Below are 43,896 nucleotides of genomic sequence, written 5' to 3'. Positions count from 1 at the left end.
GGAGGCGACGCCGGGCGAGCCGGCCGTGGTGCCGGTGGCGTGCGCACCCGTCCCCGCGGCCTGACCGCCGGAGGTGTGGGCGCAGACGTTGCCGAACGCGGGGTTCAACGCGGCGATCACACCGACCGTGTTACCGCAGATGTTGACCGGGATGTGGACGGGGGCCTGGATGGTGTTGCCGGAGGCGACGCCGGGCGATCCGTTCGCAGTGCCGTCGGCGTGCGAGTCCGCGTACACCGGGTTGCCACACAGGGACAGAATGCCCGTCGCGGCGGCCGCCGCGACCATTCCCCTGCTCAGGGTCTGTCGCAATCTCGTTGTCTTCCTGCTGGTAGAAGTAGGTGAAGGGGGAAGGCCGGCCCTGGAACCGGAACAGAGGAGTCCAAGGCCGGCCGAGACACAGTCCGGCAGCTGATGTGTCACGACGTCAGCCGTCGGCGGCCATGACGTCAGGTGGTCGCGCAGGCGTTGCCGGCGGCCGGGTTGAGCAGCCCGACGACGCTGATGGTGTTGCCGCAGACGTTGAGCGGAATGTCCACGGGGACCTGGACGAGGTTCCCGGACAGGACACCCGGGGAGGTGCTCGCGGTGCCCTCGGCACCCGAGTCGGCCATGGCCGGAGCGGCCATGCCGAGCGCCATGACGGCACCGGCGATGACGGCGGCGCTTTTCTTGTGCTTCACGTACGTTCCCTTCTTCGCGGTCGTGCCCCTGTGACGGCCGAAACCGAGCGAGCGCGGCTTGAGCGGCTCGCCGCACGACCTGCAGTCTGTGAAACGAGGAATAGAGGACCGAAGCAACTCCCGATCGGAGGGCTCCGGGCAATTCACCCGAATGCCATCGCCGAATTCACACGCACGACGAGTACCGGGTATTGACGCCGGGTACTCAGCGGGCGGCCGTGGGCCCGCCCGGGAGAAGTGGTGCGCCCTGGGCCGCGACCGGTACGGCACCGGCCACCGGACCGGTGCCGGCCGTCGCCGGCCGACCGGCCCCGAGCCGGTCCAAAGAGGGCTGCAGCAGGGAGGACTGCGGGCTCGTACCGTCCCCGGTCGCCTGGTCGCCGGACGCACCCGGGACGACGGCCGGGGCGATGACCGGGGCGATGTCCGAGCCGGTGGACGTGGTGCGTCCGTCGTCGCCGAGGGCAAGCGCCCGGGGAGCGGCCGCCGCCGTGGCAGCGACGGCACACGCCACGACCGCTGCCACGGCCATTGCCTTCCTGAGCATTTTTCCGCGTTCCTTTCCCGGCAGAGGCATGTGTCCTGCCCTGCCATCAACCAGGCGCTCCTGCAATGGTTTCGGCGATTCACCCGGTCGGCCGTTCGGGGAACGGTCATGGTGCTTATAGCGGAAATACGGGCCCGGACCGCAGGCCGGGCGGCCCTGCCCGGCAGGGGCCTTTCGAGTGACGCGGAGCCGCCGCGGACCCGTGCGGCGAAGCCACCGAGGGGCCGTGCGGCGGTGGTCCGGGGCGGCCGGGCCGACCGAGGTCCCGCAGCCGGGACGCCCGCCGAGACCGGTGGGAGATCCTCCGTCACTCCCGGGCCTGCCGTCGAACTCCCGCCTGCCCTCCGGGCGACGGCACGAGGGTGACGGCAGGCCCTACGAGACGATGTCCTTGCGCGCGAAACCGCGGAAGGCCAGGGCGAACAGCACCAGCGCGTACGTGAGGGAAATCGCCGTGCCCTGGATCATGCCGGACCACTCGGGACGGGGCTGGACGGCGTCCGCCCAGGCGAACTGCCAGTGTGCGGGCAGGAAGTCGCGCCAGTGCCCGAGGGCGGTGATCGCGTCCAGCACGTTTCCGACGATCGTGAGGCCCACCGCGCCGCCCACCGCGCCCAGCGGTGCGTCCGTCCGGGTCGACAGCCAGAACGCGAGCCCGGCGGTGACCAGTTGGGACACGAAGATGTACGCCACCACGACCACGAGCCGCTGGGCCGCCGTGCCCGCGGCGAGGGCACCGCCGGTCGGCAGCTCCAGCGGTCCCCAGCCGTAGACCGCCGTTCCCACCGCGAGCGCGACGACCGGCAGCAGCACCATGGCCGCGAGGCTCAGACCCAGTCCGACCGCGAGCTTGGACCACAGCAGACGGGCGCGCGGGACGGGCGCCGCGAGCAGATAGCGCAGCGAGGACCAGCTCGCCTCGGAGGCGACCGTGTCCCCGCAGAACAGGGCGACCGGGATCACCAGCAGGAACCCGGCGGAGACGAAGAGGTTCACCGCGGCGAAGTTGGCGCCCGACGCGGTCGCCGTGTCCATGAGCGTGACCTGCCCGTTGCGGTCGCCCGGTTTGCCGACGGCGAAGGCGACGGCCAGCACGAACGGCAGCAGGGCCAGGACCGCGCCCATGACGAGCGTACGGCGCCGCTTCAACTGCCGGACCAGCTCGACGCGGAGCGGGAGCGTCCGCCGCGCCCGGTACCCGTCGGCCGTCTCGGCCCGCTCGGCGAGCGCACTCATGCGGAACCTCCGATCAGGGTGAGGAAGGCGTCCTCGAGCCGACGGTGGGGCCCGAGCGAGGCCACGGGCACGTCGAGCCGCACCAGCTCGACGAGCAGCCGGGCCGCGGCCGCGGAACCGGAGGCGACCGGCCCGGCGGACCCGCCGGGAGAGACGGTGGGGGAGACGGTGGAGGCGGTCGGCTCTCCCGGCACCACGGCCGCCACGGTGGAGGCGGCCGGCTCCGGGGAGGCGGCCGGTTCCGTGGCCGGGGTGAGGCGCACCAGCAGTCCGCCCTCCGCCCGTACCGCCGACGCGACGCCGGGCAGCGCGGCCACCTTCTCCACCAGCGGGTCGGCGATGTCGGCCGCCAGGCCCACGAGCAGGGTGTCGCCGGAGCCCACGATCTCGCTCACCGGCCCCGCCTGGACCAGTCGGCCGCGGTCCATGACCGCCAGGTGTGTGCTGGACTGTTCGACCTCCGCCAGCAGATGGCTGGAGACGATGACCGTGCGGCCCCCCGCCGCGTACCGGATCATGACCTCGCGCATCTCGCGGATCTGCGGCGGGTCCAGACCGTTGGTCGGTTCGTCGAGGATCAGCAGGTCCGGCAGACCGAGCATCGCCTGCGCGAGGGCGAGCCGCTGGCGCATGCCCTGGGAGTAGGTGCGGACCGCGCGGGACAGCGCGTCGCCGAGCGCCGCGATCCGAAGCGCCTCGTCCAGGTGTGCGTCCTCGGGCGGGCGGCCGGTCGCCTTCCAGTACAGCTCCAGGTTCTCCCGGCCCGACAGGTGCGGCAGGAAGCCCGCGCCCTCCACGAAGGCGCCGACCCGCGACAGCACCGGTGCGCCCGGGCGGATCGCATGGCCGAAGACCCGGATCTCGCCGCTGTCCGGCGTGATGAGACCCATCAGCATGCGGAGTGTCGTCGTCTTGCCCGCGCCGTTCGGCCCGAGCAGACCCAGCACCTGGCCCGTCTCCACCCGGAAGGACACATCCCGCACCGCGTACCGGTCGGCGGACTTCGCGTACCGCTTGCTCAGGCCCGTGATCTGCAACGGGACATCGGCGAGCGCGGGGTCGGGAGCCGGTGCCGCCGTACGGCGACGGCCCGTCAGGAGCAGGGCCGCCGCGGCCACCGCTCCGGCGACCGGCAGCCACCACACCCAGGAGGGCAGCGGGGGCGCCGCGGTCGTCACGCCCGGTGCCGTCGGCACCGCGAGGCCGCTCTTCAGGGAGACCCGGTAGGTGGCCGGCGCGGCCGGGGACGCATAGCCGAGGTCCGTGGAGGCGAGCACCAGCCGCAGCCGGTGGCCCTTCTGCACCTCGTGGTCGACGGCCGGCAGGGTGAGCGTGACGTCCTTGCCGCTCCGGGCGCCGGTCACCCGGACGGGCGCGACCAGTTGCGAGGGCAGCACCGGCGGGCCGCCGCCGGGGCCGACGTCGTACACCTTCCCGAAGAGCACGGCGTCGTCGCTCGTCGACGTCACATGGACGGTCACCGTCGGCGACCCGGTGATCCACAGGTCGTCGCGGACCGGGGCCGAGTCGAAGTGCGCGTACTGCCCGGGGAAGTCGAGCGACACCCCGACGCCCACCGACGACAGCTGGGACAGGCCGCCGAGGCCGCCGAGGCCGGGGAGCGAGGAGACCGCGGGCGGGCTGGCGCCGGCCGGGTTCGCGAAGCTCTGCTGGCGACCGGTCAGCGGGACCGTCCGCCGCCCGCTCTCCAGACCGGGGTAGGTGTCCGCGCTCGCACCGCTCAACTGGACCGTGCCGTCCGTGGAGTCGATGCCCCCGGTCCGGGTGATCCGGAACGCGGGCCCGGTGTCCGTGCCCTTCTCGTCCTGCAGATAGCGGTCGAACCATGCCGTGACGCGCGCCTGGACGCGGTTCGTCTCCAGGTCGCCGCCGTCGTGCCCGCCCGGGATCCAGTCGACGTCCACGGGCGCGCCGTTCGCCCGGATGGTCCGGGCCGCCGCGTCCGCCTGGCCGAGCGGGAACAGCGAGTCGGACTGGCCCTGCACGAGCAGCGTGGGCACCTTGATGTCCTTGCCGACGGCGGAGGGGGAGCGCTCCTGGAGCAGGGCGCGCGCCTGCGCGTCGGGCGTGCCGGACTCCGCCACCCGGTCGTACATCCGGCACAGCTCGGCGGTGAACTGGGCGCAGCCCCCGCCGGAGTTCACGAAGACGCCCGCCCACAGCTTCTTGAACACGCCGTTCGGGAACAGGGCGTCCGCCAGGTTCCAGTACGTGATCTCCGGGGCGATCGCGTCCACCCGGTGGTCGAGACCGGCCGCCAGCAGCGAGACCGCCCCGCCGTACGACGCGCCCGCCATGCCCACGCGTGGGTCGCCGGGCTTGTCCAGCTCGACCTCGGGCTGCTTCGCCAGCCAGTCGATCAGCTTCGAGACGTCGGCGACCTCGCCCCGGGGATCGTTCAGCCCGATGCGTCCCGTGGACTTTCCGAAGCCGCGCGCCGACCAGGTCAGCACGGCGTACCCGTCCCGGGCGAGCTTGACCGCCTGGTCTCTGACGTCGTCCTTGCTGCCGCCGAAACCGTGGGCGAGCAGGACGGCCGGGCGGCGGCCGGCGGGCCCCGCGATGAAGTACGACGTGTCGATCCGTACGCCGCCGCCCATGTCCATGACCCTGTCGGCGCGGTGCACGGCAGGCGCGTCGTCCGAGGCGACGGCCGTCCACGTGCCGATGCCGGCCAGCACGAGGACGACCGCGGCGACGGCGGCCACGGCCCCTCGGCGCAGCCCCCGGACCGCGGGCAGTCGAAGATCCATGCGTCAACGGTAAAGGCCGCCACCGACAACCGCTGCACTCGCCGGTCGGAACTCCGGCCCCTCCCCCAGGCGTAGGGACCCGATGCCGTGTACCGCGGTCGCGGTACGGCGGCGCGGTGAGACGCGCTGTGCTGCCACCGGGTGCTCCCCGTCGGCCGGCTGTCCGCGGCACGGCCCAAGTGCCGCTCCTCGGCGTGGGGTTCGCCTTCCGGGCCGCGTTCCGCCGGGCCGGACACCGTAGGCCGCTCCGGCCGGAGCGGGAGGACCGCTCGCGCCGGGGCGGCCCGCGCCCGGGCTCAGGCCTGCGCGTCCTCCGGGATCGACACCAGCCAGCGGGTGTCGCGGCGGGGGCGGAGGTAGAGCGCCCAGTACAGGGTGGCCGCCGCGGTGATGCCGCCCGTCCACAGCAGGTAGCCGACCTCCTGCTGGCTGAGGATGTACGCGAGGACCACGATCAGCAGGAGCGGCATCGCCGGCCACAGCGGCATCCGCCACGCGGACGTGTGCCGGTGCGCGCCGCGCCGGGCGAGCAGTGCGGCGACCGCCACCAGCAGGTACATGCCGGTCACCGAGACGCCCGTGACGCCGTAGAGCGTGTCCAGGTTGACGAAGCACAGCAGCGCGCCCGGGACGCCGACGACGAGGGTGGCGACCCACGGGGAACCGAACCGGCCGAGCCTGGCCAGGCCCTGGTTGACCGGCTCGGGCCAGGCCTTGTCGCGGGCGGAGGCGAACAGCACCCGGGAGTTCTGGATGACCATGACGATGCCCGCGTTGATGATGGCGAGCGCCACGCACAGGCTCACGAAGGTGCCGACGGCCGAGTTGGACCAGGCGGTGACCATGGTGCTGATGTCGCCGCTCGTCAGCGCCTTCAGGTCGGGTGCGCCCATGGTGATCGCCACGACCGGGACCAGGATGACGACCGAGGAGATGGCGAGGGTGGCGAGGACCGTGCGGGCGACGTTGCGGCGCGGGTTCTCCAGTTCCTCGGAGAGGTAGACGGCGGTCGAGAAGCCCTGGGTGACGAAGAGGGCGATGGCGAGCCCGGAGACCACCAGCATGGCCGTCACGGTGTCCGTGTGGCCGCCGGAGCCGGCCACCTGCATCGAGACCAGGCTGCCGAGGCCGCGCTCGCTGTGGGCGAAGCCCAGGACCGCGACGACGCCCGCGGCCACCACCTCAAGGACCAGGAAGATGCCGGTGATCCAGGCGTTGGCGCGCAGGTCCAGCAGTCCGGCGAGGGTGGCGAGCAGCATGACGCTCGCGCCCGTCATCGCCGGGTCGAGGTGCACGATCGGGGCGAGGTAGTCCGCCGTGCCCATGGCGATCACCGGCGGGACGATCATGACGACCAGCAGCGACAGGACGAAGACCAGCCAGCCCGCGAGCCGCCCGGCCAGCGTCGAGACCATGGCGTACTCGCCGCCGGCACTGGGGATCAGGGTGCCCAGCTCCGAGTAGCAGAACGCCACGGCGATACAGAGGAGGGAGCCGATGGCGATCGTGAGGGCGGTGGCGGTGCCCAGCGAGCCGAACAGGTCGGGAACGACCACGAAGAGCGTGGAGGCGGGCGTCACGCACGACAGCGTGAGCAGGGTGCCGCCGACGACGCCGATGGAACGTTTGAGCGTCTGAGGACTGCTCTCCGGCGCCGGGGCGACGGGGTTCTCGACAGGGCGGAGCGTGTCGGTCATGCGGCGGTTCCGATCGACTCGTGCGGCGGTGGTTCGGGCGGGAGCGTTATCGCCTCCGGAGGCTGGGTCGTCCTACTGCTCGTCCTCTCCCGGTGCGCTGCATGGAACCCCGGCGAAAACCAGTGCGTCAATGGCCGTTAACCTTCGGAATCCGCAGTTGTAAAGAGGCCTGCGTCACGTAGCTTTCCCAGGACATGACGTTCGTCTGTCTCTTTAGTCAAGCTTGTGAGTGATTGGACCTTGCTTTCGAAGGTAAAAATCGCAACGGGCCTGCGTCACCCCTTCAATGGCGCCCACACGGGAACCGCAGCGAAGGTGTCAAAAAAATGTCAGGCCGTCCGGAATCCGGACGGCCTGACGGGGGCTCACGACTCCGCTCAGTGATTGCGCGGGAACCCCAGGTCCACACCCGCCGGGGCCTCGGACGGGTCGGGCCAGCGGGTGGTGATCACCTTGCCGCGGGTGTAGAAGTGCGTGCCGTCGTTGCCGTAGATGTGATGGTCGCCGAAGAGCGAGTCCTTCCAGCCGCCGAAGGAGTGGTAGCCCACCGGGACCGGGATCGGCACGTTCACGCCGACCATGCCCGCCTGGATCTCGAGCTGGAAGCGGCGGGCCGCGCCGCCGTCCCGGGTGAAGATCGCGGTGCCGTTGCCGAACGGCGAGTCGTTGATGAGGGCGACGCCGTCCTCGTACGTCTCGGCGCGCAGCACGCACAGCACCGGGCCGAAGATCTCGTCCTGGTACGCCTTCGCCGTGGTCGGCACCTTGTCCAGCAGCGAGATGCCGATCCAGTGGCCGTCCTCGTAGCCGGCGCCTTCATAGGTGTACGCCGAACCGTCCAGGACGACCTCGGCGCCCTCCGCCGCCGCGCCCGTCACATACGACGCCACCTTGTCGCGGTGCGCCTTGGTGATCAGCGGGCCCATCTCGGAGGCCGGGTCGTCGCCCGGACCGATCTTGATCTTCTCGGCGCGCTCGCGGATCTTCTCCACCAGCGCGTCGCCGATGGCGCCGACCGCCACCACGGCGGAGATCGCCATGCAGCGCTCGCCCGCCGAGCCGTACGCCGCGGAGACCGCCGCGTCCGCCGCAGCGTCCAGGTCGGCGTCCGGCAGCACCAGCATGTGGTTCTTGGCGCCGCCCAGGGCCTGCACGCGCTTGCCGTTCGCGGTGGCGGTGGTGTGGATGTAGCGGGCGATCGGGGTCGAGCCGACGAACGACACCGCCGTGACGTCCGGGTGCGCAAGGAGCCGGTCCACGGCCACCTTGTCGCCGTGGACGACGTTGAAGACACCGTCCGGCAGACCCGCCTGCGCGAGCAGCTCGGCGAGGCGGACGGACACCGACGGGTCCTTCTCGGACGGCTTCAGCACGAAGGTGTTGCCGCACGCGATCGCGATCGGGAACATCCACATCGGGACCATCGCCGGGAAGTTGAACGGCGTGATGCCCGCGACGACACCGAGCGGCTGCCGGATCGAGGCCACATCCACCCGGCTCGCCACCTGCGTGGACAGCTCGCCCTTCAGCTGTACGTTGATGCCGCAGGCCAGGTCGACGATCTCCAGGCCGCGCGCCACCTCGCCGAGCGCGTCGCTGTGCACCTTGCCGTGCTCGGCGGTGATCAGCTCGGCGATCTCGTCGCGGTGCGCGTCCAGCAGCGCCCGGAACGCGAAGAGAACGGACGTGCGCTGCGCGAGTGAGGACTGCCCCCACGTCACGAACGCCTCCTTGGCCGCGGCCACGGCCGCGTCCACCTCGTCCACGGTCGCGAAAGCGACCTGGGTGGTGACCGCGCCGGTCGCCGGGTCCGTCACGGGCCCGTACGTGCCTGACGCGCCGTCGACGGTCTTGCCGCCGATCCAGTGGTTGACGATCTTCGTCATGCCCAAGAACTCCTTCACAGATGGCGGCGCCGGGTCGAGACGTGCCGGTCGTACTCCTCGCGCGCCGTGACCGCCGACGGCCTTGTCGCGGTCTCGGCCACGGGTACATCCCACCAGGCCTGCGCCGGAGGTGCGCCCGACACAGTGTCTGCGGTTTCGGTCTCCACGTAGACACATGTGGGAGTCTGAGCGGCGCGCGCCTCGGCGAGCGCGGCCCGCAGGTCACCCACGGTCTTCGCGCGCAGTACGCGCATGCCCAGGCTGGCCGCGTTGGCGGCCAGGTCCACGGGCAGCGGCGCCCCCGTGTAGGCACCGTCCGCGGACCGGAAGCGGTAGGCGGTGCCGAACCGCTCCCCGCCCACGGACTCCGACAGGCCGCCGATGGACGCGTAGCCGTGGTTCTGCACGAGCAGAACCTTGATCGCGATCCCCTCCTGCACGGCCGTGACGATCTCCGTCGGCATCATCAGATAGGTGCCGTCACCGACCAGCGCCCACACCGGACGGTCGGGTGCCGCCATCTTCACGCCGATCGCGGCCGGGATCTCGTAGCCCATGCACGAGTAGCCGTACTCCAGGTGGTACTGGTCCGGCGAACGGGTGCGCCACAGCTTGTGCAGATCGCCGGGGAGCGAGCCGGCCGCGCCCACGAGGATGTCGGACTCGTCCACCACGGCGTCCAGCGCGCCGATGACCTGCGGCTGCGTCGGCCGTACAACCGGCTCGTCGGCCTCGAAGCAGGCGTCCACGCGGTGCTCCCAGCGCTGCTTGTCCTCCGTGTACTCGGCGACGTACCGGGGATCGGCGCGGTGCCCGTGCAGTTCCAGCGCCTCGGTCAGCTCCTCCAGGCCGCTGCGGGCGTCAGCGACCAGCGGCAGCCCGGAGAGCTTGTGGCTGTCGAACGGGGCGATGTTGAGGTTGAGGAAGCGCACGCCCTCCCCGGCGAAGAGGGTGCCGGAGGCCGTGGTGAAGTCGGTGTAGCGGGTGCCGACCCCGATCACCAGGTCGGCTGTGCGGGCCAGTTCGTCGGCGGTCGCCGTGCCGGTGTGGCCGATACCGCCGACGTCCTGCGGGTGGTCCCAGCGCAGCGAGCCCTTGCCGGCCTGGGTGGCGGCGACCGGGATGCCGGTGGCCTCGGCGAACTCCGCGAGCGCCGCCTCCGCACGGCTGTGGCGGACGCCGCCGCCGGCCACCACGAGCGGGCGCAGGGCGGCCCGGACCGCCTGGACGGCATCGGCGAGTTCGACCGGGTCGGCGCCCGGGCGGCGCACCGTCCAGGTCCGCTCGGCGAAGAACTCCGGCGGCCAGTCGTAGCCTTCCGCCTGGACGTCCTGCGGCAGTGCGAGCGTCACCGCGCCCGTGTCGACCGGGTCGGTGAGCACGCGCATCGCCTGGAGGGCGGCCGGGATCAGCGCCTCGGGGCGGGTGATCCGGTCGAAGTACCTCGACACCGGCCGCAGACAGTCGTTGACGGACACATCACCGGCATGGGGGACCTCCAGTTGCTGGAGCACCGGGTCCGCCGGGCGGGTGGCGAAGACGTCGCCGGGCAGCAGCAGGACCGGGAGGTGGTTGATCGTGGCGAGGGCGGCGCCCGTGACCAGGTTGGTGGCGCCGGGGCCGATGGACGTCGTCACCGCGTGCGCGGACAGCCGGTTCGACTGCCGGGCGTAGCCGACCGCCGCGTGCACCATCGACTGCTCGTTGCGGCCCTGGTGGAAGGGCATGACGTCGCCGTACTCGACCAGCGCCTGCCCGAGGCCCGCGACATTGCCGTGGCCGAAGATGCCCCAGGTGGCGCCGATCAGCCGACGGCGCACGCCGTCGCGCTCGGTGTACTGGGCGGCCAGGAAGCGTACGAGCGCCTGAGCGACCGTGAGCCTCGTCGTCGAGGTCATCGGTATCCCTCCGTGTGGTCGGGGTGGAAGCGGATCCGCCACTGGCGCTCCTCACCCGGTCCGGCCATGACGTTCAGGTAGTACATGGTGTGCCCGGGCTGGGCGATCGAGGGGCCGTGCCAGCCGTCGGGGACGAGGACGGCGTCGCCGGTGCGGACCTCGGCGAGGACGTCGGAGCCGCCCTCGCGCGAGGGGAACACGCGCTGGTACCCGAAGCCGTTCGGCCCCTCGATCTCGAAGTAGTAGATCTCCTCCAGCTCGGTCTCCTCGCCCGGCCGCGTCTCGTCGTGCTTGTGCGGCGGGTACGAGGACCAGTGGCCGCCGGGCGTGATCACCTCGACGGCGATGAGCTTGTCGCACGCGAAGGCGTCGGCGGAGGCGAAGTTGCGCACCTGGCGGGCGCATCCGCCGCTGCCGCGGTCTTCGACGGGAACCTCCGGCGCGGGGCCGTAGCGGGCGGGGAGTCGGCGCTCGCACCTCGCTCCTGCCAGGGCGAAGCGGCCTCCCGCGCCGGAGGCGATCTGCACCCGGGCGTCACGGGGCACGTACGCGAAGTCCGATACCCCCGCGAAGACGGTGTCCCTGCCCAGGAGTTGCCATGTCGCGTCCTCGACGCGCACGGTACAGGCGCCCTGGAGGGGAAGCACGATCCACTCGCTGTCACCGGTGGTGAACAGATGGGTGTCCCCCGGCCGCAGCTCCACGACCCGCAGACTGCTGTGGCTCCAGCCGGCCCGCTCGGGGTCGATGTCGAGGGCGTACCGCGCGTTCGCGGTCGCGCCCCGGGGAACGTACAGCTCGTTGCTCATGCGGCCCTCACAGAAGTCCTACGGCGTTGTCCACGGCCCAGGCGATGTCACCGTCCGCCGGGTACGGCGGCGAATGCGCCGGGCGCCCCCGACGCGTCCCGCCCTCATCGCACCGCTCCCGCCGTGACCGCGTCCTCGATCTCCGAGGGCGTGGGCATCGCGGACGAGCACTCCAGACGGGAGGCCACGATCGCCCCCGCGGCGTTCGCGTACCGCATGATCCGCTCCAGGTCCCAGCCCGCGAGCAGCCCGTGGCAGAGCGACCCGCCGAAGGCGTCGCCGGCACCGAGGCCGTTGAGGACCTTGACCGGGAGTGGGGGGACCTCCGCCGACTCGCCCGCGGCGCTGACCGCGAGCACGCCCTTGGCTCCCTGCTTGACCACCGCGAGGGCGACGCCGGCGTCCAGCAGGGCCTGGGCGGCGGCGTGCGGGTCGCGCTCCCCGGTGGCGATCTCCACCTCGTCGACGTTGCCGACGGCGACCGTGGTGTGGCGCAGGGCCTCGGCGTAGAAGGGGCGCGCGGAGCCGGCGTCCTGCCAGAACATGGGACGCCAGTCGAGGTCGAAGACCGTCGTACCGGACGTGGCGCGGTGGGCGAGGGCGGCGAGCGTCGCGGTGCGGCTCGGCTCCTCGCTCAGGCCCGTGCCCGTCATCCAGAAGACGCGCGCGGCGCGGATCGCGTCCAGGTCCAGCTCGTGCGCGCCGATCTCCAGGTCCGGCGCCTTGGGCAGGCGGTAGAAGTACAGCGGGAAGTCGTCCGGCGGGAAGACCTCGCAGAAGGTGACCGGGGTCGGCAGCCCCGCGACCGGGGTCACCCAGCGGTCGTCGACGCCGAAGCCGCGCAGCGCCTCGTGGAGGTAGGTGCCGAAGGGGTCGTCACCCGTGCGCGTGATCACCGCCGTCCGGCGTCCGAGGCGGGCAGCGGCGACCGCGACGTTCGTCGCCGACCCGCCCAGGAACTTCCCGAAGGCCGTCACCTGGGGCAGGGGCACGCCCGTCTGCAGCGGATAGAGATCCACGCCGATCCGGCCCATGGTGATCAGGTCGTACGGGGCACCGGCGCCGTGCGGACCCCACTCCTCGGACTCCTCCATCGAGTTCCCTTCACCTCGGCTGCCCCCAGGTCTAGCTGCGCGAAGGGAACCCTGTCAATGCTTTGTCCGGACATTCGGACGATTGCTTGACATGGTTTCGGGGCGGCTCGAAGTCGGCCCTGCCGAAGCCGGGTCCCGCGCCGGCGGCCGCTACGGGCCCGGCGTCGGAGCAGGATGTGTGCCGTCCGGTCCGGGTGGGCCGCCGCCGATCGCGCGGCGCGCCCGGGCGCGCCTGTGCGGGTGACGGAGTGTCACATGTGTCGGCGTTGTGAAGTCCGGCAATTCAGGAGATCACCCCATCGGGGGCGCAACCAGGACGGGGGCCTCGCAGTTGACTCGGCGTCGGGCATTCCGCCCGGTTGTTGTGACGACTTCCAAGGAGCACCTCTCCATGTCGCGTATCGCGAAGGGCCTGGCCCTGACCACCGTTGCCGCTGCGGCCGTGGCGGGCGCCGCGGGTATCGCCGCCGCCGACAGTGGCGCCAGCGCCGCCTCCGACGCCTCGCCGGGCATCGCGTCGGGCAACGTCGTGCAGGCCCCGATCCACGTCCCGGCCAACGTCTGCGGGGTGACGGCCACCGTCATCGGCCTGCTGAACCCGGCGGGCCCGAACAACTGCGCCAGCAGCTGACGTCCGAGCGGACCCTTCTGGCCGGCCGTTCTCCTTCGGGAGACGGCCGGTCGGCGTATGTCCGGGCCACCCGGCTGTTCCGCCGAACGGGTGGTGTGCGTTTCGATCTCTCCACAGGGCCTCTCACCAGGCACGACGAGGGCGACGACGTCACCCTGTCCAGCTACACCGAGCGGCCGAACGGTTGCAGTCCGCGATGTCCCCTTTCACGGTGAATCTCAGGCACCAAGCCTGACGACGAAAGGAACATCATGCGTGTTCTGTCCGCGCGGCGCTTTGCCTCCCCAGCGCTCTGCGCCCTGCTGCTCATCGGAATCACCGGACCGACCGCCGTGGCGGCCGACCACGCCTCGGCGCGTGGCCGCGTCCCCGCGGAGACGGCCCCCCTCCCCCCGAGCGCCGATGTCCTGGTGCGCCCGGTCACCGACCTGCTGGACGCCGTACTCAAGGCGCACCACAACCGGATCCCGGCCGACGAGGCGGCCAGGCTCGGCAAGGCGCTGGACGACGCCATCGCCCAGGTGACCATGGCCTCACCGGCCACCCAGGCTCCGGATGCCGACGAGGCCGACGCCATCGCCGACCTGCGCCAGTCGACCGACAAGCTGCTCGCGGCCGCCACCTCCGACGACACGAGCCAGGTCGCGCCGGCGGCCACGACGGTGGTGAACGATCTCGCCAAGGTCCTCGCCGCGGGCTTCGTCACCGGCGGGCTGCTGCCCCTTCCCAACCCCTCCGGCCCGTCGGCTCTGCCCAGCCTTCCGTCGGTGCCCTCGCCGAAGCCCTCCGCATCGCCCATGGTGTCGCCCCTGCTGACGCCCAAGTTGACGCCCATGCCGTCGCACTCGACGAGCTGAGCGCTCTGCGGCACGCGGCGACCCGAGTCCCGTAGCGCAGGGCGCTCCGAGCCGCAGCGATGCACCGCACCGCACAGCCGTCGGCCGGCCACCAGGCCCGTCGGCGGCTGTCGGCGTGCACGGGCGCTCCGGCCGGCGGCCGTGCACGGTCAGCCGAGGCGGCGCACCGGCTCCCCGGCCAGGTACGCCTGGATGTCCTCGACGGCCTCGCCGTAGTACGTCGCGTAGTTGGCGCGGGAGACGTACCCGAGGTGCGGGGTGGCCAGCAGCCGCGGTGCGGTGCGCATCGGATGGCCGGCCGGGAGCGGCTCCAGGTCGAAGACGTCGACTCCCGCGCCGGCGATGCGGCCCTCGTGCAGGGCGGCGAGCAGGGCGTCCTGATCCACGAGGGCGGCGCGCGAGGTGTTGACCAGATAGGCGGTCGGTTTCAGCAGGGCGAGTTCACGGGCGCCGATCAGCCCGCGGGTGCGGTCCCCGAGCACGAGGTGCACCGAAACGAAGTCGCTGCTGGTGAGCAACTCCTCCAGGGAGGCAGCGCGTTCGACGCCGACCTCGTCCGCGCGCTCCTGGGTGAGGTGCCGGCTCCAGGCGGCGACCTCCATGCCGAAGGCGAGCCCGACCCGGGCCACGCGGCCGCCGATCTTCCCGAGTCCGAGCAGCCCGAGCCGCCGCCCGTGCAGATCCGCGCCCACCGTGCTCTGCCAGGGACCGCCGTCCCGCAGGGCGTTGCTCTCCGTCACGATCCCCCGCGCGAGCCCGAGCAGCAGCGCCCAGGTCAGCTCGACGGGCGGGGTGGAGGAACTGGCGGTGCCGCAGACGGTCACGCCGTGCGCCGCCGCGGCGGCGTAGTCGATGACGGAGTTCCGCATCCCGGAGGCGATGAGCAACTTCAGCCGGGGCAACCGGGCCAGCAAGGAGGAGGGGAAGGGCACGCGTTCGCGCAGCGTGACCACGATGTCGAACCCGGCGAGCGCCTCGGCCAGGGTGTCCTCGTCGGCGAAGTGCTCGGCGAAGGACACCACCTCCACCCGGTCCGCCACGGGCGACCAGTTCGCGACGGAGGTCGCGATCCGCTGGAAGTCGTCGAGTACGGCACAACGAAGCCGCATGTCAGCCCCCTTCTGATCAACGGGGGAAACCCTATCGAAGCGGTGTGCGGGGTCAGTTGTCGCCGCGTGTGCCCCAGACGGTGACGCCGTCGCCGACGTGCAGCATGGGCCACAGGGCCTTCGCGTCGGCGTAGCGGAGGTTCACACAGCCGTGGGAGCCCGGGTCCTCGAAGATCGGGCGGTAGCTGGCGTGGAGGGCCTGGCCGCGGTCGAAGAACTGACTGAACGGCATGGCGGCGTCGTACAGACCGGACCAGAACTTCTCCACCCGCCGGTAGATCTTGTGCGTCCCGTTGCGGGTGCGGTGGCCGGACATTCCGGTGCGCGCGGGGACCGGGCCGAAGACGATCTTCGCGCCCTGCTGCACCCACAGCAACTGGCGCGACTGGTCGACACAGACCAGGCGCCTGAACCGCCCGGAACACCCGGTGAGCGACTCCTTGTGCCGGGCGGCCCAGTCCGCCACCGCGGCCCGGTGGCTCACCGACCCGGCGTATCCGTCCGCCGGGCTGATGCCGTACGTGGTCTGCAGGGTGCGGATCGCCGCGCAGTCCCGCTCCGACTGCTTCCCGTCCTGAGGCAGGCCCAGGTACTTCTCCACCTCGCGCTGATCAGGCCCGGTGGCGAGGCGGCACATCGAGGTGCTGCCGTCTCCCCGGGGCCGAACCCCCGTCGTTCCCGCGGCCGATGCCCCCGGTGCGCCGGTCACCACCAGGGACCCCGCCATGACGGCCAGGGCGACGAGGCGACGGTGTCGGCAGTGGACGCGTGACCTCGGTGTCATCGGTTCCTCCTGGTGCCCGTGCCTCGCGCGTGCGCGAGGCCCTCCGATGTGTCCCACGGAACCGTTGACGTTCTTTCCTCGTATAAAACGAAGTTGCCGCGGCTCTCACCCCAATGCGGGCCGCGGACGCGGGTTCTGCACACGACGGTGCCCCGGGCCCGCCCAGCGGCCCCGGGGCACTCTTCGTCCGGTCGTCACCGCCGAGCGGCGTGCGACCTGGTGGCGTCCTTGTCCCGGACGTGGACGGTGCCGAGCGTCGAGCACTCCCTGCTGGCGCCGACCGTCGGGCAGTTGCTGCCGGGGGCGTCGGAGACCAGCCCGTTCTGCAGCCTCAGGTCGCCGAAGTCCCGGCGATCGACGGTGATCGAGTAGCGGATGACTGCCGACTCACCGCGCCGGAGCGGACCCGTCCAGGTGAGCCGCGGCTGGGCGTAGCCGGTGACGCCGACGCTGGCGTTTTCGTCGTTGTCGAACCGGGCGTCGTCCAGCACACCGGTCAGATCGTCGGTGAAGTGCGCCTGGTTGTTGCCCACGAGGTCCAGGTCGCCGGTGTTGCGGACCCTGATGGTGTACCGGACGGTGTCACCCGGCCGGATCGTCCGGGGCGCCTCCATGGTCTTGGTGAACCTGAGGGCGGATCGACCGACCCGGTTGCTGGCCGTGTTGTTGCCCAGGTCAGGGTCGGACTCGTTGCCGCGGACCGTCGCCGTGTTCCGGATGCGGTTGAAGTCCGGGCCGGCGACGCCGGTCACGGTGACCGTGGCGGTGCCTCCCGCGGCCAGCGCACCGCCGGAGCAGGCCAGCAGGTTGGAGGCGGAGACGGTGCAGCCCGGCGAGGTGGTGTACGGGCCGTGCAGAGCCGACGGAAGCTGGTCGGTGACGATCCAGCCGCTCGAGGCGCTCGAGCTGTTGTCCCTCACTGTGAGGGTGTACGTCACCCGGCTGTTGGCGGATGCCGACGACGGCCCCGACTTGGACAACGCCAGATCCACTTGCCGCTGTGTGATGGCGGTGCGTACGGCGTCCGCGTTGTTGCTGTAGTCAGGGTCGGGTTCGAGGCCTTCTACGGTCACGACGTTGTGGAGGTTGGTGTAACCCTGACCGGCGGTGCCGGCGACGGTGAGCGTGGCGCTGTCGTGAGCGGCCAGCGAACCGTGGGTGCAGGTCAGCAGGCCCGGGGCGGGGATGGAGCACCCGGCCGGGGGCACCACACCGCGGATACCCGTCGGAAGGTAGTCGGTGACGGTGTACCCGCTCGAGGGGCTGGAGCTGTTGTTCGTCACCGTGATGGTGTAGGTGACGGCCTGACCCTCCGCCGCGGACGCCGGGCCCGTCTTCGTCACCGCGAGGTCGACGCCGACCTGCCGCGACTGTGCCGGGGAATGCACCCCTTTCACCTTGCTGACGGAGTTGCTGGGGGCGGCGACCGCGGTGGAGGAAGCCATGCCCGCAGTCAGCGCCGTCATGATGCCCACTACGGTGAGCACTGACACCGCGCCGGGGTGTCGAGCGCCGGGGCGCATGCCGTTACCTTGACTCACGAGGATTGACCCTTCATGCCGGAGGCCTGATGCAGCCGGCGCCCATGCGTCCGGTGCCGGAAGCGGCCTGTCGAAAGATTTCAGTTGAAGAACAGCACATGGGGCATTTATCGGTCAGTTCTGGCGCGGTATTTCAGGATTTTTTAGTCCCAATGGAGCATTCTTCGGCGGGTCCTGTGGACATGCGGTGCAGCGTGCGATGGGCGGCGATGTGCAGGCGGTTGCATATCGGCCGAGTTGGGAATATCTGCGCACGCGCTGCGGCCCGGACGGGCGGCTCGGGGCGATTGCGCGTGCTCGGACCAGGGGCGGCGATTCCGGCGCGCGCAATTTCGCAAACAGGGTTCGAGGCGTAGAAATCGGCCCTTCGAGTCCCTTCGCGCTCCATCGGGTTCACGGTCCCCCGGGAAATGCGTTACGGGCAAGACTCCGCCATCGCGGGCGGGCTGTCGTCCCGGAGCCCGCCCGAGGAGCGGCCCGGGGGTGAACCTGGCGGGGGGATCGGCTTCAGGGAGCGCCGACTTCGCTGCGGCAGCCGAGCGCCGTCCCCAGGGTCATGTTCCACCGTCCGGCGCGGCCGGTGAACTCGGTGGCGGTCAGCGGCGGCACGTCGATCCGCCAGAAGGCCGAGTCCGGTGCCGCGAGCACCCGCACGACGACGGCCCGTACGATCTCCGGCTCCACGACGGCGACCGTGCGGCCAGACAGCTGCGCGGTCTCGTCCAGCCACCCGCCCACCCGTGCGCACAGTTCGTGCACCGACTCCCCGCCGTGCGGAGCGGCCGAAGGGTCCGCCAGCCACAGCCCCACGGCGTCCGGCTCGTCGACGCCGACCTCCTCCAGCGTCCGGCCGCGCCATCGGCCCACGTCCAGCCCGGCCGGCGCGGGTCCGGCAGCCGCGGCGAGGCCGAGCGCCGACGCCGTCTCCCGGCAGCGCACGGTGGGGGAGACCAGTACCCGGTCGGCCGGGGGAGGCGAACCCGCCGCCGACCGGGCGCGCGCCGCGCCGGCCGCGTCGAGCGGGCACCCGTCGTCGAAGCGGGCCTGCCGCAACGCCGCGTTCATCGCGGGCGAGATCAACGTCACCCGGCTCGTCATCGGCTCACTCCCGCGCTCAACTCCCTTGGCCCGCCTGCCGTGTGGCCCTCGCGAGGTCGTACACGGCGCATGCGCCGTGCGCCTCGTGCGCCTCGCACCTCGCGCGGCAAGTCCGCCCGGACGAGCGTACGTTCACCGCACCTGACCTCGTACGCCGCCCAGTCGCCCCTGCCCGGCGACCGGAGGCGGGCGGCGGGCGGCGGCGGGCACAGCACCACCGGCGGGAGACCGCGAGGGGCGGCAGGCCGGCGCACCGGCCGAAGCCGCTGGGCGCGCTGGGCGGCCACCGCCCCCTTCGCGGCAGGTCACTTGGGCAGCGCCCGCTGTCCCTTGCCCCTCCGGTCCGGCTGCCCGGGTTCCTTGCCGGCGGGCCTGGCGCTCGGCTTGCCGGTCGCCTTCCCTGAGGTGTTCGCGTTGTTCGCGCTGTCCCCGTTGTTCGCGTTGCCAGGGGTGCCCGGGGCGCCCCTCCCGGTCCGCGACAGCAGGTCGGCGCAGAAGGCCGCTACGTTGTCCTCGCCTCCGGCGGCGGTGAGGAACCGCTGCCAGGCCGAGGAGTCCAATGCCTTGCCCCGGCCCTTCACCGACGGGTACGCGCGGCAGTGGGCTTGCATGTCCTTGGCCGTCGGCGGGCGGCTCGGGGAGACAGAGCCGGTGGGCCGCGAGGGCCCGGTGCCGTCCGACGCCGACGTCGAGTCCTGGGGGACGCTGGGCGTGGGATGCCGTCGTTCAGGGGCGTCGTCCCGTGGGTTCCCGGCGGAACCGGGCGAGCCGATCGCGGCGATCGCCACACCGCCCAGAGTGAGGCTGGCCACGAACACGGCGATGGCGGCCTTCACCGAGCGCCGGGCCGACATGCCCCGTGGCCGCCAGTCGTCCCGCCTCCGTGTCCGCGCCTGCTCGCGCACGCCTGCCTCGCGAGCGGCACGGAAGGCGGCCATCGCCTGCTGCTCGGCCGATGTGTCCAGCGCGTGGACGCGCAGCGCGCGACCGAGCGCCCGCTCCAGCCCGTCGGTGTCGACCGGACCGTCGGCGCCGGGCATGCGACCGCCCGTGCCGGCGCGTCGGCGGACCGCGCCTTCGCGCGCGCTGTGTCGGTTGCCCATACCCGTGTCCGTCTCTGTGCGCTTGTTACTCATAGCCTTAACGGACCTGACGCCGTCGCTTCTCACTTCGACTGCCTCAGCGTGCGGGACCGCTCTCCCGTCACACCCGTCATGCCGAGCTGGCGGGCCAGCCGTTTCAGACCCCGATGCGCGGCCGTGCGCACCGCGCCCGGACGCTTGCCGAGGACCCGCGCGGCGGAAGGGCCGTCGAGGCCGACCACGACGCGCAGCAGCACCGCCTCGGCCTGGTCGCGGGGCAGGCTGCGCACCAGCCTGAGGGCGTGCTCGGTCGAGAGGGTCTCCAGGGCCTGGTCGTAGGTGCTGTGCGGTCCCGGAACCTCCGTGAGATCCAGCTCGAAGGCGGCCGCCGCCGGGCGGGTGCGTCGCCGGCGCAGCAGATCGAGGGCCCGATGGCGGGCGATGGTCGCGCTCCAGCCGCGAAAGCCGGCCCCGTCACCTCGGAACCGGCCCAGGTCCCGCGCGATCTCCAGCCACGCCTCCGACGCCACGTCTTCGGCGTCCTGGCCGACCAACCCGCGCAGAAAGCCGAGGAGTCCGGGCTGCACGATCCGGTACATGACCGCGAAGGCGGCCTCGTCGCCGTCCTGGGCCCGGGCGACGGCCGCGCCCAACTCCGCGTCGCGCGCCTGCGTGTGATCGGGTTGTTCTCCTTGGCCCAAGACCTGTCCTCGCCGCCGGCCGCGCTTTACTCTTCCTTGATCTTCAGCGGCGGGTGGCACGGATGTGTCACAGCGATTCCGGTCGCCGGCCTCGTGCTCGCGCGGCGGGCGGCCGGGTCGACCGCGCACTCACCATGTGCGGCGCCGCTATTCCAGGACGCCGAAGCCGGGGGAGAAGTGCCGGTCCGCTGCCCGCTCGGGTGCGCTCCCGCTCCGCCCGGTTCCGGCGGCTGCCCCGAGCCGGCGCACGACAAAACTGTGATCTGCGTCACTGCGCCCCGATTTCCTGTGACGTTCGCGGGTCGGGCCGCGCTGGGAGAGCGAGTCACCCCCGTGGCGGGTGTGTCTCAGGTGACTTTCTTTCTGCGGCCTTTTCGGGGCCTTGTGAGGGGTGGATTACGTCGTGAGTCGTCGTACGTCGCATGCGTACAGACCGCTGAGCCTGAAGCGACGGGCGTGGCTGACGCTCGGTGCCGTGGTCCTGGGAGGCGGGGGCCTGGTGACCTATGCCGTCGCCAGTCCCTCCCACGACCAGGGCGCGAACGGCAAGGCCAAGCGGCCGGTGAAGGTCGTCGACCTCGCGCTGAAGGGCGCCGCGGGCGGCAAGCAGGAGCTGCCGCGCACGGACACCGGGCAGTTCTCGCTGCTCGGCGTCTCCTGGACCGGCGCCGCCAAGCGCCTGGGCGGCACGGCGCAGGTGCGCACCCGCAGCCTGGAGACGGGCGAGTGGCGCGCCTGGCAGAACCTCGAACTGGACGTCGACCCGCTGGAGAAGCCCGGCCCCCGGGTGCGCGGCGCGTCCGAGCCGCTGTGGGTCGGCCCCTCCAATGGCGTCCAGGTACAGGTCGTCCGCAAGAACGGCACCACCGCCTCGCTGCCCAAGGGACTTGAGGTCAACCTGGTCGACCCGGGCGTGGTGACCGACGCCGAGACCAAGACGGCCGGCACCGGGAGCGAGCCGGCCGCGTTCGTCGCCGAGGGAACCCCCGACGCCACGAGCGGCGCGCCCACCGACTCCGCCGCACCCGGCGACAGCACCGCGCCCGCGCCGACGGACGGCCAGACCACCGACTCCCCGGCCCCGACCGACAGCACCCCCGCGGCCCCGACCGACACCGCGCCCCCGGCGCCGACCGACTCCTCGCCCGCGGCCACCCCCACCGACTCGGGATCCGCCTCCCCCTCGACGAGCACGTCCGCCAGCCCCTCGGCCACCGTGCCGACCGCGCCGCCGTCCACCGTGCCCCAACCGCCGATCGTCGCGCGCGCCGGCTGGGGCGCGGACGAGTCGATCAGCCCCGAGGCACCGGAGTACAACGCGGACATCAAGGCCGTGTTCGTCCACCACACCGACGGGGCCAACGACTACTCCTGCGCCGACTCGCCGTCGATCGTGCGGAGCATCTACGCGTACCACGTGCAGGTCAGCGGCTGGAAGGACATCGGCTACAACTTCCTCGTCGACAAGTGCGGCACCCTCTTCGAGGGCCGCAAGGGCGGGATCGACCTGCCGGTGTTCGGCGCCCACACCTACGGCTGGAACCGGGAGTCGACGGCCGTGGCGGTGCTCGGCGACTACACCACCACCAGCGCCCCCAACGCCACGCTGGCCTCCATCGCCCGCCTGGCGGCCTGGAAGCTCGGCCAGTACGGCGCCGACCCTCTCGGGACCACCCAGCTCACCGCCGGTGCCACCCAGAAGAACTACTTCGGCGCCAGCTTCACCGCGGGCAGCAAGTACACCTTCCAGCGGATCTCCGGCCACCGTGACGGCTACAACACCGAGTGCCCCGGCGGCTCCCTCTACAACCAACTGCCCACCATCCGCGCCTGGGCGGCCGGCCCCGTGCAGAACCTCAAGGTCACCTCGCTCGGCGGCGCGGGCCTTTCGGGCTCCACGTACTACACCAAGGGCGCCGTCACCGTGAACTGGACGGCCACCACGCCGTCCTCGCTCATCAAGAACTTCCAACTGCTGGTCGACGGCAAGACCGTCGCCACCACCGCGGGCACCGCCACCTCCGCCGGTGCCACCCTGCCCCTGGGCAGCCACACCGTCGCCGTACGGGCCGTCCACCAGTCCGGCAAGACCGCGACCAGCGCCTCGGTGAACGTCGTGGCGGAGACGACCGCACCGACCTTCACCACCAGCCCGACGCTCGCCCTGCGCACCGGTACCGTCAGCACGACCGCCGCCCCGGTCACGCTCGGCTGGAAGGCCGCCGACGACAAGGCCCTGCGCTACGTGAAGCTGCTGTCCCCGACCACGGCCACCTTCGGCCCGACCACGACCAGCTACAACGGCACCGCCAAGCCCGGCACCGCCACCACCTGGTCGCTGCGTGCCTACGACTACGCCGGCAACTACCGCACGTCCTCCCCGGCGTACACCCCCGTGATCCTTCAGGAGAGCTCCGCCGCCAAGTCCGGTAGCTGGAGCACCCGCTCCTCCACCAGCTACCTCGGCGGGAATTCCTACTCCAGCGGTTCCAAGGGCGCCAGCCTCACCTGGACCTTCACCGGCCGGTCCGCCGCCTGGGTGGTCTCCCGCGCCACCACCTCCGGCCAGGCCTACGTCTACGTCGACGGCACCAAGGTCGCCACCGTCGACCTGAAGTCCTCCACCACCCAGTACCGGCAGGCGATCTGGACCAAGACCTGGTCCAGCAGCGCCAAGCACACCGTCAAGATCGTCGTGGTCGGCACCAGCGGCCGTCCGACCGTCACCACCGACGGCCTCGTCTACCTCAAGTAGCCGTGTACCTCAGGTAGTCCCGTGAGCGCGTCGGCGCTGTGCATCGCCCGGCGCCCACATCCCCGCAGTACGACGCCGGCCTTCACGATCCTCGTGGTCGTGGAGGCCGGCGTCGTGTTGGGCCCGGCCGCTGTGGCAGCCCCTGCGGCCGGTGCGGCCGGTGCGGCCGGTGCGGCCGGTGCGGCCGGTGCCGCGGCACCCGGCCACCGGCGTTGTCCGGGCGATCGCGCGGCACCGTGACAAGGGGGCGTTACGGGAGGCCGAGGCGGCGCCGGTAGTCCTCGCGCAGCGTGATGAGGCGCTGTCGGAAGTCCGCGCTCCGTCCGGTGTGGGCGTACGCGTCGCGCAGTTCCGCGAGGAGGGTGACGGCCTGGTCGTAGGCGTCGGTCTTCTCGGTGGCGATGTGCGCCTCGATCTGCTGTCAGGCGGATTCGGCCTCGCTCGCGAGGGCGGTCAGGCGCCGGTCGCGGGCTGCGGCTCGTTCGTGTTCGGCGTGCTGTCGGCGTTCGGTGCGCCGTGTGTGGGCGGCGTCCAGGAGCCGGGCGGCGGAGCGGCGTCCGGGGACGGGAGCGGGGGCCGTGGTGCCGCGCAGGCGGTGCAGGAGTTCGGAGTGCAACCCGGGCTCCGGGCCGAGGGCGAGCCGCAGCAGCAGAGCTTCCTTTTCCTTCTGGGGCATTGCGGCGATCAGCGTGTAGGTGTTGGTGAAACTCGTGGCCGTGATCCGGGCACGAGTGGAGATGGCCCGCAGCTCCTCCTGCTCCTCGCGGCTCAGCGGGCTGCGGGGGCCGTGTGGACCGAGCGGGCGACGGGGTACGGAATGCGGTCGGAACGCGCGGCGGTGCCGGACCTGGCCGCCGCGGGCGGGTTTGGATCCGGCCATCACGTTTCGGCCGCACATTGTTCCGGTCACTATTGTCTGATTTTCGGGACTCTCGCGGATCCCTATGGATGTCAGGGTTCTGTTGGTGTGGGTGAGACTTCAGCGGATAAGATATCGCGCGCTGCTCGCGATGGCGGTCGGTGAGGTAGGCAGTTGGGGGGCGAAGGTACCGTGTTTGAGCTGCAAAAACACGCAACTCAGGGCGGTCCGGCCCGAGGCCTTGAACGCGCGTTCGCTTTTTCTGGCCTGCGGCGCTTACAGCTCGCCCACAATATCCTCAAACGATCATCACAAAGCGGTCCACGCAGCAGTAGTGGACCCTTTTCCCTTTCAGTGGCGTCCGCGAACGGCGTCGGTGTCCGGGGCCATGAAGTGGACGTGCAGCGAGAAGCGGATGCTTTGTTTCCACCACAAGAGAAGTGTGGAGTGTGATGCCATGAACCGAGTCGGCAGAGACTCGCGCCGGTCGGCCTGGAGGCCGGAGCCGCTGGCGCGCATCGGGTTATCTGTTCTTTTGCTGGCAGGCGGTGCCGTGGGAGCGACGGCTGGACCGGCCGCCGCTTCGACCGCCGACGGCACGCTGACGGTTGAGGTGCTGCGCGACTTCTTCGGCACCGGCGTGATCAACGCGACGATGGACGTGCCGCAGCGGGGCATGAAGGTGGAGATCTCCGACCCCGCCGGGCACCATGTCGCCGGCGTCACGGATGCCACCGGAAAGGTCGTGGTGTCGCAGTCGACCGCGCTGAGCGGCGGCCAGTACCGCGTCGACGTCAGCATCCCGGCGCCGTTCAGCGACTATCTGCAGGCGGCACCCGCGTCGACGACGGAAAACCACTTCGACAGCCTCACGTCGTTCGTGGACGTGTCGGACGGAAAGAACGCCTCGGTGGTGACGGGGGTGTGGGATCCGGCCGACTACACATTGCCGGACTCGCGGTATTTCGTACCGGTCCAGAACGGCGCCACCGGAACCGACACCCGGGCCCTGGTGGCGTTCGGGACGAAGACCCGAGGCACGTGTCCCACCGAGGTGGCGTGCCCGGCCACGCTGGCCACGCAGTCCCAGGTGGGAACGACGTTCGCGTTGGCGTACGACAAGTACCGGAGCCGGTTGTTCCAGGGCGCGTTCGCCCGCCGGTACGCCTCCTACGGGCCGAAGGGCCCCGGCGCCATCTACACGGTGCCGGTCAACGGCTCGGGCGCGCCGGAGCTGTTCGCGCAGGTGCCGGGCGCCGCGGTGACGCCGCACGACACCGCCGACATGAACAAGGATCCCGGGTTCATCGACGCGCCGGGCAAGGAGAGCATCGGCGGCCTGGCCCTGTCGGAGGACGGTTCCACGCTGTACGCGGTGAACCTGCTGACCCGCAGCCTGGTGAGCTTCGACGCGACCGGGGCCACCGCCTCGGTGCCCAAGGCGACGGTGCGGATCCCGGACCCCGGGTGCGCGAGCGCCGGCGACTGGCGGCCGTTCGGTCTCGCCGTCCACGACAACACGCTGTACGTCGGCGGCGTGTGCAACGCGGAGAGCACACAGCAGCGCGCGGACCTGAAAGCCGTCGTCTACACCTATGACGGCAAGCGGTTCACCCCGGTGCTGACCCACTCGCTCACCGACAAGCGCGGCACCGTCTTCACCGGTGCCGGCAACGTCGCCCAGGCCACCCACTGGAACCCGTGGAACACCAGCCTGGCCACGTGGGACGAACGAAAATTGGGCGGCGCCTTCATCGATCCGCAGCCGGAGCTCGCCTCCCTCGCCTTCGGCCGCGACGGTTCGATGATCCTGGGTTTCCGCGACCGGTTCATGGACGTTCTCAGTGCCAAGGGGCTGGACCCTCGCCCGCTGAACAACACGCCGGAACTCGGCATGTCCGGTGGTGACATCAACATGGCCTGCGCCAGTCCCACCGGTGGATACGCGTGGGAAGGCACCGGGAACTGCCCCAACCACGCCACCCCCGCCAACGACGACAACGAGGACAGCGGCGTCGTCGAATACTTCCCCGGCGACTACTTTGGCGGCGGGCACCAGGAAACCGCGCTGGGTTCGGTGGCTTACATTCCGCAGCAACAGTGGGTCGTCAGCACGGAGTTCGACCCGACCGTCAACATCGAAACCGCCGGTACCGGTTACCACGACATCACGACCGGTCAGGGCCCGGGGAACGCTCCGGCCGCCAACGCGTACCAGTTCGTCGGTCAGGAACAGAACGGGTTCGGCAAGGCCGGCGGGCTCGGTGACGTCGCGTACGCGGCGGCGAACGCGCCGATCCAGATCGGTAACCTCGTATGGTTCGACGGCGACCACAACGGGATCCAGGACGCGGCGGAAGTACTCCTGCCGGGTGCCACGATCAACCTGCTGGACGCGGGCGGCAAGCAGGTCGCCACGACCAGGACCGATGCCGCGGGCGAGTACTACTTCGGTGGCGTCGGCGCCGCGTACCAGCTCACGCCAGGTGCGAAATACACGGTGCAGTTCGACGTGTGCACCGCGGACACCAGCAAGGTGCCCGGCCAGCCCCCGGCGAGCGACGTGCGGTTCACGCTCCCGCGAGCCGGTGCCGACCGTGCGCATGACTCCAATGTGACCCCGCCGACCACGGGGCAGTTGTGCAACGGCTCCGCGCCGGTCACGGCGCCGGACAAGCCGGGCGGGGTCGATCACACGATCGACGCCGGGGTCTACGTCCCGAAGGCAACCCCGACCCCGACCCCGACCCCGACCCCGACGTCGAGCTCGACGCCGAAGCCGACTCCGCCGCCGGCCTCTACGCCGCCGTCACCCGCGCCCCCTGCCAACAACCCGGCCCCGGCCGGCGGGAGCACGGGTTCGCTGGCGCACACCGGTATGGCCGGGCTGCCACAGATGATCGCCCTCGTCGGTCTGCTGGTGGGTGCGGGCCTGATCATCGCGTTCGCGAGCCGGAAGCGTCGCGCCCAGAAACACTGAACGAACCGAACAACAGTGATCTGCCTGCCCGCGATCCGAAGGGCGCGGTCGGGCAGATCGCGTCTCGGCCGGTCCGCGAGGGCCGGCCTTGGCGTCGTCCGCCACTGGACTGCCGACTGCCGACTGCCGCCGCGACCGCACGGCGGCCGAGCAGTGCGGTGATGGAGAGGGTGAATCTGACGAGTGTCAGCGTCGAGCCGTGTGCGGAGCGAGAGAATCCAGCAAGCTCAGCCGAGCCGCGCGGCTGACCGGCGCCGATGGCTGCGGCCACGCTGGGCGGCAGCCGTCATCGGCACAGCGGCCGTCGCGGTGGCCGCGTTCCTGGTCGCCGCCGGCGGCTCCGGCCCCAGCGGTCCGCGCGCCCTGACGTCGGATGAGGCGAACCGGCTGGCGATCACGCGGTTCCGTAACTACGAGGCGCACGGCCGCGCGATGACGATCACTGTGCCGGGCACCGCCGGCGGGCTGATCGTCACCGGGTCCGTCGACTACCGCGGCAAGCTCGGTTACGGCGTGGTGCACGGCACCGGGCGCGACACGTCCAGCGACGGGCTGATCGAGTGGACGGCCGCCTCGGTGTTCGTCCACCCGATGGCGAACGCCCCGGCGCACGCACCCGCGTCGCCGCCCCGCTCGGGCTGGTACAGCCGCCCGCTGCAGTCGTCCGGCAGCTCGCTGGACAGTTCGCTGGCCATCGCCCTCAGTCTCGGCAGCGACCGGCCGGACAATGCCGAACTGCTGCCGCAGAACGGCGCCGCCTGGGTGGGACGAGACCAGGTGGACGGGCATGGGGTGGACATCATGACCGGGCCGTCCTCCCGCGACCGCTCCGGTACGGCGGGCAACGTGCGCTACTGGGTCGGCTCGGACGGCACCATGTACCGGGTCCGCGCCAGCGTGGGTTCCGAGTCGCAGCCGGTGGTCATCGATTTCGACACCCAGAAGTACGTTCCGGTCAAGCCGGTCCCCGGAGTCACCCCGACGCGGTAGCCGCCGTTCGTGCGGGTACGGTCGTTCGAAGTGTGTTGCCGCGCAGGCAGTTGCCCTGACAGTTGACCAGCAGCCGTACGCGATCTGCCCATAGCTGATGTACTCGGGCGGAGCTGAGTACTTGCACTCTGGTCGGTGACGGGATGAGCGGAAACGCTTGGGGCATGGGTCAAGGACTACCGAAACCTGTTCCCCAGCTGCTGTCGGTCCTCGTGCTGGCCGGGGTGTCGCTAGGAGCGTGGGCTGCCTGGCTGGGCTGGGATCAGCATCGTGACGTGCAGCCTGACGGCACGACGACCGGTCCGTACGAGGCGTGGCAGGTGATCGGGCTGGTGCTGACTCTGCTGGTACCGGTGTACTGGGCGGCGTCCCGGCGCTACTTCGCAGGCGCTGTGCTCGGCACCACGGCCGGCCTCACCATTGCTGCCTATGACGACTGGCAGGACGACTCCAGCGGCCTCTTCATGGTCGGCGTGGTGATGGTCATGATGGGGACCCTTGTCGTGACCACCATCGTTTCCGCCGTGAGCGCCTCCGTGCCGGCGCCGCCCTCGTCGTTGAAGAAGCCGACGTGAACGCGGCGTTGATCACCGCCGCCGTCACCACAGTGGTCGCGGTCCTCGGGGCCCAGGGACAGCAGATGGCGGTCAACGAGGGGGAGGCGGGAACCACTCTCGGCGCCCTCCGCCAGGAACACGCCGACTACCGCGCCGCCCAAGAGGCATCCGTCCTCGGCCTCGACGACCGCGAGCCGGACACCGTCGTCGTGCTGGCGGACTGCCAGTACGCCGGCCACGGCCACCCGCCGGGTGAAGCCGCCCTCGCCGCGACCAGGGCGTCTTCATCTGGTCCGCTCGATGATCCAGAAGAAACGGCCTAGGAGGAGAAGACGTCGGCTAGGCTGAGCGCTTCGAACTCATGAGTGAGTAGCAACGGGGGTTGCGTTATGCCTACTTGGGTCGGCTTGCCACGCTCTGAGGGATCCTCGGGCCGGCCGAGCGGGAGCCGACGTGGCTTCTGACTTCTCCCGGCTGATGAAGCAGGACTTCTCCGACCTGGAAGCCGCGGTCAAGTCCTGGCGCGGGCTGTCGACGACCATGGACTCACTCACCGACCGCCACCGCCGACAGGTGACCGGGCCACTGCACCAGTCCTGGAAGGGCGATGACGCCGACGCCGCCCTCTTCTACCTGGAGGACGTCGAGTCGCGCATCGGTGTGGTCGAGACGGAGGCCATGGCCATCGCCGAGGTCCTCCACACCACAAGGTTCTGGATGGAGCAGTCCCAGACCGACCTCCGTAACGCGGTGCGGCGTGCGGAGCAGGACGGCTTCGAGGTCGACGGCGACGGCTGGGTCAGCGATCCGACGACCTCGGGACTTCCACGCCAGGACCCCGACGCACAGCGGATCATCGCGGACCGCAGCGCCCTGCTTGGGGAGCACCGCGCCGCCATCGACGAGGCCCTGGCCGCCGCGCACAAGGCCAGTAACGACGGCGCGAGGGCCCTCGCGGAGCTGAACGGCGACATTCTCACCGATCCGCTCAGCCATGACGCGGCGGCGGAATCCGCCCAGGACGTCAAGAACGCGATGAAAGCTGTGGGTATCCAGGCCCCGCAGATCCCCGCGGACGACCCGAAGGCTGCCGCCGACTGGTGGAAGGCCCTCAGCCCCGAGGAGCGTCAGACCTACACCACGCTTTATCCGAAGCAGATCGGAGCGACCGACGGTCTGCCGTCGGACGTGCGCGACGACGCCAATCGCACGGCCCTCGCCCAGGAACTCAATCTGATCCAGGAGGGCAACTGGGACGAAGGGTTCCCGGGGGACACCGATGAAACCGTCAACAGGCGCCTGAGCAACCTCCAGGTGCTGAACGACCGGCTCGAAGCCGCGGACGCCGCGCCCAAGGGCAAGGAGCTGTACCTCCTCGGCTACGACTCCAAGGACGACGGACGGGCCATCATCGCCATGGGCAACCCGGACACGGCCGCGCACACCGGCATCCTGGTGCCAGGCACCAACACGAACATGGACGCCGTACCCGGTCAGCTTGAGCGCATCGACAGGCTGCAGTCGGCGGCGGAGAGCCGGTCCAACGGCGAGAGCGTGGCGATGATCACCTGGCTCGGCTACGACGCCCCCGAGGCGTCCCTGACCGACTTCAACAGCGTCGGCGGAACCGGGCGAGCCGATGACGCCGCTCCTGACCTGCGGCAGTTCGTGGCGGGCTCGCATGCCGCGCATGACGGGTCGCCGAGTCACACCACAGTTATCGGACACAGCTACGGCTCCACAGTCGTGGGTGCTGCCGCAGCCGGGGGCTCCGGCCTGGGCGCGGACGACGTGGTTGCAGTCGGTAGTCCTGGGATGACAGTGGACGAGGCCAAGGATCTGCAGATGGATCCCGAGCACGTATGGGTCGGCACCGCGGAGGACGACGCTGTCGCCAACAACACCTCCGGCTACACCCTCGGCCGCGACCCGGCGCTTGGAGGCTTCGGTGGCAACAACTTCGAGGTCGACACCCACGGCCACAGCGGTTATTGGGACAGAGGGCCGTACGGACCCAGCGAGTCCCTCGACAACCAGGGAGCGATCATTGCAGGCAGGCAGCCCACAGAGGTTCCGAAGGAGGGCTCCGAGCTGCCGCCGGACGCCTACATCGTCCCTGGTCTCTAAGAATTCCGAACAAAATGGGAGTCCGATCAGCTCGCGGCGTCTGGTGCGTGCGATCGCAAGGCGCCGGAAGGTCCTCGATGGGGGTCCCCGCTCGAGCGGAGTCGAGAGTGGGGGAGGAGCTACTTGGGCCTTTCGGCAACGCGGCTGGGGGTCCCCCCTGCTCGTAGAGCTTGGGGGAGTGCGTGCCAGGCGTCGCGAGCCGGGCACCCATTTTGTTCGGAGCTCTAAGCCCTTTCTCCGGACGCTGCTCGCTGTCTCCGCAGTCCTGCTTTCAACTGGAGGTTGTGTGTCCCAGAGTGACGACGCGAACACCCCGCTGCCGCGGATGGAAAAGGACGCCGCGCTGAAGTGGGCCAAGGACTACACCGCGTACATGGCCAGGATCACCGATGTCGAGCTCACCCCCTCGACGGCCAAGGTGCACTTCGAGGCCTGCGTCGGGGCGAACGACGAGGTGGCCGAGGACGGCCGGTACAGCCTCTTCTACTACGTCGACTCCCCGGCGCCCGTCACGGAACACACACGCGTCGTGAGGACGCTCCGCCGGGAGCTCTCCAAGCAGGGGTACGAGGTGACGGGATATCGGGAGTTCAAGGACGCCTATGAGTCGGCGGTGTTCAGGGCCGGCAACAAGGAGAACTCCTATCGCGTGACGGCCGAGACCGTCGGCTCCGGCAAGACGAAGCCCCAAGCGCTCTCTTTCTCCGTACGCACCCCCTGCATGCTCCCGCCCGGCGCAAAGCAGCAGCAGTTCTGACCGACTGAGAGGAAGTGGACGTGTCTCAGAGCACCAACGTCGACCCGGCCGAACTGCGCGCGTCCGCCGGCGCCTGCGACGGCATATCCCAAACTATGAAGGGGCCGGCTGACAAGGCCGTCAGGGAATCGGGGACCGCGGGCAACTCGCTCACTGGCTGGTCGATCGGCCCCGCCTTGACAGAGATCGCCACCAGCTGGAAGCCGGCCCTCGACGGTCTGCACTCCCGCCTCCAAGCCGGCGGGGACAACCTCAGGTCGTCGGCGGACGGCCACGAATGGAACGACCGGCGGACCTCCCAGGACTTCGAGAAAACCGGCACCGCGACACAGGCCACCTCCGGTGAGATGCCCGCGGTTCTGCGCCCGAGCACGGGCGAGCGCCACGCCCTCGGGCACCCGGGCAGCGCCCCGGGCGTCCAACCGGTGGGCCCGGGGTCCGGCGACGGACCACTGGACCCGCGCACCTCGTACGGCACCAGTATGCCGACGTACGACGAGACCATCAGTACTCGCCCCACCCCTGGCACGAACGACTTCGGCTGACTCGACGGTTGCCGGCGACGAGGTCTACGGCGGCAACCCGAAGCTGCGGTCAGCTCTGGAGGAACGCGGCCGGGGGTATGTCCTCGCGGTGGCCTGCTCGTCGGAAGTCACCACCAGAGCAGGAAAGTTCCGTGCCGACACGCGCGCGGCGATGGTGCCGAAGCGGGCCTGGCAGGAGCTGTCGGCGGGTGCGGGAGCCAAGGGCAACCGCTTCTACGACTGGGCCGTCATCGACCTGGCCGCCGGCCCCTGACGACCTCATTCCGCTGACCTGCAACGAGATCGCACGTTCGTGGCTTCTCAGTCGATACAGAACTCGTTGCCCTCGATGTCCAGCATCGGGATGCACGCATCATTGCCGTCATACAGCGTGCGCACGTGTACCGCTCCGAGCGGGACCAGTCGTGCGCATTCCGCCTCAAGTGCGGCGAGGCGCTCTTCCCCCACGAGTCCGGTGCCGACCCGCACATCAAGATGCACCCGGTTCTTGGCGGCCTTCCCCTCAGGGACGCGCTGGAAGTACAGCCGCGGGCCCACACCTGAGGGATCGACGCAGGCGAACCAGGAATCCCGCTGCTCAGGTGGCCGCGAGCGCTTGAAATCGTCCCAAGTGGCAAACCCCGCCGGTGGCGGCGGTATGACGTACCCCAACACCTCGCACCAGAAACGAGCGAGCCGCTCAGGTTCTGCGCAGTCGAAGGTGACTTGGAACTTCTTGATCGGCGTCATCGGGTAACTGTAGTGCGCGTTGGCACCGAGACTCCGGGCGCCATCTCCATGCGGGCCGAGGTCGCGTGTGGCGTGAGTTGGTGGCGGGCGGTGGATGTCCGCGACCGGGAGCGGAACCACCGCGCACAGGGATTCGACACGCAGCGTCCTGGCGGATCTGTACTGTGCGAACGGCACACACGGTGAGGACTGACTGTTGGGGGCGGGCATGACGGAGTATCTGTCTGAGGTTGATCCACGATGGGCTGAGCACTCTGGCGAAGAGGGGCACTACGGCGCCCCGGAATGGGGTCCGGAGGACTTGCAGCGCGCTGTTGTGTTCTTGGCTGAACTCGCGCCGCAGGCCCGGCAGGTGCTCGAGTACCTGGCGCGCAACCCTGGCCGGAGGATCCACTGCACGGAGCTGGTGGATAAGGCCCTGGGCGGGCCGAACGAGAGTGATCCGGCGCGGCGCGTGGCAGGGGTGCTGTCCGGGATGAGCAAGGGACACAGCAACAGTGGGCGGCGGCTTCCGTTCTACTGGTGGGAGGCTCCCGAGGGGAGCGCGGGCGCGACGTACGCAGTCCGGCCCTCGGTGGCAGCGGTGTTCTTGGCCGCTCAACTCGGCGAATGACTCCATCGCCCATGGCCTGGGGATCGCTGGTCTCGTAGCGGCGTCTCGCCGGCAACAGTCTGCCGTCGGCGGGGCGTACGCCTTTTGAACCTCGCACGGTGCATGTCAGTCGCCGTGCGAGTAGCGGTAACGGTTGATCGGGATCTCGTAGACGATCTCGCAGTGGGCGGCGGGCACCACGATGTCCGCCGTCTCCACGGGCCGCCCCTGGTCGCCGTAGTACGTCCGCCGGATGTGCGTGACGAGCGCGGCCTTCTGGATGCCGAGTATCGACGCCTCCTCGGCGGTCGCCTGCCTCGGCTCCGGCTGCTCCACGGCGTGGCTGACAGTGACGCCGATCACGGCCATGCGGTTCACGACGCCCGCCCCGGCGTGCGGTCCTCCCTCCGGGAGGACGACGAGAGTGCCGGCGGTGAGGTCGTACGGCTCCCAGCTCGTCGACAGTTGCATCGGCCTGCCGTTGGCCAGGAACTCGTACGTCGTGCGGGCGCACAGGTCGCCCTCGGCGATGCCGAGGCGGGCCGCGATCTCCGCCGGCGCCGGGACATCGAGGCCACTACCGACAATTGATCTCTACCGCAGGTAGCCCACGATCAGCACATGCCCCCGGAACAGCGTCACCGGGCCGGGATCGGTTGAGTGAGGTTCACCGGGTTGCCGTCGGGGTCCTGGATGTGGGCGACACGCTGTCCCCACGGCATGTCGTTGGGGCCGCTGCGGACCGAGCCGCCCAGCGCCGCCACCCGGCCGAGCGTCTCGTCAACGTCGTCGACACCGATGCTGAGCAGGATCCGCGGCCCCGCCCCAGTCCCCGGGTTCGCCTTGGCCACCAGCCCGAGGTCGGTGTCGCCGATGCGCAAGCCGAGGTAGAAGGCCGGGCCTTCCGCCGGCACCCGGAAGATCTCCTCAGCGCCGAACAATTTCGTATAGAAGCCGAGCAGAACGTCCTGGTCGGCAGTCACGATCACTGGCTGGATGGTGGACATGGCACTCCTGTCGAGAACGGTCGTGTCGCTGGACAGACCGTTCGAGGACGGTGAACTCATCGGCAAAACCACCCCGCCGGACGATCTACCACACAGACTGCCGCCCACGACCAGCACGAGCACCCCGAAACGAGGACACGCCACCCCGCTGACCAGCCACTTCAAGATGGCGGAGCTTCATTGGTGTAGGTGAGCCAGGACTTCGTCGTTCACGGGGTAGGGGCGTTCACTTGGCAGGAGTTGCCGTGCAGCGTCCAGGTCTCCGTCCCGTACATACCCGTGGATCGTGTGGGCCAGCGGTGTGATGTCGGTGATGGATACGATCCAATCATCGGCGTAGAGATGTGCGGCTTCGCCGGCGAGGCCGAGTTGGAGCGACCGGTGGGGAAGCGGCTGAAGGTGTAGGTCGCGTTCGGGGTCCCATTGCACCCGAGCCGGTGCCCGCTTCAACTGGCGCTTCCACGTTGCAGGGTCGGCGTGGAGCCCATGCTCGTAGTGAGACAGGCAGGCGTGTACCAGTGCCCACTCGAACCCTTCGCGGGAGATCTCGATGGCGAGTACGGTCTCCTGGCCCTCCTTGATCCCCCACCCGCAGCGATACATCATCCACAGGAACGACGGCTTGATCCATGTCATCCGGTCCCGCTGCCACACCGCCGGGAATCGACCCTCCCGGGCTGCCGGCAGACCGATCTCCGGCGCGTACGCCTGGTAGACGGTGACCGTAGAGTCCGTGTGCAGGGCTCGGATCTGGTATCTGGGTTCTGCCATGAGGACCAGGGTGGGCACACGGTTTCGCCCGCGCCAACGAATTACCGCGGCGCGAGGTCGCCTACACGTCTGCCCAGCGGTGACAACCGGACAGCCCCGGAATCTTCCCTTGATCGTCGGGGGAGTGCCCGGGGCCTCGCCGTGTTGGGCCGCACCCGCTCGGACCAGCAAAAAAGCCCTCCCAGGGGGAGGGCTCTCAGTGGCGCCCCCGGCAGGACTCGAACCTGCGGCCAAGCGCTTAGAAGGCGCTTTGCGGGTCAAGGGGCATACCCCTGCTGACCTGCTGCTTTTCCCGTGCTCGGGGTCTCATCGAGGGACCTTCGGCAGGCATTCGACAGGCGGTAGGAGCAGACCCCTGTCGCTTCCGGACGACTCGACCCGACAGGCCGCTACTGATGGTTGATCGGGATCTCGTAGACGATCTCGCAGTGAGCGGCGGGCACCACGATGTCCGCCGTCTCCACGGGCCGCCCCTGGTCGCTGTAGTACGTCCGGCGGATGTGCGTGACGAGCGCGGCCTTCTGGATGCCCAGGAGCGACGCCTCCTCGGCGGTCGCCTGCCTCGGCTCCGGCTGCTCCACGGCGTGGCTGACGGCGACGCCGATCACGGCCATGCGGTTCACGACGCCCGCCCCGGCGTGCGGTCCTCCCTCCGGGAGGACGACGAGAGTGCCGGCGGTGAGGTCGTACGGCTCCCAGCTCGTCGACAGTTGCATCGGCCTGCCGTTGGCCAGGAACTCGTACGTCGTGCGGACGCACAGGTCGCCCTCGGCGATGCCGAGCCGCGCCGCGATGTCCGCTGGCGCCGGGACCTTGGCATCGGTCCGGCTCTCCCAGTCCGCCTGCCTGCCCGCCGCCTTCATGTCCGCGCGGAACGGCGACCCGTCGGGCTGCTCGCGCGCTGAGGAACGGACCACCCGCACCCGCTGCCGGGGCTCGGCGACGTACGTGCCCGAACCCGCACGGCCCTCCAGCACGCCCTGGGAGATCAGCAGCTCCTGTGCCCGGCGGACCACGTTCTCGCCCACCCCGCACTCCTGGCCGATCTGGGCGCGGGACGGCAGGCGGTCCCCCGGCTCCCATACGTGCTCCGCGATCCGCCGCCGGAGTTCGTCGGCGATGCGGAGATAGGGCGGCTGCTCAGGCATATGGAAAATCTAGTCCACTAGCTGTAATTTAGTTAACTAACTTCACTCAAAGTGATCGTCGGTGACGGAGGCTGCCCTGTGCCCGCTTCGGGAGTTAGCGCGGCGGCCATCGCTGCCCGGCTGTCCGTGGTCGGGCTCCCCACGCGCGTGGAGGAGCACGACCGGTACACGTCGGTCGAAGCGGAGGTGTCGGAATCGCTCTCCGCCGAGTCATGGCGGGAGGTCCTGGAAGTGGTGGCCGAGGCCGATCGGTTCGGGCTCCTCGCCACCAGCCTGAACGGCCGCACCCTCTGGGCGGTCGTACGCAAAGCGGTCCCCACGACGGGCGATGTCGGGGGACCAGCCATCAGCGATAGGAGCTGAGTAGCGTGTTCAACCGTATCCGCGATGTCGTCTCACGCACCAGAGAGCGGTACTTCCCCAAGGGCAGGCACCGCCGGCCCTTACCGCTCTCCCGGCCGATGACCGACTTCGCGCCCCCTGCGCACACCGACAGTTCGATGGTCGCCCAGGGACGGCACCAGGACTGCTCGGACCGCGCGGACTCGCTCGCGGGTGAGGACACCCCGCTCGTCCGCCCGTATGTGCTGGCCTGGGAGAAGCGTGTCCGCCCGCGCTCTGTGGTCGTCGCCCGCCATCTGCCTGCCGAATCCTGGTCGGCCCTCGTGGGGGTCCGCTGATGCCTCCCAGCCAACAGCCCCGCATCACGCACGCTGAGGCCGTCTCCTACCGATCGACCGCATGCCGGATCGGTACGCACCACGCCTGCGCGGAGTCATCCCCGGCTGCGGCGCCGATCGACGTTCCGGTGGTCTACGAGGCATGCGACTGTGCCTGCCACTCGATGTACATCCAGTCCGCGCCCGCGGAGGTGGAGCGGTGAGGGAACGGTCGCTTGGCGGCGTGCTGGGATCCACCATCGAGATCACCTCGGCCACTGTGCAACGCGGCGACGTCATCCAGGTCGGCGGCCAGGCGTGTCGGGTGAGCGATCTCTGTCAATTGCCCCACGGTGCCAAGCGGGTCCTATTCGAGTCGGGCGAGTTGCTGACCATCCACTCGCGGACGCGGCTCGTCGCCGTGCGGATGCTGAGGAGGCGGTGATCGAGTCCGTGTCTTCTCGCCGTCACTGCATCGCCGATGACCTCCGGCGAGCAATGCTCAAGACCTGTGGATCGGCCTCGGGTTGGGACGTGAAAGGGCGTACCTTCCCGAGTGATCGATAGGTCACCGAGTAGACCGACGTTGCACCGTCGGTTGGGAAGGCACGCCCATGCTCAGCGTAGTCAACGAAGACGGCACCACGGAGTCCGGCTCCTTGATCGACGAGATCGTCCGGGAGGGCGCCCGCCGCATGCTGGCGGCCGCGCTGGAGGCCGAGGTCGATCAGTACATAGCCGATCTCGCCGCAGAGAAGGACGAGGCCGGGCGGCGCCTGGTGGTCCGCAACGGCCGCCACCGGCCGCGCACCGTGACCACGGCCGCCGGGCCGGTGGAAGTCACCGCGCCGCGGGTGAACGACCGCCGGGTGGACGAGGCTACCGGCGAGCGGGCACGGTTCTCCTCGAAGATCCTGCCGCCCTGGTGCTGCAAATCGCCGAAGATCAGCGAGGTGCTGCCCCTGCTCTACCTGCACGGACTGTCCTCCGGGGACTTCGTGCCGGCGCTGGAGCAGTTCCTGGGCGGCTCGGCCGGGCTGTCGTCGGCGACGGTGACGCGGCTGACCAAGCAGTGGCAGGCCGACCACGCCGCCTTCCAGGAACGCGACCTCTCGGCGTCCGACTACGTCTATGTGTGGGCCGACGGCGTGCACCCCAAGGTCCGCCTCGGTCAGGCCCGCTCCTGCGTGCTGGTCCTGATGGGTGTGCGCGTGGACGGCACCAAGGAACTGATCGCGCTCGCGGAGGGGCTGCGGGAGTCCACCGAGTCCTGGGCCGACCTGTTGCGCGACTGCCGCCGTCGCGGCATGCGCGATCCCGAACTGGTCGTCGGGGACGGCGCGATGGGCCTGTGGAGGGCCCTCGCGGAGGTGTTTCCCCAGGCCAGGCACCAGAGGTGTTGGGTTCACAAGATCCGTAACGTGGTCAATGCCCTGCCGAAGTCAGCGCAGCCCGGGGCGAAGAAGGCCCTGCAGGAGATCTACAACGCCGAGGACCGCGACCACGCCGAGAAGGCGGTACGTGAGTTCGCCCGGACCTACGAGGCGAAGTGGCCGAAGGCGGTGAAGAAGATCACCGACGAGACCGAGGAGCTGCTGGCCTTCTACGACTTCCCCGCCCAGCACTGGATCCATCTCAGAACGACGAATCCGATCGAATCCACTTTCAGTTCGGTGAAGCTCCGGACTAAGGTCACCCGGGGTGCGGGCAGCCCGGCCGCGGCCCTGGCGATGGTGTTCAAGCTCGTGGAGTCCGCGCAGGAGCGTTGGCGGGTGGTCACCGCACCCCAACTCGTCGCCCTCGTCCGCGCCGGCGCAGTGTTCAAGAACGGCGAGCTCGTCGAGCGCCCCGAGGCGGCCGCGGCGTGAGCATCATGACGGCCCGGACCATCAGCACCCGCCGGCTGGACCTGCTGCCGCTGCACGTCGAGCACGCCGAGGAGATGGCCGCGGTGCTGTCCGATCCCGCCCTGCACACCTTCATCGGCGGCACCCCGGACACTGCCCAGGTCCTGCGGTCGCGCTACCAGCGCATGACCGCAGGCTCCCCCGACCCGGCCGTGGCCTGGCTGAACTGGGTGATCCGGCTGCGTGACGAGTCCTGCCTGACGGGCACCGTCCAGGCGACGATCCGCCCCGGCGTCCGCGGCGCCGTCGCGGAGATCGCCTGGGTGGTGGGAACCCCGTGGCAGGGAAGAGGCATCGCCACCGAAGCGGCCCAAGGGCTCGCCGGCTGGCTCAGCCGGCCCTCGGTGCACGCCATCATCGCGCACGTCCACCCTGAACACCGAGCCTCCGCTGCCGTCGCCGCAGCCGCCGGGCTCACGCCCACCAACGAATGGCATGACGGCGAGATCCGATGGCACCGGAGCGTCAGGCCGTAACTTCAGCGATCCACAGATCTTGACAATTGCTCCCCACTCAACAACCTTCTGGAGCGGCTCGCTTCGAGGCTGCTCACGGCTCGCCGGGAGCATCGCCTCCCGACACCGCGCCACGTCCCCGGCGCTGCGCTGGCGGAACAACGGCGCCGACGACAGCCGCAGCCACGACGCCGAGTCGGATCCACTCATCGCGGCGGTTGCGGATGGTGGTCGCCGAGCAGGTCGTGTCGGCGATTGCCTGGTAGGAGCAGCCGAACCGGAGCAGTTGCAGAAGCTTGCCGAAGACAATCCGGTCGCTCATGCGCCGACGGTGGCAGCCCAGCGGATGGGGCGGATCGACCGTCGGGTGCTCGGGCAGCAGCGCCTCGAATTGGTCCCAGAGCGGGTCGATCAGCCGTGATGGCAGGACAGGCACAGGTCTTCCCGGTGATCACAGAGCGTCGCAACTCCATGATCACCCAGACCTGTGCCTGCCTTGCTGTCGCAGCTGCCTCGTGCCGCCTATCTGCGCGCCCTCTTATGAACCGCTCTCTCAAGACTTCGCGAAGTCGCTTTCCGGCAGTCCCCGAGCGGCTTTGGCGCGGCGGCCGGCGTTGGCGGCGGCGATGGCGCGTTCGGTGTCGAAGGCGATGATGGGGTCTTTGCTGCTGGTCCAGGGTGCGGCGCCGCACCAGGGGCCGATGCGGCGGAACTGATCGAGAGCCTGGTCAAACATTCCCGAGTGGCTGAGCCGGTGGGCGAGAAGGTGGCGCAGCGAAGGCAGATACGGGTTGTCCTCGGGGACCAGGTCCAGAGCGCGGTGCACATCCGCGAGCAGGCGCTTCCGACGGGACGAGGAAGGTAGCGGCAGCCTGCCCTGGCGCTGAATGTGCACGGTCACGGCGTGGAGGTAAATACCGGCGACGGGGCTGCCGGGAGCACAGTTGCGTAGCGCGTCCTCGCCAAAGGCGAGCATTGCGCGATCGGTACCGTGCCATTTGGGGGTCCAGTACTCCAGCGCCTGGCGGTGACCCGTGAAGTGGTTCGGGGCCCGCCGGGTCAGCTCGTCCCAGAGCGAACGGAACTGTGCCCAGGTGTACTTCAGGCCGCGCGCGGCGGTCACCATGACGACCCACGGTCCCGGGTCCTCAGGTGCGAGTATGACGGCCTGCCGTGCGGTCTCGACCGCACCATGAAGGTGGTCGTGGAACTGACGCATGCGTGGCGCGGGAACCTCGCGGCCGAGCCCGCTGCCGCGGATGGCCCATCCGGTGAGAAGCAGTACATACGCCTTGAGAGTGGCGGCGTCGCCGCTGTCCGGTCGGTCCTGGCTCCATTGGGTGAGCCAGTAGCTGTTCTCGGTGGCGATCTCGCCGAGCAACTGGATGCGGTGCCAGCGTTCGTCCCAGTCCTGGCCCGCGTGGTGGAGGTAGGCGGCGGCTGGCCGCCAGTCGCCCTGCGAGGCCGCGTCTGTGAGCGCCATGAGTTCCAGTTGGGCGCTCTTCGGGAGCGGCGGGCCGGCACGGCTCGGGTCCAGTTCGTCACGGGAGGGCAGGCCGTACCGGGTCGGGTCGAAGCGCCGCGCGGCGAGTTTCGCCCGTGCTCGTGCCAGCGGCTGCCAAAGAATCAGGCCCGCGGCCAGGACAAGCACTGCGACGTCGAAGAGAAGCTGCATCACGACACAAGATCATGAAGTTGCTGGTGGACAAGTTCAAGGGATCTCCACCAGACCGAGACGTTGTCTCGTCCGTCAACCGAGATGCCCGCGAACGTCCTTCAGTAACCCGCCGCCTTGCGCGACACCTGATGGAAACGGCGACGGATGAGCTGACCCGCGTAGCGGTCAAAGCCGGCGCAACTGGTGCCTTTTTGGGCATCACGTACCGATGTACCACTTGCGAGCCCGGGGGTGCCCTCCCGGAGGACGGGCGGGGCATCCACCTCGATCGTGCACTGTGCCGTAGGGCGGTGGTGGCTGGGGTCGGCGTCGAACCGGCGACCTTCTGCTTTTCAGGCCGTGTCCGGGATGGGTGTGAGCTGACCATGCGGGCTCCGCGTGACCTCGGGTGGGCGTGGTTGTGCGCTGGTGTTGGCGTGCGGGTTGGCGTACGCCGACCGCTCCCCGTCCGTCAGGTCAGGGAGCGACGAAGTATCCCCAAGCCGGGATGGGGCCTTCCAGCGTGCCCTGTAGGCGGACGGGGCCACAGCATCTGATCCGTAGCTCTATGTGGACCGGTCGGTGACGGTCATACAGGCCGCTTCGTGGCCACTCGGAGGCGCTACTGGTCGAGGCTGGTTGCTGTGGTTGCTGTACTAGCAGCATCCCGCCATGCCCACTACAAAGACCTAAATCTAACAGTCGTGCGCGTTGGAGGCTGGTAGCCCACCACGCGCACTGACATGATCTCGACAGCTGCGGGCAGAGCAGCAGCGGACGCAACGTAATCATCCACACGCCGAATCATGTCGGCTGGGCTATCTCGGAGAACTGGTATGTCTTGCCGAGCCCATACGGCACTGAGCATCGCGTGTGCTGCGGTACTTCTGTCCATCGCCGCATGCACGACGGACCATTCGGACGCCAAGCAGCCTACGCAGCCCCGAGCCTCCACGACCTCGGGCCCGGCAACGGCCGGCACTGTGCCCAGCACTACGCAGCCCTCCCTGCAGAAGCCGCCGGAGCTGGACCCTGACGAATCACTCGCCGGTCGTCAGAAGGTGACCACCGGGAACGCCAACGTTCCCTACAGCAAGGGCAAGAAGGGTGAGGCCCTCACCATCGCGGTGAGCTGCCAGGGCAAGGGGAAGATCACGGTTGCGGTGCAGCCTGTGCAAGTCGACTTCTCGTGGAAGTGCGGTGCTCACAAGGTAAGCACCATGTCCAACCAGGTGGCGGTGTCTGGGGTGGAGCGCAGTGGAGTCGTGTCCGTCGAGGCGTCCCCAGCCGTGCATTGGTCGATGACCATAGGCCGTGGCGCTTCAGTACAACCAGACCCGGCGGTGCGGGCGCCGTCCATCAGTGAGAACGGCGCCTGTGCCCGATGCCAGCTTCGAGATCTGGCCTCATCCTTATCAGGTCGATCAGCACGGACTGTTGATGCTGGCGCTCAGCTGCCGTGCGGCGTTGTAGCGGTCGCTGGAGTCCGTGCCAACCGCGCTCGTCCGGCGCTGTTGGTGTCAGCCGTTGGTGTCAGACACCAAGCGGGCACTTGACGCTTGCCAAGCTGGGGTGTAGCAGGTTCCTCGTAGCGCCGGACGAGAATCAGCACGATGATCACTCAAGGTTGCTGCTACGGCGGCAACCAAAATCGGTGCAGCAAGGTCTCATAGATATGAGCCCTCGTTTCACGGTGCCGGGTGCGACACGATTCAGCATGGTCCGCCTACTTGGGGCCAGCACGGTCATGATCGGTGCGGTTGCTGGGTGCACCACCCAGCCGACAGTATGCGCGGCCTCCGCGGTGTTGGCGTACCCCTCCGTCCAGCTAAACGTCTCGGCCTGGACACGATCGCACCCACAGGCGACAGTGCGAGCCTGCGCCGACACTCACTGCGTGTCGTACCCAGCTGGGGAAGCCGGAGCACACCTGCACGTCCCGACCTCGCCCGGCACCGACCCCCGCCGCATTTTGACAATCACCCTTACCGCGGACCAGGCCGGACAGCAGGTGCTCCGGACCAACACCCTGGTGCGGCTCGTGCACCACACCACGCACGATCCGTGTGGATCGCGCGACTGGTGGACGGCGTCGGTCACCCTCACCGCGACCGGACAACTCCAACCGGGCTGATTGTCGGCGCCTAGAGCCACAGTTTGGAAGATCGCGTATGCAGGTGGGAGCTGAGCTGGGAAGGGGCTGACCTGCGGCGAAGTAGATGGGGCCCCGCAGTTCCCCGTGAGTCCCCGGTGGTTGCCGTCGCTTCGGGCACGTCACGTGGGGGGCACGATGCCTGCGCCTCAGCCAATCGGCGGACGATATCCAGAGGCTACGCACCGGCGGGCTTGCCTCCATATGATCACCAGGTGATGACACGTCGTAGCGGCCTCGTGATCAAGGCTGCAGTGTTTGTCGGCCGTGGTACACCGGTCACAGGGTGGGGCCTACTTGGGCCGTTCCTTATGGGCGTGCTCTTGGCGGCTGTGGGGCTGATCATCGTTCTCGACTATCGAGGCTTCGCGACTTGGCATCGCCGACGGGCTGAAGCGAGTGTGCCAACGTGGCTGCGGCGCCTGTCCGAGGGGCGCGAAGGCCAGCGGCGCGAGTTCAACAACCGCTTCAACCGGGTCATCCAGAAGATCGTGGGTTGGGGCTTCCTGGCCGCAGGCGCATGCATCGCCGTTGGCACGTTCCTACAGGGAATCTCCGACTTGACTTGAGGTCGCTGGCTCTCCTCCCGCTTCGCCTGTCACTGACCTCAACCCACCGCTTCCCCCCCAGCTCTCATCCCGTCCGCCGTCGACCCACACACCGTGGAGCGGGCGTGGTACTCCACCGCGAACGAGCCGGGCAGGCGCCTCCGCCCGGCCCTCATGGGTGATCCTATGAGGGCCGGGCCCCCTTCCCTGCTCAGCCCGGTGGTTCCTATCGTCCGGGTATGCACGAGCTCAGGAGGGAGGCCCTCAATGTCTG

General features: G+C 70.0%; 39 protein-coding genes and 4 pseudogenes. 19 read left to right on the top strand and 24 right to left on the bottom strand.

Annotated features, from left to right (window positions below):
- The 10 genes from ACWD5Q_RS19210 to iolC all read right to left on the bottom strand — a co-directional run.
- On the bottom strand, nt 1-288 hold a 288-nt coding region (locus ACWD5Q_RS19210; protein WP_451428243.1), incomplete at its 3' end, for a chaplin.
- A gap of 161 nt (nt 289-449) precedes the next feature.
- Nucleotides 450-641, bottom strand: a complete 192-nt coding sequence (locus ACWD5Q_RS19205) for a chaplin (RefSeq protein WP_451428242.1) — start codon at nt 639-641, stop codon at nt 450-452.
- 247 nt (nt 642-888) lie between these two features.
- Nucleotides 889-1,230 (bottom strand): rodlin, encoded by a 342-nt coding sequence (locus ACWD5Q_RS19200; protein ID WP_451428197.1) that lies wholly within the window; start codon nt 1,228-1,230, stop codon nt 889-891.
- 375 nt (nt 1,231-1,605) lie between these two features.
- Nucleotides 1,606-2,466: an ABC transporter permease gene (locus ACWD5Q_RS19195; protein ID WP_451428196.1), complete on the bottom strand. Its 861-nt coding sequence runs from the start codon at nt 2,464-2,466 to the stop codon at nt 1,606-1,608.
- A complete protein-coding gene (locus tag ACWD5Q_RS19190) occupies nt 2,463-5,240 on the bottom strand; it encodes an alpha/beta fold hydrolase (RefSeq protein ID WP_451428195.1) in 2,778 nt (925 codons plus the stop codon). Before ACWD5Q_RS19190 ends, ACWD5Q_RS19195 begins: the two co-directional genes overlap by 4 nt.
- Before the next feature lie 296 nt (nt 5,241-5,536).
- Nucleotides 5,537-6,937: an APC family permease gene (locus ACWD5Q_RS19185; RefSeq protein ID WP_451428194.1), complete on the bottom strand. Its 1,401-nt coding sequence runs from the start codon at nt 6,935-6,937 to the stop codon at nt 5,537-5,539.
- Nucleotides 6,938-7,314: 377 nt separating this feature from the next.
- The gene (gene mmsA / locus ACWD5Q_RS19180) at nt 7,315-8,823 is read right to left on the bottom strand and encodes a CoA-acylating methylmalonate-semialdehyde dehydrogenase (RefSeq protein WP_451428193.1); all 1,509 of its coding nucleotides are present in this window, start codon (nt 8,821-8,823) and stop codon (nt 7,315-7,317) included.
- Between the two features lie 14 nt (nt 8,824-8,837).
- The gene (iolD, locus tag ACWD5Q_RS19175; protein WP_451428192.1) at nt 8,838-10,721 is read right to left on the bottom strand and encodes a 3D-(3,5/4)-trihydroxycyclohexane-1,2-dione acylhydrolase (decyclizing); all 1,884 of its coding nucleotides are present in this window, start codon (nt 10,719-10,721) and stop codon (nt 8,838-8,840) included.
- The gene (iolB, locus tag ACWD5Q_RS19170) at nt 10,718-11,530 is read right to left on the bottom strand and encodes a 5-deoxy-glucuronate isomerase (protein ID WP_451428191.1); all 813 of its coding nucleotides are present in this window, start codon (nt 11,528-11,530) and stop codon (nt 10,718-10,720) included. Before iolB ends, iolD begins: the two co-directional genes overlap by 4 nt.
- Nucleotides 11,531-11,634: 104 nt before the next feature.
- Nucleotides 11,635-12,624, bottom strand: a complete 990-nt coding sequence (gene iolC / locus ACWD5Q_RS19165; RefSeq protein WP_451428190.1) for a 5-dehydro-2-deoxygluconokinase — start codon at nt 12,622-12,624, stop codon at nt 11,635-11,637.
- A 391-nt stretch (nt 12,625-13,015) separates the two neighbouring features.
- Here iolC and ACWD5Q_RS19160 point away from each other — a divergent pair, with 391 nt between their 5' ends.
- Together ACWD5Q_RS19160 and ACWD5Q_RS19155 are read left to right on the top strand one after the other, a co-directional pair.
- A complete protein-coding gene (locus ACWD5Q_RS19160; RefSeq protein ID WP_451428189.1) occupies nt 13,016-13,255 on the top strand; it encodes a chaplin in 240 nt (79 codons plus the stop codon).
- 251 nt (nt 13,256-13,506) lie between these two features.
- The gene (locus ACWD5Q_RS19155; protein ID WP_451428188.1) at nt 13,507-14,112 is read left to right on the top strand and encodes a hypothetical protein; all 606 of its coding nucleotides are present in this window, start codon (nt 13,507-13,509) and stop codon (nt 14,110-14,112) included.
- 149 nt (nt 14,113-14,261) lie between these two features.
- Here ACWD5Q_RS19155 and ACWD5Q_RS19150 read toward each other — a convergent pair whose 3' ends face one another.
- The 6 genes from ACWD5Q_RS19150 to ACWD5Q_RS19125 all read right to left on the bottom strand — a co-directional run bounded on the left by ACWD5Q_RS19150 (nt 14,262) and on the right by ACWD5Q_RS19125 (nt 20,427).
- Complete coding sequence (locus ACWD5Q_RS19150) at nt 14,262-15,221, bottom strand: D-2-hydroxyacid dehydrogenase family protein (protein WP_451428187.1); 960 nt, start codon at nt 15,219-15,221, stop codon at nt 14,262-14,264.
- A gap of 52 nt (nt 15,222-15,273) precedes the next feature.
- Nucleotides 15,274-16,005: a L,D-transpeptidase gene (locus ACWD5Q_RS19145; protein ID WP_451428186.1), complete on the bottom strand. Its 732-nt coding sequence runs from the start codon at nt 16,003-16,005 to the stop codon at nt 15,274-15,276.
- 194 nt (nt 16,006-16,199) lie between these two features.
- Nucleotides 16,200-17,471, bottom strand: a complete 1,272-nt coding sequence (locus ACWD5Q_RS19140) for a DUF7927 domain-containing protein (protein WP_451428185.1) — start codon at nt 17,469-17,471, stop codon at nt 16,200-16,202.
- 582 nt (nt 17,472-18,053) lie between these two features.
- On the bottom strand, nt 18,054-18,644 hold the full coding sequence (locus ACWD5Q_RS19135; protein WP_451428184.1) for a histidine phosphatase family protein: 591 nt from the start codon (nt 18,642-18,644) through the stop codon (nt 18,054-18,056).
- Between the two features lie 305 nt (nt 18,645-18,949).
- Complete coding sequence (locus ACWD5Q_RS19130; protein ID WP_451428183.1) at nt 18,950-19,747, bottom strand: hypothetical protein; 798 nt, start codon at nt 19,745-19,747, stop codon at nt 18,950-18,952.
- A 62-nt stretch (nt 19,748-19,809) separates the two neighbouring features.
- Nucleotides 19,810-20,427, bottom strand: coding sequence for an RNA polymerase sigma factor (locus ACWD5Q_RS19125; RefSeq protein WP_451428182.1), 618 nt, complete (start codon nt 20,425-20,427; stop codon nt 19,810-19,812).
- 442 nt (nt 20,428-20,869) lie between these two features.
- On the opposite strand from ACWD5Q_RS19125, the gene ACWD5Q_RS19120 reads away from it, so the two are divergent.
- Entirely contained in the window at nt 20,870-23,182 is a 2,313-nt protein-coding gene (locus ACWD5Q_RS19120; protein ID WP_451428241.1) for an N-acetylmuramoyl-L-alanine amidase, read from the top strand.
- A 421-nt stretch (nt 23,183-23,603) separates the two neighbouring features.
- On the opposite strand, the gene ACWD5Q_RS19115 is transcribed toward ACWD5Q_RS19120, so the two are convergent.
- Entirely contained in the window at nt 23,604-24,062 is a 459-nt protein-coding gene (locus ACWD5Q_RS19115) for a hypothetical protein (RefSeq protein WP_451428181.1), read from the bottom strand.
- Between the two features lie 532 nt (nt 24,063-24,594).
- Here ACWD5Q_RS19115 and ACWD5Q_RS19110 point away from each other — a divergent pair.
- From ACWD5Q_RS19110 to ACWD5Q_RS19075, 8 genes and pseudogenes are all read left to right on the top strand, one after another.
- Nucleotides 24,595-27,021 carry an SdrD B-like domain-containing protein gene (locus ACWD5Q_RS19110; RefSeq protein ID WP_451428240.1) on the top strand — a complete coding sequence of 809 codons (2,427 nt, stop codon included), beginning with the start codon at nt 24,595-24,597 and terminating at the stop codon, nt 27,019-27,021.
- Between the two features lie 309 nt (nt 27,022-27,330).
- Nucleotides 27,331-28,011, top strand: a complete 681-nt coding sequence (locus tag ACWD5Q_RS19105) for a hypothetical protein (RefSeq protein WP_451428239.1) — start codon at nt 27,331-27,333, stop codon at nt 28,009-28,011.
- A gap of 143 nt (nt 28,012-28,154) precedes the next feature.
- Nucleotides 28,155-28,586, top strand: a complete 432-nt coding sequence (locus ACWD5Q_RS19100) for a hypothetical protein (RefSeq protein ID WP_451428180.1) — start codon at nt 28,155-28,157, stop codon at nt 28,584-28,586.
- A 92-nt stretch (nt 28,587-28,678) separates the two neighbouring features.
- Nucleotides 28,679-28,891 (top strand): annotated as a pseudogene (locus ACWD5Q_RS19095) (hypothetical protein); the annotation flags it as partial.
- 130 nt (nt 28,892-29,021) lie between these two features.
- Nucleotides 29,022-30,695 carry an alpha/beta hydrolase gene (locus ACWD5Q_RS19090; RefSeq protein WP_451428179.1) on the top strand — a complete coding sequence of 558 codons (1,674 nt, stop codon included), beginning with the start codon at nt 29,022-29,024 and terminating at the stop codon, nt 30,693-30,695.
- A 286-nt stretch (nt 30,696-30,981) separates the two neighbouring features.
- A complete protein-coding gene (locus ACWD5Q_RS19085; protein WP_451428178.1) occupies nt 30,982-31,452 on the top strand; it encodes a hypothetical protein in 471 nt (156 codons plus the stop codon).
- A gap of 20 nt (nt 31,453-31,472) precedes the next feature.
- The gene (locus ACWD5Q_RS19080) at nt 31,473-31,997 is read left to right on the top strand and encodes a WXG100 family type VII secretion target (RefSeq protein WP_451428246.1); all 525 of its coding nucleotides are present in this window, start codon (nt 31,473-31,475) and stop codon (nt 31,995-31,997) included.
- 7 nt (nt 31,998-32,004) lie between these two features.
- Nucleotides 32,005-32,247 (top strand): annotated as a pseudogene (locus ACWD5Q_RS19075) (IS701 family transposase); the annotation flags it as partial.
- A gap of 50 nt (nt 32,248-32,297) precedes the next feature.
- Here the strand turns inward: ACWD5Q_RS19075 and ACWD5Q_RS19070 are convergent.
- Complete coding sequence (locus ACWD5Q_RS19070) at nt 32,298-32,726, bottom strand: VOC family protein (protein WP_451428177.1); 429 nt, start codon at nt 32,724-32,726, stop codon at nt 32,298-32,300.
- Nucleotides 32,727-32,934: 208 nt separating this feature from the next.
- Between ACWD5Q_RS19070 and ACWD5Q_RS19065 the strand changes: the two genes are divergently transcribed.
- Entirely contained in the window at nt 32,935-33,339 is a 405-nt protein-coding gene (locus tag ACWD5Q_RS19065; RefSeq protein WP_451428176.1) for a DUF6416 domain-containing protein, read from the top strand.
- A 105-nt stretch (nt 33,340-33,444) separates the two neighbouring features.
- On the opposite strand, the pseudogene ACWD5Q_RS19060 reads toward ACWD5Q_RS19065, so the two are convergent.
- The 4 genes and pseudogenes from ACWD5Q_RS19060 to ACWD5Q_RS19045 all read right to left on the bottom strand — a co-directional run.
- Nucleotides 33,445-33,885 (bottom strand): annotated as a pseudogene (locus tag ACWD5Q_RS19060) (UTRA domain-containing protein); the annotation flags it as partial.
- A gap of 71 nt (nt 33,886-33,956) precedes the next feature.
- Entirely contained in the window at nt 33,957-34,325 is a 369-nt protein-coding gene (locus tag ACWD5Q_RS19055) for a VOC family protein (RefSeq protein WP_451428175.1), read from the bottom strand.
- Between the two features lie 177 nt (nt 34,326-34,502).
- Complete coding sequence (locus ACWD5Q_RS19050) at nt 34,503-35,096, bottom strand: DUF4291 domain-containing protein (protein WP_451428174.1); 594 nt, start codon at nt 35,094-35,096, stop codon at nt 34,503-34,505.
- Nucleotides 35,097-35,485: 389 nt separating this feature from the next.
- Nucleotides 35,486-36,244, bottom strand: a complete 759-nt coding sequence (locus tag ACWD5Q_RS19045; protein ID WP_451428173.1) for a GntR family transcriptional regulator — start codon at nt 36,242-36,244, stop codon at nt 35,486-35,488.
- A gap of 78 nt (nt 36,245-36,322) precedes the next feature.
- Here ACWD5Q_RS19045 and ACWD5Q_RS19040 point away from each other — a divergent pair, with 78 nt between their 5' ends.
- The 5 genes from ACWD5Q_RS19040 (at nt 36,323) to ACWD5Q_RS19020 (ending at nt 39,286) form a co-directional block, all read left to right on the top strand.
- A complete protein-coding gene (locus ACWD5Q_RS19040) occupies nt 36,323-36,607 on the top strand; it encodes a hypothetical protein (RefSeq protein WP_451428172.1) in 285 nt (94 codons plus the stop codon).
- A 5-nt stretch (nt 36,608-36,612) separates the two neighbouring features.
- Nucleotides 36,613-36,924 carry a hypothetical protein gene (locus ACWD5Q_RS19035; protein WP_451428171.1) on the top strand — a complete coding sequence of 104 codons (312 nt, stop codon included), beginning with the start codon at nt 36,613-36,615 and terminating at the stop codon, nt 36,922-36,924.
- Between the two features lie 223 nt (nt 36,925-37,147).
- The gene (locus ACWD5Q_RS19030) at nt 37,148-37,348 is read left to right on the top strand and encodes a hypothetical protein (protein ID WP_451428170.1); all 201 of its coding nucleotides are present in this window, start codon (nt 37,148-37,150) and stop codon (nt 37,346-37,348) included.
- A gap of 169 nt (nt 37,349-37,517) precedes the next feature.
- Complete coding sequence (locus tag ACWD5Q_RS19025) at nt 37,518-38,771, top strand: IS256 family transposase (RefSeq protein WP_451428169.1); 1,254 nt, start codon at nt 37,518-37,520, stop codon at nt 38,769-38,771.
- 5 nt (nt 38,772-38,776) lie between these two features.
- On the top strand, nt 38,777-39,286 hold the full coding sequence (locus tag ACWD5Q_RS19020; protein WP_451428238.1) for a GNAT family N-acetyltransferase: 510 nt from the start codon (nt 38,777-38,779) through the stop codon (nt 39,284-39,286).
- Between the two features lie 166 nt (nt 39,287-39,452).
- Here the strand turns inward: ACWD5Q_RS19020 and ACWD5Q_RS19015 are convergent.
- Both ACWD5Q_RS19015 and ACWD5Q_RS19010 read right to left on the bottom strand, forming a co-directional pair.
- Nucleotides 39,453-39,701 (bottom strand): annotated as a pseudogene (locus ACWD5Q_RS19015) (transposase); the annotation flags it as partial.
- Nucleotides 39,702-39,818: 117 nt separating this feature from the next.
- Nucleotides 39,819-40,943 (bottom strand): hypothetical protein, encoded by a 1,125-nt coding sequence (locus ACWD5Q_RS19010; protein ID WP_451428168.1) that lies wholly within the window; start codon nt 40,941-40,943, stop codon nt 39,819-39,821.
- Between the two features lie 1,876 nt (nt 40,944-42,819).
- Here ACWD5Q_RS19010 and ACWD5Q_RS19005 point away from each other — a divergent pair.
- Together ACWD5Q_RS19005 and ACWD5Q_RS19000 are read left to right on the top strand one after the other, a co-directional pair.
- Nucleotides 42,820-43,056, top strand: coding sequence for a hypothetical protein (locus ACWD5Q_RS19005; RefSeq protein WP_451428167.1), 237 nt, complete (start codon nt 42,820-42,822; stop codon nt 43,054-43,056).
- Nucleotides 43,057-43,289: 233 nt separating this feature from the next.
- Complete coding sequence (locus ACWD5Q_RS19000) at nt 43,290-43,643, top strand: hypothetical protein (protein ID WP_451428166.1); 354 nt, start codon at nt 43,290-43,292, stop codon at nt 43,641-43,643.
- Nucleotides 43,644-43,896 lie beyond the last annotated feature (253 nt).

This window comes from Streptomyces sp. NPDC002513 (assembly GCF_053595355.1).
The sequence above is the reverse complement of the archived record's forward strand: the minus strand, read 5'-3'. Positions and strand labels throughout refer to the sequence as shown.

Coding starts and splice junctions, on each gene's coding strand:
- ACWD5Q_RS19115 (WP_451428181.1), bottom strand. CDS start 24,062: ATGGCCGGATCCAAACCCGCCCGCGGCGGCCAGGTCCGGCACCGCCGC.
- ACWD5Q_RS19140 (WP_451428185.1), bottom strand. CDS start 17,471: ATGACGGCGCTGACTGCGGGCATGGCTTCCTCCACCGCGGTCGCCGCC.
- ACWD5Q_RS19055 (WP_451428175.1), bottom strand. CDS start 34,325: ATGTCCACCATCCAGCCAGTGATCGTGACTGCCGACCAGGACGTTCTG.
- ACWD5Q_RS19195 (WP_451428196.1), bottom strand. CDS start 2,466: ATGAGTGCGCTCGCCGAGCGGGCCGAGACGGCCGACGGGTACCGGGCG.
- ACWD5Q_RS19155 (WP_451428188.1), top strand. CDS start 13,507: ATGCGTGTTCTGTCCGCGCGGCGCTTTGCCTCCCCAGCGCTCTGCGCC.
- iolC (WP_451428190.1), bottom strand. CDS start 12,624: ATGGAGGAGTCCGAGGAGTGGGGTCCGCACGGCGCCGGTGCCCCGTAC.
- ACWD5Q_RS19185 (WP_451428194.1), bottom strand. CDS start 6,937: ATGACCGACACGCTCCGCCCTGTCGAGAACCCCGTCGCCCCGGCGCCG.
- ACWD5Q_RS19025 (WP_451428169.1), top strand. CDS start 37,518: ATGCTCAGCGTAGTCAACGAAGACGGCACCACGGAGTCCGGCTCCTTG.
- ACWD5Q_RS19150 (WP_451428187.1), bottom strand. CDS start 15,221: ATGCGGCTTCGTTGTGCCGTACTCGACGACTTCCAGCGGATCGCGACC.
- ACWD5Q_RS19050 (WP_451428174.1), bottom strand. CDS start 35,096: ATGGCAGAACCCAGATACCAGATCCGAGCCCTGCACACGGACTCTACG.
- ACWD5Q_RS19205 (WP_451428242.1), bottom strand. CDS start 641: ATGGCGCTCGGCATGGCCGCTCCGGCCATGGCCGACTCGGGTGCCGAG.
- ACWD5Q_RS19160 (WP_451428189.1), top strand. CDS start 13,016: ATGTCGCGTATCGCGAAGGGCCTGGCCCTGACCACCGTTGCCGCTGCG.
- ACWD5Q_RS19100 (WP_451428180.1), top strand. CDS start 28,155: ATGAGCGGAAACGCTTGGGGCATGGGTCAAGGACTACCGAAACCTGTT.
- ACWD5Q_RS19045 (WP_451428173.1), bottom strand. CDS start 36,244: ATGCCTGAGCAGCCGCCCTATCTCCGCATCGCCGACGAACTCCGGCGG.
- ACWD5Q_RS19070 (WP_451428177.1), bottom strand. CDS start 32,726: ATGACGCCGATCAAGAAGTTCCAAGTCACCTTCGACTGCGCAGAACCT.
- ACWD5Q_RS19065 (WP_451428176.1), top strand. CDS start 32,935: ATGACGGAGTATCTGTCTGAGGTTGATCCACGATGGGCTGAGCACTCT.
- ACWD5Q_RS19130 (WP_451428183.1), bottom strand. CDS start 19,747: ATGGGCAACCGACACAGCGCGCGCGAAGGCGCGGTCCGCCGACGCGCC.
- ACWD5Q_RS19200 (WP_451428197.1), bottom strand. CDS start 1,230: ATGCTCAGGAAGGCAATGGCCGTGGCAGCGGTCGTGGCGTGTGCCGTC.
- ACWD5Q_RS19020 (WP_451428238.1), top strand. CDS start 38,777: ATGACGGCCCGGACCATCAGCACCCGCCGGCTGGACCTGCTGCCGCTG.
- ACWD5Q_RS19135 (WP_451428184.1), bottom strand. CDS start 18,644: ATGACGAGCCGGGTGACGTTGATCTCGCCCGCGATGAACGCGGCGTTG.
- iolD (WP_451428192.1), bottom strand. CDS start 10,721: ATGACCTCGACGACGAGGCTCACGGTCGCTCAGGCGCTCGTACGCTTC.
- mmsA (WP_451428193.1), bottom strand. CDS start 8,823: ATGACGAAGATCGTCAACCACTGGATCGGCGGCAAGACCGTCGACGGC.
- ACWD5Q_RS19145 (WP_451428186.1), bottom strand. CDS start 16,005: ATGACACCGAGGTCACGCGTCCACTGCCGACACCGTCGCCTCGTCGCC.
- iolB (WP_451428191.1), bottom strand. CDS start 11,530: ATGAGCAACGAGCTGTACGTTCCCCGGGGCGCGACCGCGAACGCGCGG.
- ACWD5Q_RS19190 (WP_451428195.1), bottom strand. CDS start 5,240: ATGGATCTTCGACTGCCCGCGGTCCGGGGGCTGCGCCGAGGGGCCGTG.